This is a genomic window from Brevibacillus sp. BD137 (genome assembly GCF_041644655.1).
Lineage (GTDB): Bacteria > Bacillota > Bacilli > Brevibacillales > Brevibacillaceae > Brevibacillus > Brevibacillus brevis_D.
In genome coordinates, this window is sequence record NZ_JAOTNO010000001.1 from 172,027 (window position 1) to 223,715 (window position 51,689).

A 51,689-nucleotide genomic window follows, 5' to 3' on the forward strand; every position below is an offset into this window, starting at 1 on the left:
AGTGTGGTTCCTAATACGTCCTCGGCAATTGGGATGAGGTGGCGCACTAACATAATTCCTCTATCAGCTAGGAAATCTAGTAACGCTTTCCACTCATCTGGATCGCTGATTTTTGGGCTGTTCAGTATAGCCTTCACGCGATGTACCTCGATGGCAGGTAGCAGTCGCTTGTTGAAAATCTCGTCCATAATCCATTTGCGATATGGTTGAAAAACCTGCTCCTCTGCAATTCTGCGGGCGTTGTCGCTTGTCGCTCTGTTATAGTCTTCGGATTCACCTGTGAGAATTGGCGGCAGCCGAAATGCTGACCTTGTTTCTTTGCGTTTTTCCCGATTGTATTCGATGAAAAGTGCATCCTGTTGAAGCAAGTCATTCAGCTTGTCCAGTTTAATGCTGGTTTTTTCCTTTTCATCACCAAGAAGTCCTTTGTCATACCCTTGCAATTCAAGATAAAGAATCCCGCCCCGTGACTTCTTTCCTCTTGCTCCTTTTAGAGCAACGATAGACTGCGGAGTTAATTCCCCATTCGTCACAGTCAAAATCATGTCAAGCATTCGACCGTTATCAAAGTATTCGAAGTTGAGTTCTTCTGCTTTCCTAGAGCCAACGACTCCCGGCGAATTACCAATCCAGCGAGGTTCTCCATATGTCCCGTTTCCAAGCTGAAGATGAATGACCTCATTCTCTTCACCGGGCGCCCCGAATTCTCGGAACCACGATATGTTAGTCCCTCTCTTCTGCGCGTATCTTCGCACCCATTTGGACTGCGTGAACTCTTCAACCTTTCCCTGCACCAAACGCCGATACTTCATATCTACCCTTATGAGTGGTGCTGTGCAGCGCATGTATTCAGGAGGTATACGGTAAATAGCAGGAAGCCCACCGCCCCATGCAACCTCAACGTAAGCGTTGCCGCAATGCTCAAGGTCCTCAATCAACTGACTTAGCAATTGCTCAATCGACTCTTCCAGATTAGCTGTCTGCATGAAACGATCAGCAATATCCCACTCTGCTTTTGCAGTCTTGTCGCTTTCACCTGATTGGTATGTAAGCGCATAGCCATAACCAACCACGTTGGTTTTATACGCCTCTACACACTGGGGAATAATGTTGCTCTGCTTCACAACCTGAACGCAAGCTACAGGGTCAATAGTTGGGCGTATAAGCTTGTGTTCATCGTAATCCTGCTCGAATTGATCAATTACAAGCTGCTGACTTTCCCCTTCCCTCTCAGCCTTACCAATGGGATACCAACCTGTTGCTCCAGGCATTAAATCCATCCTCCTTTCCCGTTCTTTTTCCTATCCTCACGCTTCTGCGCAAGCAGCAACATGAGCCAATCGTTGTACATTGCATATCGCTTCGCATCCTGTGTATGGTTGTCTTTATCCACTGGCTCTTCAAGCGTGATGCCGTTTTGCTCTTTATACTTGTAATTGCCCGTTTCTTTGATCGTCTCAACAGCTGTACGAGCGATATAAAGGTTAGGGCGACCAGACGACTCCTTTACCTTGTACAGACTTCCAACTCGGCGTATTCCTGGTCCGATAGTATTTTCTGCTGACTTCACAGGCAGTTTGTATCGACGATAAGTAGAAATATCTTCTGGCTCGGATGGGTCTGCCCAAATGACCTCCATCGGGTAATTCTTTTGAAGCTCCAAATACCTCTTCACAAGACAGTCCTCAAGCTTACCTTGATCGTCTACGACCAGAACATTGGTTTGCTGGCGATAGCTTTCCTCGATCAAATAGTAATCTTCATCCGTGCATCCAAAGACCAAAAGCACAGCTGGGTCATTCCAGCCGTGGTCCAGTCCGCCGATATACCGCTTGAACATTACCTCTCGTTCCTCGCCGTTCGGATAGGTAACGACAAATAAACGCCGCGCAAGATCAACGGGGCGTATATCTACACAGTGAATGCTTCGGTCGAACTCCTCATACACCTGACCATGGAAAACGTTGAATTTCGCGTAAATCTCGCGCTTCACATAACGCTCAGGGTACGTCTCGATCATCCTCTGAATGTTCTTCTGCAATTCCGGGATAGGGTTATCCTTGGACGTCCAGTAGAAGTTCCGCCAATCCGGATCATCCTGGTACCGATCATCTTCTAACCCTGCATCAATAAACTGACCCCGCAGCACGATTTCCTCTGCAAACCAGTTGATGCCCTCCGGTGTAGTTGTCCAGATAGACCAACCGCCTTTATCAGCTAGGGCATAGGCAAGATAGCCCGACCACGTTTCTGGCTTCATTTTCGATGCCTCGTCAAGCCATACGCCGTCTAAACCACGACCAACAAGCTTCTTCGGATTGTCTGCCGATTTAAACCGGATCAGAACGTATCCAGTTAACCAAGCGAAGTTCCCCGATGCGTTCCAAGTGTCGATCATGTCCTCAGGAATGACTTGTGATAGCTCCTCTTGTTGAATCTCTGACATGTTGTAATCAGGCGCTACGCACCAGTATTCCAGCCGCGGTTTGGGCTTCTTCACTTTTTTCAGGTTTAACGGCGGCTTATAAGGCAATCCCTTCCCGCCTTCAATATCAGCAAGGATGTTATCGAAAAACTTGCGTGCTCCCACATTTGTTTTGCCACCGCGACGGCCACAGTTCATGACCACATTTCTAGCACCGCATTCCATTACTTCAATTTGCTTGTCATGAGGAGCCCAATCCTCAAAGGGATCTAGTTCAAGAGCTAGGCTTGTCACGAGACCACCTCCGAACCACGACTTCAATCGGACGAGAGTCATCGCCAGATTGTAGAGTGCCAATATCTAGCTTCAATTTTTCAACCTTCAGCCGCTGCTCTTCTGTCATAAAGCCAAGGAACTTCTCCAGCTTCTCCAGCGCCTTCATTTTGTCGTGAAGTTTGATTGATACGCCATCTTTACCTTGTTTGACTTCACTTATGACAGTACCGTCTATGATTTCACTTTCCTTGAAATCAACGTAGTTCACCATCTTTGTTAGCGTATTACCAGCTTCATCCTTCATGGGTCCAAACATGGTCATCATAGGGACTTCTTTTTGTCCAAATTCTAGCAAGTCTGTGATATCGGTAAATGCGATCTTCATGTATTCCGCTATTACCCGCTGCACACTCATTCCCAACTCGTCTGTCATTGCTTTTTTGTGACGCTTGATCTCAGCCTGAATCTGAGGTTTTCTCAGGTTCTCCCACCCGATGGCATAAGCTGTTTTCTTGCTGTAACCAACAGCCATTGCAGCACGAGTAGCGTTGAAGTCTCGAAGGTACTCCAAAACAAAAAGCCTCTGCTTTTCAGTCAGAGACCCGTCTTCGTTATCTTCTTCTGGTAGAGGATCGGTTCGTTCTATTACCTGTTTGGAACGTTCCGCAACATTTGGAGCGTTCCGTTCCGATTGATTGGAGCGTTCCGTTCGATTCGGCACAGCTTCAGGTTTCGTTGGCAGCGTTGAGTGGGACTCTTTTAGGAACACCCTGCGCGGTGCGCTGCCCTCGTATGGGCCGACCACACCCTTCTGCTCCATCAGATCAATGAGCCTCGCTGCGCGGGTGTAACCAATTCGCATTCGCCGCTGCAGGAGACTTGCAGAGGCAGTTTGTGCTTCTACTACGATACTGACAGCCTGATCATAAAGTTCATCGTCTTCCACTATTGACTCAATTGTAGGAGGTTCTTCTCCCTTACTACTTTGAGACTGCCAATTGTCCTTGTTCTTCCAGCCTCGCACAGTTCCTTCCGAGATACCCAGTTGGTCAGCGATATCCTTCAGCTTCATTTCGCCCTTGGATTGCTGCCATATCTCGAACGCTTTTTCCCGGTTCGGGTCTCTTGCTCTTGCCACTACATCATCACCACCACCTACTGAGTCTGTCTGAATAAAACACAAAAGAGGAGCCATCAGCCCCCCTGTCCTATCTATTTACTATTTTCCTGCAACCATCAGGGAATTTAGCACACCCGTAGAAATTACCGTACGGACCTGTTCTCGGAACCATTTTCAACCCACAGTTACATGTTGGCCTTTTCTCTAACTCTTCTTGTATCATTTTTTGTCTCTCTCGGTATTCATTTACCTCTTCTACGCGATAGTTATCAGTACCTTTACCATAACTATAGAGCGCAGCTCCGCATTTGCAATATAAAGTTTCTCCAGCTTCTCTAACAGGAAGTTTCGTATGATGTAGATAATATTCACGCCCGCAACCTTTACATGAAAGATCAGCCATATTCCACCTCCTCCTACCATCTAGACATTCGGCAGAAAGGCCTATTATCCTACAACTTTCGACTGACAATTTCCGACATTCGAAAGGTTTTCGTGGTAAAAATATCAAAATATTATTATGAAGGGAGGTGTGCCACTACATGGATGAGACGCTTGTTCATAAAATCATCGATTTACTCCGAGACATTAAAGAGGAATTGGGCGAAATGAAATCTGAACTTAGTTCTATTTCCTCATACACAAGTTACACTGATACGAATACTTCCAATATCGAAGAAAAAATTGATGATCTGATCAGAGCAGTAAAAAACAAATAACCCCGAAGTTTTTTAGAAATTTCCCGCCCATTTTTCAGGGCGGGAATGGAGGGGTTCACGAAAGAAAAAATCCTTTCACTAATAGCGGGCTTCCGTATGACAAAAACTAAAGATTTCTTGTTAATTTGTTTTTTTGAGTACTCCTCTGCTTGCCTCTCGGTAAATCTTGTTCAGATGACAATACCCCACGTCTCACCACTCTGTTATCTTCATGTTCCTCTTTATATTTGGTTAAAACGAAGTTCACCAACGCTGACATAGACATCCCTATATCATTACTACGATTCATAAACCACTCATGCAAATCATCGTTCATCCGGACATTGAATCTCTTCACAACAATCATCCTTTTCACAATTATTTCCTCTATTGAAATCCATAAACCAAATACTGTCAATGCGACACTTTTCCGGTGCCAAAATGGCACCTAAATTTCATCAAATTAAAACAGCCTATCCCACAAGGAAAAGGCTGTTCGATACTCGTTCTGAAATTTTTGCCTGCGCCCGGGTAACTAAGGTCTGTACGCTGCTTTTAGATATTTGCAGCATCCGCGCTGTGTCGTCGAAAGAGAATCCCTCGCCATGTGTCAGGACATAGCACTCTCGCTCACGCTCTGTAAGACTGGATAAAGCATCTTCTAGCTGGAATCTCTGCCACTCAGTAAGGTTACATGGGCTACCAGCTGTACTCCGAGAGACAAACGCCTGCATTCTTACCGGGTCCATAAGCTTATCACGTTCATATGCTGCCCGACGTTCAATTCCTCGCTTGTTTCCAGGTCGTCTCCCTGTCTCCAGCCATTCAATGATCCAATCTACTTCACCGCGCATCTCACCAATCAATTGACGCTCAGCCATTGCCTCCTCGTTGCCTGCCTCTGCATCACCTCTGCGCTGCTCGTAGGCGTCGGTTAATCCTATCTTAGTCTCTTTATAGCTCTTTAGTAAATCTTGCATGAGAACCCCTCCCCAATGCTTCTATTTACGCGCGTTACTTTTATCTTTCAGGAACTGCCGTCTTTCAGTGTCGCCCATCAATCGTTTTAGCTCTTCGATCATCATTACTTCAGCCGGTCGTGCAGGTACTGGCCGTCGGGATCGCGCTTTTGCCCTTTCCAGATGCTCCGCAAAACTGATCGGCCCCTTGAGGCGTTTCTGTTTCTCGTGCATGATTTCATAAATCCGCGCCAAGTCTTATCCTCCTCTCAGACAAAATAAAAAGGACGCCAGAACACACACCCGTAGTAGGTGTGAATCTGACGCCCTCCCGTTTCTCGGTATCAGGCTGATCAAGATTTAGAAAAAACCATTGAATTTCGTTGATGATGGCTTACCCATTCTTCTACTGACATTCCTGCATTTGTAGCAAATTGTTTAATATATCGTAGCACAGTTCCTGGGTACTCATTAAAACCATGGTGTGAGAATATCTCATTTTTTGCCCCATTGCTTCCTATTACATAATCTTGCTCTAATTCATGATCCCTGTATCTCTCCACCTGAGACACGTTAGTGTCTAATACTATGCCCTCATAGGTATTAAAAGCATGTACTGTGAACATGACATCAACCTTATTCCCATCAGGTGTTCGATAACTGTCTGACGGATTTGTTTTAATAAATCCTTGAACATACCTCAATTTTTTAGTGTTCAATGAAGGTTCTCTTGATAACAAGACATTTAGTAATGACGCAGTGTATAGGCATAAATATTGCTGTTTGTTCATCTCATAGAGTTCCTGTACTAAGAGTGAATCAAGCATTTTCTCTGGCGATAATAATCTGTTCTTTTCTGGAGTTAATCCATAGATCACATTTATAGCTCCAACGCGAACATAATGAAAGTTTCTTATTATCGCTTTTTCTTGAATTTTATTTACTATTAATGGATTTGATATATAATTATTGATCTTTTTGTCATCATATTGGTATCCGGCATGCCAAAGTGGCATTTTTTTATAAGCTTGCCTTAATAAGTTTAAACCTAACACAGAGGTACTTTGATTGGCCCGAACTTTTGTAGTAGTGATTTGACTCATCAACTTTCCCCACACCTTTAAGGCAAAATGTTTAAAATAATTCGCTCTCGCGGTAATCAACTTTGGCAATCTTTCCCTGACTTGATTTTACCACGGTTTCACCATGTTCTACCAGTGGAACTATCTTTGCTTTACCTTGTTTTGGGTCTACCAGGATCATCGCTGGATTTTTTCCCACCGGAACCTTAATTGTCATGCTTTCAGTGTCTATCTGTACTTCTTTTGCTCGTGTGCTCATCTTCCGTCCCCCCTGTCAGATGCTCATGGTATAATATGTTTTAAAGAACGCATATTCGGGCTCCCGATCGGGGGCTTTTCTTTTTAGGAGGCTCGTTCATGTATCAGATTAATATTTTGTCTGCCGAATATAAAACCTACTTATTGCTTGGAACCATTCTTCTTATTGGCATCGCTCTCTATGCGATTATTAACCGAAGATAATTAACTCCCGAAATATTAAGTTAAATACTGCGAAATGTTTTACACCTTGATTTGCACTATTCTTCTATTTTTACCTTCACCAGGATATCCGAGTGCAGCATTTACAAAGCGGCATCCATGCAATTCGTAATCAGAACGTTGATGAGTATGCCCGAAGCACCAAACCTTTCCCTCTAACTCCGAAAAGTAAGGGCTAGCGTCAAAGTAATAAAATGAATTAACCAATTCACCGTCTGCCTTGCTCCATTCTCCTCCGACGTGCGTAATGACTACATCAGAGTGCTGTATGATGGCATCAAGTTTCTTCTTCTCTTCGTCTGCAAATGCAAATGACTTGTCCAACAAACCCTTGATAAGCCTCGAGTCGTTCATAATCTCCCACCATTTGGAATACAGTTCCTCTTTTGAGTATCCGTGCTCTTTCATCCCGTAAGAGAAGTCGTACCACATTCCAACTCCGCCATAGGTAATGCCATCGATTTCTACTATGTTGCCATCAAGATAATGTACATTACTAAGCAAGCTGCAAATTTCTTTCATTTCGATAATGCGGTTTATTGATCTTCCACGATTTTGTTTCTCCTGATTTGCACTAACAAGGTAATAATCGTGGTTTCCTGCAACTAGGATAATGTGTGCATAAAACTGTTTCAGTTCCTCAATAAACAGTTTGTTTTGCCAATTGTAATGACCTAAATCACCAGCAATAACAAGCACTTTATGATTCATTTCGGGCAGGATAGCTTTTATGAAATTCTTTATTTGAGGAACCATCTTATGCAATGGATTTTCAACTTTTACCCAAAAATCAAGATGTACATCTGAGATAAGATCAAAACCTTTGTTCATGGCATCCACCTGCAATTCACCTTTTTTTGATTAATCTTCATCCCAAATTGCGATAATACCTTCGCACAATTTCTCTTTTGTTAAATAGCGATGCCTTTCGCCTTTAGGTACGCTCGGGATATAGCTTGAGGTGCTTCCTTTACCGCGCGGTGTTCGTCATCTGAGAAAATGGGCTCCACTTCTTCCGTCGTAACATTTCTCATGTCGTAAGCAATACCAACGTATCCACCACACGCATGCTCGTAACTCAGGAAAATCCCTTCCTCGGCTGCTTCCGTCACCAGTTCACCCATCTTCCTCCAATCGGTCGAATAGTGAGGAATCAGTATCCATCCATCGTTTTCCTTCAAGTGCTCGATGAACCCGGGTTCCCATCCTTTGAGTGCTCCGGCAACCAATGCATCCAACTCACGTCCTGCTTGCATCCCTTTCCCCTCCCCAATTCCAGAGTCCTTGCTGTCCTTTTGCTGGCACCGGATTGATCTGCCTTACGTCAGTCATTTCCCATGCAAAGCGACCCTCGGAGAAATACCCAAACACACTTTCTGGCCTCCAGATAAACTCGACCTTAGTAAAGTCGTACTCATTATTTGGACACCTTACAATGTGAACTCCATTGTCTATCGTGTTATAAATTCTATAGCTGCCTGCTAGCTGTGCTATCGCCACGACTGCCCCCGTTGGTAAGTTGTCCGCAGTATATCCGTGCCTCGCCAGTACGCTGCGAAAAGGCTCTTCCAAGCAAATCTCCTTGTCCACTTTCTTGGCTGCGTGGATCGCAATTTGCCCTCGATAATTTGTCGGCCAGCCTCTTGTTTCGAATCGTTTTTCCCCAAGAGCGATCAGCGTCGCCCATGGCTGGTGAATTGTTATGGCTTTCATGCTGTTTCCTCCCATTAATCGCGTCTCCCTACTACCATTTCAAGGTTGCCAGTTCACCCAACTGTTTTGTGGTATTTATTTATTAACCCAACTCGAATCAAGAATCTGTTCTTTAATTCCAATAAAATTATCTTTCTTATTAATTTTTACCATATTGTGTAAAAAATGTTATTATGTTACTATTTTGGCGAGCTTGGATTACTAACTAATTCAAATCCAGGTTAAACAAATTCTGAGGAGGAGATTTACATGTCAAGCTTACTGGTAAGAAGAAGTAAAAGTATCTTTAGTTTGCTCTTAGTTTTTTGCATGGTCTTCAGTTTCGGGGGAGCAGCAAGCGCCCAAGAAGGTAGAGGTCAATTTAGCTACACTAGCACTTACGAAATTCCACTCGCATATTCAAATAAAACTCCTAGCATTAACGTGACCACTTCTCCCGATTTTCACTTTAGTGAAAATATATCTGTCATACTTGAAAAGAAAATTAACGGTGAATGGAAAGAAAAGGCACGAAGTCAAAACAGTGCTTATGGAAAAGATACTTGCGCATTAAATCCTAAAGATACTGGAGAAGGGTGGTACCGCATTGTCTTAGTAGCAAGTTCGCATAAAGATGAACGGAAAACAGGTAGTTATGAATACATTGATTGGAATAATTAAAAACCATCAGAAGTAGCATGACTTTTAAAATTACCCAAACACCCATACCTTTTATTTTTCTATTCGAACGTATGGGTGTTTGTTTCACCTCCTTGCTTCCACTTCATCCTGTTCTTGTTATCTCTTGTAATGTTTTGTTATTCAAAGCTGCTTTGCAGATAGCTTCTTGTGCCGTTTTTCCTTCTTCACTAATAGGTAAATCCAAGTGATTTTCCAACTCGATATACCAACCGCCCGAATGTGTCTCCAATCTTACACTGAGCGACCCTCTCAACCTCTCCAATGCTTGCCATGCATCGTATATGTTTTTAAGCGGATTCCAAACCGGGAACATAAATTCAGCCTCTTCTTTTGTCCACCCCATAACATCAGTCCCAAGTGTGATAGCAACGTGTTTTTCGTCCATCGTCTCACCCCCTATTTAACAAATCGATTGTTGTGTCTCCTAAAACTCTCTCGCAATTGTGCATGGGAATTCTGTATTCCTATCGATAATGTCTTGCATCGAGTCATACTCACGGTCGTTCTTTTCGGCGCATCGTTCGCATCCATCTTCGCAGCATGGAATGTCCTTTTTCGTCATTTCCTTTGCCCGTACTCGGCGAACTGAAATAATTACGCTCTCTTCCTCGTCCTCGTTCATCTCACCAAAATAAACACCAGCAATAAAGCACGAGTCGTCTAAATAGTGATCGAAAGCCTCGTTCGCGTTATTTGCAGCGATCCAGTAACCGTTAATCTCGTATACATTCGGCACCGTTATATCCTCCCCATTTAACAAATCGTGTGTTTTGTTCAGTAACTTGAACCGCCTGGTTTAGGTCCGCTTTATGTCGCGCTGTAAACAAAGTCAAAATAATCAGGGTTGAAGTTTTTCTCTTTCAACTCTTTTATCGCTTTCCAGACCTGTAATTCTGTTTCGTATTTACCCACCCATACAATATCGAGCGTTTCCTTATCGATAACTTTTAACACTATTCCTGCACCAGACTTTGTCGTTTTTTCAGGAGTGTGTGTAAACTGATTTTGGTTACTCAATTCGTTGTTGATCGCCCATAATTCTTTGACACAATCAGTAAAGGTTTCAAAGCTATCAGCATAGTCCCAAAACTCTTGCGGCATATTCACTGATACTTTCCGAATTACCCCAGCCTTCTTCCGTCCTGCTCCTTCACGTTTTCCGCCACGTCCTGCCATGTGATATCACTCCACTTTTGATTTTAGTTACCAATATCATACACCACAACGAATGATTTTGGTTACTTATTTCAAAAGTATTTATCACGATTACCGTTTTGTTAAATCGTGACGATTTCCGTATACTGTGTGATAGCATTGTTAGTGATAGGAGGTCTAACCTTGAACAAACGATTGAAACAACAATATTTGCATGACCTGAGCCATATCAAAAAGTTGATGAACGAATGGGACCCTATGGGACTAATACAGATGGGGGCTCCCGAGGACGAATATGGTTCCTACTCAGCAAAGATTCTCATTATTATCCAAGCCTCAAAGAACAACATTCAGGCTAAGAATAATCTCGAATCTTATTTAGATGGTCTGATTCACAAAGAGTTGGATAACCCATCTTGTATTCCCGCCAGCTTGTTTGCTGATAGATTACTTGAGTGGTTTACAATAGGTGATTCTACATAATAACTATTTTGTTAACTACTGTTTTCAAATTTTTGTTAATCTAGCATTATTGATAGCTTATACCAAAGAAGGTGTTATGGAATGTATACATGTGTTGTCTGTGGATGGAATGAGCTCGAACACCCTCAATATACTGACGATGGCGGTCCCATGTTCAATATTTGCCCGTGTTGTGGTTTTCAGTCTGGTTATCATGATCTTGATCGCGAAATCTCCGTTGAAGAATTTCGTGAACAGTGGCTAAATAATGGATCAATATGGAAACATGAACCTAAGCCACTAAATTGGAATCTTGATGAACAGATAAAGAGAGTTCTTGATGTTAGGAATACCGGTAACCAATAGTTACTTCCCTACACATTGTGATAAATCCCTATCGTCTCGGATCGCTTGCGTTCCTTGCTTGGACTTTACGACCTACGATTTGTTGTACTCTGTACCATCTGTCGGTAGCGTCATCTTTGATCGTGTCCTCAATTTTCGGTTTATAGCTCAGTACCATCACTCGTTTACCGTCTACAAACATCGGAAACATTCGTGTTACCTCCTTGAGCATTGTGTTAATCGTTACTCGTAAGTCGCTTCTGGTTTTGCTTCTGGTTCAACTTCATCTTCATCTCCACGAGAGTCTAAGATTAGCTTTGTGCCGTTTTGTTTGAGCTTCATCAGCAATATTTCAAACTCTGACAAGTAACGAAGTGAGTTCAAATTATGTGTAGCGTCATAATCAATGGTCCACTTATCTTTGTCGTATTTGGTCCAATTATGGATCTTTAATTCAAAGTTCAGTTTTTCATCATGGTCACATTCAAAAACAACATGGGCATATTCTATATCACTCCAGGATCGGCGCTCTAATTGCTCTACTTCAAATCGCACATCCACATTTTCATAAGAAACGCCGTCGTCATAGCAAATCTCCAAGCCATCGGTTTCCACATTCTTAGCTACATGTTCCATCCAACGTTCAAACAGTTCTGTTAGCTTGATTTCTTTTTCGGGGGCTGGGATCATAAGTTCTTTGAAATTGTCGAGCATCTGTTTGTGCTCTAATGCCGAGCTTTTGAGAACATCAACCAAAACGCAATCCAATTTCGTAATATACTGGCTGTAATCATAGCTTTCGAGGTAAGGGATCATAACGGCCTTCACTTGCTTTTCAATCACTTTGGTTACATCGCCATAGGAGCCAAGTAAATCTTTAAGGGCATGTTTAATTCCACTCTCCAATTGCTCCGCAACCACTCTTTCAATCGTTCCATCCTGTAACTTTTGGGTGATAACGTCTTTAATGCTGGCTTCTAAATTCATTAAAATCTCTCCCTTGTTTTGGATTTAACTTAATTGAGCTTGTGTTAAGCTTGGATATTGATCTCTAGGCTAAGCAATGCGATTGCTTCCCTGTCTGTTAATCCATGTCTGTCTCTGATTTCCCTGCCCAAAGCCTTGAAATCACCCATTGTTTTTGCTTCTTTCCTCTGTTTCTGATACTCCAAAACTTGCCCAATAGTAATGCTTTTTAGATTCTCTGATATTTCACGTTTCATCGAGGCTGCCTCCCGGTTATCACATCGTGTTTGCCCTTTGCATCTTATAAACACATTTTTCATCATCGCAAGTAGTGATCCCGCTGTATCCAGGTTCCACTTCAACTTTCTCTCCGCACACTTCGCAATATTCGTACGTTTTTCCCCATTCATCGACCAATTCTTTTATCTCATCAATCAGCAATTCCTTGTCTTCCGGAAAGAGCAGCATCATATCCAGTTTGATATCGATTAAACCCTTGAGTTGCTCCACCGACATATCCTGTTCCAAGAACTGCGCAGTTGGTATTAATTCGAACTGGTCCACATTCCGCCCGCATAGTTTGCATTCATATACGCCACCAAGGTAATGAGCTAGTTTCTGACACCCACACGTTGGGCAGCACAACCCATCCATCCTGTTCCCCTCCCTGGGTACAAACGTAATGTTGTGTTAAATTAACTATTTGATTAATATATCTACCAAGACAACTACACTAAAATAACGGAGGCTCTCTCATGTCAGAAAAGACTGTAACAGTTGAACTCACACAAAAGGAAATTGATGTCCTACTCATGACTTGTGAGATTGACCCTCAGCATTGCACCAAGGAAGAATTTGACACGTGGATTTTTGCTGGCGAGAAACTTAAACATGCATATCAAGCTTTTTTAAAGCATGAATAGAAATCATCTGATCACTTCGTGTGATTTGCAAAAATTCAGATGAAATTGTGACAAATTACCATTACCTTCGTCCTTATAGTGGAAACAGTTTCAGTATTTGAAACGGAGGTATTTCATTTTGAACAAAAAACTTTTTAAATCTGGAAACTTAATAGTTGTTCTGCCTCTCTTATTTGCACTTTTAATTCCAGCAAGTTTCTTACTTGACCCAGCACCAGCCCAAGGAAATGAACTTGAATGGAACTTACAAGCCGGTTCTGCCAATGGAATTGTAGCCAAAACTCCAATTGATGTAGCGAGCAATTTGTTTTACAATGGTAGGCCGTTACGGAATGCACTTGTAAAAGTAACGTACTTTGACCATAACCAAAATGTGAGCATAGTGATGCAACCTTATGAGGATGGATATGAAGGGATCGTTTTCTTCCAAGAATCAGGAAAGTATACCCTTCGATTTTCTGTAGAGAAAGGAAATATTATAGGCACAGAAGAGTGGGAAATTGATGTAAAAGAGTAATAATCAATTTCACGTCTTACACTTCTCGATGAGAAGTGTTTTTTCATTTATAATAATTACCGTAGTGTTAAGCGACTACTTTTAGGGCACCATTGCAGATAGCCTCACATTCCGTTGATCCCTCTACATTGATCGAGAAGTACCCGTGACCATCAGCTCCAGCATAAAACTCCCAAACTTTTGTTTCGTCGTTATAAATGACACCAGCATTTCCGTACTTACCTGCTATTTTCAAAAGCAACTTCCAAGTCGTTTACATTCTCGAGTGGGTTCCACGCGGGATACAAGAACTCAACCTGCTCCTTGCTCCACCCCATCACCTTAACTCCCAGCGTTTCAATGATCTGCTGCTCGGTCATACAATCCCCACCGCCTCGCATTCTCCTTCACACTCTTCGTCACTCATCCGGTCGAGAAGGTGCTCTGGATATCCAGATTCACGCAACCTATCTCGGTGGGTCTTTTCCTTTGTTGTATAGTCCAGTTCTTTAAAATTCCAATACGTGTCGCCTGTATCTACTTCGTTTCCTTGTTCGTCCTCTTTCATCACAGGTTTAAAGGTATCTATAGAAAAGAATTGTTTGTCTATCCTGGCTATGACAACTAGTTCATCCGTCGAGAACTCTCCATTCTCTCGTACATATCTTTCAAGGTCTGACTTCGCGCCTTCATATGCCTTCAAAGCCTCTTCATAATCTGTGTAAATCCCATCCAAACCCTCATCATTGCTGTATACGATACACATATAATCCCCTCCATTTTTCTTAATAACTATTGTGATAAGCCGTAAGTCGTTACACCACTCCAGTACCACATGGTATAATTTTCTGATCCATCAATGCTGTAGGAGTGATAGCATGTCAAACCTTGAATTATTTAAAGGTCGCGTGGTTTGTCCACTTTGCTTAGGCAATGGTCTGATCTACAAAGCAAAAGTAGTGGATGAAATTGTGTATGTCTGCGATGAATGTGACGCATTTTGGTCTAATCCAAGAGAAATAAACGCTGAAATCTTCGGTCATTTCCCTAATTTCTTAAAGAAGAAGGGAGTTTCCTATGTGATGAGTAACTTCGAAGGCCTTTTCTATGATTGGTATAAGGCTTAGTTTCCACACCCTTACTTCCCTACACATTGTGTAAATTTTTCTGATCATGAAGACTAACTACTCCACACACTATATTGGTCTTCTTATAGGGGGTATTTATGGATAAACAGCAAGTGTATGCTGCTGCCTCAATTATCGAATCTAAGTATTATCAGTACCAACATACAAATGGTTTACATCGTCAAATTAGAAATCAAATAATTGTACGGATCCATTTCGATTTAGAAGTACCACTTGAAGTAGCAAGAGATATATACCGTTTTGCTATAGAAAACAAAATTCCTAAGGTATGGTACGCACTCGTAGAGAGAGCTGAAATCTTTGAATTCCCTTCCAAAGAACTTATACCTGAGGCAGTACGTTTTATCAGTGAGGATTCACTGAAAGAAATTATTACTAACAGACTGCGAACGGAAGAAAGAATCTCTCGTGAAATTGCTGAGTTGGATTACGATTGAACATATTGAGCAAAGTATTAAATGCCTGGCAGCGAAAAGATTGTCTGCTGTCCCACCTGATCTGCTGCCACTGGATTTATCCAGATAACCTCGGTTCGTATGCGGCCCATTTCCGCCAAAGCTTTCTTTTCTTCCCTACGCCAATGCTTTAGGCGATTGTTGTATAAATCATTATCGTAACCACTTAAAATCACCGGTCCAGGATGTTCGTCTAATGCGTCGAGTAATTCAATATGGTCCGCATCCTTCATCTCATTTTTGTACAATCGTTTGCTCCTTGTTGATAACAAATACGGTGGATCCGCATAAATCAAAACGCTTGGATTTTTATATCGTTCAATCAATTGCAGAGCTGGCTGTTGTTCGATTTGCACCCTCTTCAATCTATCCGTTACCGCTAATATGCGATCAGGTACTTTACTCCATTGATCTGGCATCCTGTTGTTAGGTGATTTTGAAACGTCGATGTTATGTTTCCATCCGGTCCTGTCAGATGTTTTTCCTCCCCTTGCCATCCAACACCGAACCAAAAACAGCCTGGCTCTTTCAAGCTCATCTATCTGTGCTCCTACGAGGTAGGAGTTATAGTATTCTTCCCGGCTGTAGGGTGTCCATTTAACCATGTTCGCTAATTCATCGGGATGATCACGGATAACTTTGAACAAATTGACCACATCGCCGTCAAGGTCATTGATCGTTTCAAGTGGTGATGTTTCCTTGTTGAAAAATACTGCTCCGGATCCGAAGAACGGTTCTAAGTATGTTTGGTGTGGTGGCATATGCTCTATGATCCACTCAGACAATGACCACTTGCTGCCGGGGTAATGTAGGATGCGTGGGTATTTCAAACCCATCCCCTCCCTCCTCTTTATCTCTCTGAGCAATTTGTTGTGAAGATGCATTGAAACCAATTTCTGTAACATTCGTATTTAAATACAAGATGAGTAATTGGAGTGTGAAGCCAGTGGAACTAATAACCTTTGTGTTCGAATTTATCGGTAACCTCGTAGGATTGATTCTTGGCAAAGAAGATCTGCATTAAGTGACGTTTTTAACTTAATTGAGCTTTTGTTCCTATCTTTTTTGTTCCACTCTCCTCGTGGCATAATGATGACGAAGGAGTTGGTCACGTGGAAAAGTCGTTTTACTATTCAGTGTCTTGGTCCGAAGTGGGTTACTTGAAAGAAACATTACAATCTATGGAGATACCGTTTACTATCGAGCAGCCGTCAGATAAGCTGAAGCTTACACCTGGAGACGTTGCTTTTGTTTTCCCTGATATGCATGTTAGGGTTTATCGCCATATTCATGAGCTATTTGGTAGCCATGGGCGAGCTTACCCCAGATAATTCATGCGGTAAAACGCCCAGTCTGTCGTAACATTCAGCGGCCTAGCTACCTGTTGTCCTTGACCGTCTCATGCGGTCTAGCATTCCCATTAGTTCCGGATCATCACGTAATAAGCGCGGTGATTCCCGGGACTGGAACGCTCCTGCCCTTTCTTGCTCCATCTGCCACTGAACAGATGCTGGGAGACTGTCTACTCTTAATTTGCTATCTCTGATGGGTACAACCTTATGCGCTTGCTGTTGTTGGAACTCCTGGTTAGCCTTCTCTGCTTGTTCAGCAGTCCGCACCCCCTGAACGAACATCTTCTCAAGGGTCCCTTTTGCGTAATCCCAAGCCTTGCCTTTTTCTGCTGCATATCTCATCACCCAAGCCAACAAGTCCATCTGTAACCCATCATCCAAATAGCTATGTAGTAACTGCATGATAGTTGGATTTGGGTCGAAGTTGAAATAATGCTTGTACTGATCAATTACGCTATTGAATACTTGCAGGTCCCTTCCACCGACCACCACGACGCTTTTATGTTGTTCCTTGGAATCAGTAGTAGTGGTATCAGGAATCAGTTTAAGGGAATCAGGAATCAGAGAATCAGCAGGGCTTTTAGTAGGCTCGTCACTACCTAGGTACGGAATTTCCGAGGAAAGCCCTAAGCTGTCCTGAGGCTGTGCCTTACCTTGGTTGGTCACAGCCCTAGGCTTGTCCTTACCTACTTCGGGCTTTGGTATTTTGCTCGCTGCTTCTCTATGATGTGGATTTTGATGGTCCTTAAATTTTGGAATACTAATGAAACGCTCTCCATCCACTTCGTATCTGATGATAAAGCCAGCGTGATGTAATTCCTGCAAGCACTGGTCTACCTCGACATTCTCATATGGGAAAAGCTCACCCTTTATTCGTTTTGGTCTATCCTCTAAAAACCCCTCACGATCAGCTAAACACCACAAGCCGATGAACAATAATCTTGTATGGGGACTGAGATCAGACAGGTCCTCGTTTTTAAAAAATCCTGGCTTGATGTTCCTTGCTCTAGCCATTTCTTTCAACTCCTCCCGGCTACGATGCTCCTCCCTGATAGAAAGGAAGGAGAATCTTTTGTTGGTATTCAATAAACGCTAAGCGACCCGCTCGCGTGTTATGAGCCTTCCAGTGGCACGTACCTGACTGAGTAACTGGACCGCATGCCAGTGCAACGTTCCATGGCTCCCCAGTTCCTCCTTGGCTTCGGAAGATAATGTGGTGCCCTTCTAAGGTCCAAACTTGCTTAGAACTTTTCTTGCATAACACGCAGCACCCTTTATCCCGTTTCCAGACCTCTGCGAGTACCTGGGAAGTGATCTTCCCGCGATCCTTTTGTTTCTTCACTCGACGCTTGAATGTAGGTTTAGGAACGGCTCGAATCTCATTAAACATACTCATTTTTATCGCCTTCCTTTTGTGCAAGTACTCTGTACTGCTTTATCTTGATTGGTGTCCATTCCGGATAGTACCTCCTCATGAATGCCGCTGCGAATCGTTTTAGCGTCTCGGCATCTTCAAACACTCGATACATGTCGGGGAGTAGAAACCATCGCTCTATCATTGCTCAGCTGCCTCTTCATCGAGTTCAGCTTGACCTTCTTCTACGACTTTATAATCCACATCGAAAATGTTGTCTGACTCAATTCCGTTATCTTTCCGTAGCTTCAGAACGGCTTCATCAGTCGAAAGCTTCTCCTGCACTTCGATGCTAATCGGCATGTATTTCGCCATTTCCTTGATGCAGGTTTTCTTGCACATACTCTCAAAGTGGTCTTTCCATGGACCTACCAGCTTCCCGTCTTTCTTGGCAGCAGAATGCGTCATGGCATGCTTTTGGCATTGCTCGGCCGTCATGGTTACAAAATCAAAAGCTCCATCTTTTAGTCGATATGCTGAATAGTAACGAACAGGCTTCCCTTGATCATTTGCTCCCCTAGATTTAATGGTCCCGATAGCTTGGGCCATCATAATGTCCATGAAATCATCCTTACTCGGAGTGAAGTTCTCTAGGTGGTGCAGCATATCAAAAGGAACATGGACTAGACGCTTGTCCTCACCTTTGATGTAAATGAACAAGTCGTTTTCGTAGACCGTCTCAGCGTAAATCTTAGATACATCACCAGTACGTCGAATCAAATCAATCTGTCCTTTATATCCAATCTGAAACTGGCATTCCATTTGCTTAGTACGGTTGTTTTTAAACGGGACTAGATAGGCGTGTCCCATTAAATTAGGCTCTAGTCCCAACGTTGCGCAGTTCATAACAGCTCCCACAATAGATGCGGGTGTGCAATCAATGAGTGCTGGTGTCCTACTGATAGCTGTTAACGTGATTCGAGCTAAACGCTCAGGCGTCATGTGCTTTGGAACCAACGATTTAATAGCTTGAAAGTTGTCGGCAAGCTCTTTCTTGATCACTGCATTAAAGTTTTCAGCCTTAGTCATCGTGCGCTGAGCTAACTGCCCGGCTAAGGCTGATTGATTTACCGTCTTGGCTTCAGACATTATTCATCGCCTCCAGTTACCCGAAAAGTTCGGCCGCGCTTCCCGGTCTTCCAAGTAAAGCGAAGATCGCCTTGGAAATACGCTTTTTCGCTTGTCTGCATATAGCCCTTAATTTGATTCTTTGCTGCTTCCTCGCGCTGTTCTGCTTGGGTTTTAGCTACTCTTGCTAGATGCAACTCTTGGATAATTGGGTATGCATCCTCAGGTAGCTCAATTGAAGAATCCGAAACAGATTCAGGAAATGCATCCTTGAGATACTCAGTATCTTGATGAGAAAAGACTGGCGGAACTTTTGCCACCACATGCTCTTCCCAGAATCCCTTTTCAATAGTAATCAGGTTCTTAATCAGCTCTTCATCCCGTTCGATCACCCGCCATTGAAAATCCCAGCCTCCAATCAGAACAGCGATAAACCATCTATCTGCCCCAGTAACAGCCATGTAATGGTTGCATTGAAGAATGTATTCCGTTGGAGCCTGCGTACCAGACCAGTCATCCTTGCAATATTCCGATGTGTTCTTGCATTCCAAGCCTGCATTCTGTCCAGGCAACCAGCGATCAATATTAGCTAGCATGAAGGGATGCTCGGGATGTTGAAATATCGCATTTTGCCGCCATACCTTGTACCCGGTATCCTCTGCAAACCAATCAGCAATAACAGGTTCCAGAATTCGCCCTGCTTTCATTTTGGGATTGTCCTCGACCGGAGGTAGTTCTCCCAGTTTCTCTAGATAAACTGCCATCGGTGATTTGTAGCGACTTAACCCACATATCGCGGCAGCATCGGAACCACCAATTCCAAGACGTCGATGTTCCAACCAGTCTTCATGCTGCATGTTTAGCGTATTCACCAAACGAATAGCTTGCATGCTCAGTCCCTCCCTCTTGTTTTTTAGAGGTAAACGCGTTACGCTAGAAATAACCAAGTTTTAGCCGTTAGTTTCACCTAAAGACTCCGTTCCCGCGGGGTCTTTTTCATTGTCCAGCTCAACGTCATCTAATGTGGTCCAGTATTCTTCCCCTCTGAAGTCTCGTACCTTGACATCGACACCATGGAAATCTTCTTTTGCGTCAACGATGGTGACTTTGTGCTTCAGAGTCCCTGTTCTCCGGATCAAGTCCTCACGCTTCTTTACATTGACCGGCCTGCTCCAAACCACGTCCATCCTCCTTTCCTTTTTTGGATACGAGGTGCCACGTCCCAACCTCTACGCGGCCGTTGCAGCTCCCTTGACTGCGCCACGCTCTTTCTCCCTCGTTATGTAACCTGTCTCATCAGTGCCGGTAGGTTATTCCCGGCAGACTGAGGCAATGTTGCCCCAGTTTCGACTATTTGAGTAAGCGCCTTGCCTGTTCTCTGATTCCATCCACGAAATCCTCAAATTCCATTGTTGCTTTCCCATCAACTAATAGCTCCAGCTCCTCGATAACATCCCGTACTGTCCATTCAATTCCACTGTTATCGATATCAAATGCCAAAGTTTCAATAGCACGCTGCCTGCCCGGTTCCGTTTTCTCTACATATTCTTGAAAATCAAGCACTGGTGGGCTCATACTTAATCTCCTCCTCTAATGCTGCGATCTCCCTTACACGCCACTCTATTTCATGGGCCAAATCACGTTTATGAACATCTAGCTCCTCACGAAGCCGTTTCATTTGAACGTATTGCACATCTACCGCTCGCCAATCATCATCAGCTTGTCGATATGCTTGTTCTGCATTTTCAAGTTCACGCTGCAGCTCTACTATTTGAGAAGCCACTGACTTTTTCAAAGACTTGTCCTCCTCAATCAGGTATGGTACTCTTCGAATAGATTTGTTTTTCTAAGCCGTCCGTTCGCCGCGGGCGGTTTTCTCTTTTTCTGCCATTCGCTCTAATTCAACCATCTCGCCTAAAGTAATCACCTTGCGTCCAACTGGATGATCTCCATCGCATACTAACTCGATTACACCTTGAGCAGTTGTTAGTTCCTTCATGCCTTCTCCTCCTCTAGATCTTCTTTAAATAGAAGCAACCGTTCACGATATTTTTCGTTTTGTTCGTCTGCTGTCGTGTATTGCTTTGCGACCTCCGGCATCAGAACTTCCGTCATATCAGCGTCATATTGGTAAGTATTTTCAAGTACTTCGAGCATTCTACGATTCCAGTCTTTATTTGATTTTATTGAGTCCGTCCTCCCGCAAATAACATTTCTTGTCGTTCGCGGCGCATTAACTCGCGTGGGTCAGTTATGACTATCTCCAGGGCCCTTGCTTCTAATAACCAGTTGTGCTGGTGAATGGCTGGATCAATGCCATACCGTTCGTCCATCAAGATATGTACGTCATCGCACGCTTGAAAAAGGTCCTCAATTTGTTTACCTGCTTCCTTCAAGAGCCTTTCTTCATCGGTCGATAACGAATCCCATGGTCGCCTTTTACGCTCCCATTCAATCAATGCCTGTGCTTCATGGATTACATCCTGGCACTGTTTGATGAGGTTATATAAAGTAGCTGTAAGATTGACCATCAAGCGCGGGTCAGTCGGTGGTGGTGCATCTCCAAACAGATGTTTTATCATCCGAACCGATCGGTGATTGCCGCATTCCTTCACGAACGCTTCCGCGTCCTCCCGCGATGGCGTCGCTCGGCCATTAATAACATCCGATACCCAGCGAGCTGATCTTCCTAGCCTCTTCCCAAGTGATTCGTACGTCAGGTGTTCGCCTGTACGCTGATTTTGATAAGCATATTCACAGATGTCATGTATCCGAGAGCGAGAGTATAGTGAGATTGTAGTGCTGTTGTTCCCCATCTGTTCTCCTCTTTTCTATTTGGTTTTCGAATTACAATGAAACTGTGCTCATCTTTCAGACTTCCCCTCGTGGCTCACGTGGGGCTTTTTCTTTTAAAAGCGATACAAGAAGTAATTGGTAGGACTTTCCATTAGTCTTGTCGAATCTGTTGTTGGAAGAACGTGAACTTTGGCGAATGATGTTCTTCTGATTTCAGAATCGGAAGGTGGTGAATAATGATGTTCAAAACGACTCATGAGTTCGATGCTGCACTAGTTAAAGTTCTGAAAAATATCCAAGAAGGCGTTTTTTATCACAATGAGAGTTATGACTTTGATGAACGTACGTTTACTCAGTTAATAAAACATGCACTTCAACAGGGCCTCGTTGACGGCTATGCAGAAATTCGGTTTGCAGGCCAAGATCCGGGCTATAAGGCAATGGACCCGCAAGTATCCTATGCTGGGATGAAATTTATTGAAAAGAATTAGTATTTCTTGACTGCTTGTACTGCGGATAAATTGATAATTGATTTTACTCGTTGAACACGTCGTCCACCTCCCATAGGAGGATGCCGTGTTCAGCTAAAACATTGACTACTTGATCTGCTGCCTGGTTGAGTGATGTTTCTTCGTTAAATTTTTTGCTCATTTCATTTCACCTCTCTTTCTTCACACAACTGCATGCAGCGTCGAGTCTTGGCAGTGACCCCACCTTGACCTTGTTATCACCCTTACCTGGTGAAATGGTGGAATGTATTATGGCGCGGCTCATATCTTCGCTCGCTCCCGCTCTTCGGCGCTCTATGCAGTTGTGTGAGTGTCTTCCGGCACTCCTTTAGGCGGTTTCCTCTTTTTTTACTGGTTGATCCGTTTCAGTGACTTCTTTTGGTTCTGCTGGCTTTGACTTGAGAAGAACCTCTAAAGCATGGACCATTCGTTTCATGTCAGGTGCGAACTCGCGATGGAATTCAATACCTTTAGGTGGTTTGATCATCGTGGACCTCCTTTCAGGCTGTTTCACCATTGTTTACAGACAATGATTCATTTAAAAAAATATAATCTTCCACTTTTAAGTTTTCTTCCTTACAAAGCTTAAACAGCCCTACAAACAGTTTCGCTCCACCATTTTTCTTACCATTCAAGATCCGAAATAAGTATGAATACTCAACTCCTACCTTCTCCGCTAGTACGGGTGTACTCCACCCCCGAACCTCGGCAAGTTTTTCTATGGCCTGGATGTTTACTCGCATTTTTCTCACCTCCCCATTGTCTGCTTGCAATACAAAAATATCATGTCTATAGACAATGGTCAAGCTGTTTTATTGCCTATAAACAACAGTTTTTTGGTGTCTCCATTGTCTATAGGCAATTTAAGAAGTAAAATTATATTGTATTGGAGGGAAAGTCATGGAATTCGATAAAGCTGAATTTGCAAGGCTTCTAAACTTGGCTAAAGGTACACGTTCCATTAACAAATTTGGCATGGATTCTGGAGTTGACCCTGGTTACATATCTCGCTTGTTACGATGTCTTATTGAGAATCCACCGGGCGCATTGATTATTAAGAAGCTAGCTGAAAAAGCCCATAACGACATTGCTCCTGAAACCTTGATGATAGCCGCTGGTTATATTGAAGATGGGGCATCCTCCCTATTTGACAAGAAAGACAAACCACTTTCCGAATATGAAAGCTTATTCTTCTACGAGTTAGAAAAGCTAAGCGAGGAAGATAAACAGAAGGCTTTAGAACATGTGAGGTACTTGAGATATCTTGCAGAGCAACAGAAATGACAACGAGACACGCTAATCGCTGCGTGTCTTCTTTGCTATAAGGGAGGAAAAATCATAATTATGGACCTATTTGAGAAATGCAACAATGTTGATTCAAAAGATGATCTCATTCAATTTATTAAGGCATTAAGACACGATCTTCAAGATAACCCCGATGAATGGGAAAACCTATCTCTCGATCACTTTTTGGAGTCAATAGAAGCCTGGATGGAAGATACAAAGGATAGAGGCTACCTACCAGATCAGCCCGAGTGGAAGTCCCTCGCTGCCATATTGTACATGGGGAAGATTTATGAGTAGTCTATTTAGAAGTATATGATGAGGAGTCGAGCTACTTGATAGCCGCCTCGTTTTTAGCTAAATATTAAATGGGGAAGTAAAAAGTAAAAAAGTCTTGAATCCTAGGATTACAAGACTTTTCCTTTTGCTACAAGAAACTGATGTGCTCTTGGCAAAACGCTATTACTCAAATATTCTTTATGGTTCATATAAAATTTAGATGACACATCTTTAATTTCGGAACCAACTCGGTCGAAAATTTTGAAGCTACTTGAATCAAATCTAATACCATCAAAAAACGCCTCGATAAATCTATTTTTAACGTTTCCATTAGTAAGCAACAAGTCAAAAATTACTTTCCCCGTATAATTAGTTCGGAAATGATCTTCAATACAATCAAGATCATCAATTGGACTAACGTAACTCGTTGATAATATTAGATATGAGTAGTCTGGGTCATGTAATTTTTGAATTTCGTATGTCTTCATCCCAACTTCCCCCCATATCCAATTTCAACAATTATCAATTTATAATACTACAATAAGTACCCTCGATCAACGAGAACACTTCACCAATTATTTTATCTGCACTTTGCTTTGTATCAAGTGTACGAGTAGTTACTGCGATCGAAGATGTGTGAAATAATCCATGTCTATGTTGTTTAAAATAATTATAACACTTCTCAATTGCACTTTCTGTTTTTGAACAATTTAGTATTTGCTTAGTTGCTGTTTTTAACATGTACTTGCCAGATATTTTGTCAAAGTAATTAAATCCATCTTTATCATTAACGGTAATATTCTTTGATGAAAATAAAAATTTTATGTATCCTTCTAATGTCCTTAATACCGGAAATACAAAACTTGAATAATCCTCTAGCTCAATATCAATTTTCTGGTATGCAATAGATACTGATAAAATTTTTCGAAGCTGCTCATCAAGAATATTATACGACGTTGGCAATAACTCCTGCATTTCACTTCGAATCTCTACTGGATTAATCTGGACATTAAAAAATTCAGCCTGTTTTTTTAACATCTCCTCAAAAGGAAAATATTCGCTCAAAAGACACGTAACTTCCTGGTAAAGATAAAATGGTTTTCCTTGAACTTGTAATCTCTGATTTGTGTAATACTTTAAAGTTATTCTGTCTCCAATTTTACTTTGATACTGATACAAAACATAATGATTACTAGTATTAATACTCTTATTGTGCAATTTTACGTCTTCCAAACTATCTAAATACTCGATCAACAATTGGAAATCATCTTGCTTTAGTGGATGAATAGAATATGATTGGTTTATTGCATCTCTTTCTTTGTATTCTAGTTTAGTTAGAATTTCTGTAGCTATCTTTAATGAAATATCAGGGTTTTTACCAGCACCAGGATATATTGTAGTTGTTCCGTCCCCATTATAGTAGAAGTCTAATGTTATTTCTTTATTATCACCAATAATTAAACATCTATACTGATTCACACTATTTATTAGGGAAATCTCAGAAGCCTTTGATTCCTCGAAGTATTTATCGCAATACTCACTTATCCAAACTGGTAGTTTTGTTCGGTCTAAATGTAATCTACTAAAAATAGTTTTCTTCTTTGCCATCTGACTAGATCCTCCCCCTAAATGAATATTACTTCTTTCTCAACGCCATCAATAGTATGAATTACCCATTCAATAGACTCATTCGTGGTATTAATATGAAATTCAAGCTTAATTATTTCGTTTATTTTTCGTCCTTTTCTTTTCCATTCATTTTTAAACTCGTTTAAAAGCTTATCGCTACTTAGTGTTGTTCCTATAAAATGAACATAATATAGAATATCCATTTTACCGTTATTTTTCTTTACTTCTTTTGGTAATACCTGATTGACATCTTCTTTATTTAATAATGTTTGATTTACATTTTTTTGTTTACTCAATGAAGCTTTTGCTAATCTGTCTGCCTCTTCATTATAGACATTTCCAGAGTGAGCTTTAACTTTCGTGAAATATATCTCAACTTTATTAGAAACACTCAAATAATGCTCTTTATATTGTTTGGTTCCTACCTTTTTTGCTTCCCACGCATTCGTACACCATTTTTCAATACCCTCATAATCATAAATAATATTTAATGATTTTACAGATTGCTCTAAGGCAAAATCCATTGCCATTTGTGCACCAATAATTTCTCCTGCGACATTTCTCATATCGACAAGGGTGGGATCATTTCCATTAGATTGAAGTGTAATCTTCTCACCGTTAAACAATATGACAACCCCAGATCCATACGAATTCGAAATGGAGTCAAAGCTCCCATCCACATATGCAACCATCTGGGCTTCAGGGTTTTCTTTCAATTTATTGTCTTGTGATCGGTAGGAATCTAAATAATCTTTGGCGTCACTTATATTACTGAAGCTCTTATATTCTGCACCTGAAAATCCTTTTATTTGTTTTTCACATTCACTCCAACTTTGGAAAATGCCGGTTTTCCTGCCTTTTTTCACGGCGTATACTTTGCTATTCTTCTCCAATGTAGTACCCCTTTGTTTTGACATTAGTACATCTATTATCAAACAAATGTTGTCAGTAACCTACACAATTCGATCATGTTATTTCGACACAAAACGACAAAACCTCCTGATCAGTGATCAAGAGGCATTGTTAGAAGCTTGTAAATACTTCATCGATTACTGCGCACTATCTTCCCAAATATAGTTGGTCTATTGGTTTCAAACTGATGAATAAGGTCTTCTCCAAAAATGCTAATTGATTGTTCCCAGGGATGCCCTAAATATCCCCACTTAAACTCTTTATTCAAAAAGAAGTAGTAGTCACCATCTGGGTAAAACCCTATCCTAATACTTGTATTCTCTAGATATGGATTGTAGAGATAGCATTCGTGGTGCCAATCCAGTGCGTAGATATATTCGTCAGACCCAGTTACCGCTCTAAGGTTGATAATACACTTCTCCTCCAGATCATCGATATCGTCATCTGTATATTCAGTAATATCAAATGTAACAAAAGGAACTGGTATATGAAACGAAGGCCAATCACTGCTATTGATACTTGGTTTGAATTTGAAATCCTTATAAAATTTATCCCAAACCAGGCGAAATTGCTCATCCGACAATGGAATCCAATTATCCATTTTACATCTCCCCTAGATTAAGTCTTGATCCATTTCTTTTTTACTGAAAGTCCAAATAATTGCAAGGGCAGCTGATCTTCAAAATTACTACCTATTTTTCCTTCCTGAATCTTTTCTTCCAGTTTCCGCAGCATAAGTTCCACGTTTGTTAGTTCTATCCGATCTTCATTGTCTCTATAGTCCTCGTACTCAAGCTTTCCAGTAATTCTGATCTTATCTCCTTCTATAAAGCTCAATAACCTTTTGGCTTCTTCTCTTAATAACTGACGTACGCCTTCATTGATAATCAGTGCTCCATAAGAACCACCTATTAATGTAAAAGACAGGCCTAAGAATCGCAGGAATCCATATCCATCACAATAGTACTCATAAATGTTATCCAATACTTTATCTATATCATGAGTATCACTAGCTACTATTTCAAGTTCCTCTTTGATTCTTCGGAACTCAAGATCTCCAAAAGGTATCACCGGCGTTAACATTTGCTTCAGGTCTAGATCAATATATCTCCCCTTGAAATCTAAGCTGATAAGCTCCAGATAGAAGGCGCGCCCAACATGCTCTTCAATCTCCGGAGTCACATACACCCATTGCTCGAAGTCCTCTATGGTTAGTTTCTTTTTTAAAACCTCGCTAAATTTTATCTGAATATCGATAAGATTCATTTGCTGAGCCCACCTTTCCAGCTCAATTTATTACAGCAGGCGATGCTGTATTAGGATCTCACTAGCAATCACATCAATCTCCTCTTGTGATTGCCTGTTTGAAAGGATTATAAGCTCATCTTTTAACTCAAGAACCAATTCTGTAGGCCAATGTTTCACCAGTCCTATCAATATCCAATAAATCCACAATTCATCATTGCCGAGTAAAACCGGTTTTAAATGAGGAATGACCATCTCCCTCATTTCAACCAGTATTTTTGCGATTACTTTAGCACCCGGCCAGTTCATATCTTGTAACCACATTAGAAGACTTGGTATATGCCCTTTTAAACGTTGATGCTCTATGCTAGATAATACTACTGCGGCATTATCCCAATATGATTTATCGAAAGGTTGTATTAACATGTCCAAATATTCTTCTGAAGCATGTTTTAGTTTTTCGATTGCATCATTTTGAAGTATTTCGGAAGTATCCAAGTGTAGGAATTGAATAAGTTGTTTTATACTCTCTGCTTCGTTTTTAAATGACGGTAGTTTCTCTTTTTCAATGTTATCTGTTAACAAACCAAATTTTTGTTCATTACACCATATCGGTTTAGAAAATGTGATCACCTTCATTTCCTCACCTGAGGGAGTATTTTCTAGTTTAACCGTATAGAACAGCTCGTTTATTTCTAAATTTGATTTCTCCTGTGGTTCACCTATCGTTTGATATATTTCTCCACTGACTCTAATACTGCCGTTTTCATTGTTTCTCCAACGAAAAGTCTCTAACTCACATAACTCATAGTGAAAGAATGCAATCCATCCTGTTCCGTCTGGTAAGAAAGCAATCTCTGTGTCTTCCTGAGCACCCGGTCCATACATCACATCGATTGACCATTTCCCAATCATCATATATTTCTCCTCCAATTGGTCATCCATCCAGAAATTATACAATTTATTGTCACTAGTAAGAAGACTGAACACATGGTAGGATTATGAAACAAGAACAAACGTTCCTATTCGAGGTGATTAGATGGACTTATCTTACACCCCTACCCCACTTGAAACCTGGATAAGTCAATTTTACAAACAGCTAGGAATAACCACACCTGAAGAACTAGATGAACAATGTATAGCTAGATCACTAGGCATCCATCTCTTTTACAAAGAGATCCCATCAATGGCATATGAATTCGGCCGCTTCAAAAGTATAACGATAGACAAAAGACTCCCTTCACTTGTGCAAAGGGAGCATTTTTATCATGAGCTTTGTCATATCCTCCGCCACTCCGGACGTCAGCTAATGATGCCCGCCGCCTTTCGTGAACTACAGGAGTGGGATGCAAGGAATTTCACAAGATATGCTGCTTTACCCCTACATATGTTGAAGAACTATGATTATAAGCAACCTGAAATACTAGATATCTTATCAGAGCAGTTTAAGGTGACACCAGATCTCTGTATAGATAGGTTAAGAAGAATACAAGAAAAGCAAAGATATCTTGTTATCTGACATCGCAGATGCATTGAGTAGGGATATTTCCTTATCTTTTTACAGCATCTTAATTAAAATTAAGCCAAATATCCTATCACTCGACAAAATGCGACTGAATTTGCATTATTTAACTGTTAATATTTGTCTTGGATAGTATGATTTAAATTCTTATGAGAATATTCATCAACTTTCCTAGAGTTACTTAAGATACCAGCAAATATTCCCCAAGTTTCTAGATTTAATGTTGAAGTATCTTAGGGCATTCACAGCACATGGATTGTCACACTTAAGACTCTTTTCAACGTGACTTTGCTATTGCTGTAGGACATTTAACAGGAGGAAAATGCATGAGTTTTGCTGATCTTGATCAGAAACAAATAGAAAACCTGCTGTTCTTTTTAGACAAGGCCGATCAACATGAATTAAACAAATTTAAGTACAAATATGCCGTCAAACCTGGTCGGAATACAATGAGTTTTAGAGAAAATACCCTTAACAATGTAATGACAGGGTGTATTCCCTTTAATGAATTTATGGATTGGCTTTCACATATTTATCTTGAAGGCAATAATATGCTTTTTGTATATGAACCTAAGGACATTAATGTATTCGACCACAAATCAATAGATGAAGTGTATAGCATTGCTCTTAAAGCTAAAGAACATTTATATAACATCAACGTTGATAACCTTGATGAAATAAAACTTGTTAATGTTTGGCGTGATACTCCGAATCAACAGCTTATTTTCACCTTCGCTTCACCAGCTCAAGTAATGGTCAAAGAAAAAGATCCCGAAACGGGGATGAGTGCTTTAGTAAACAAAAGTGACATTTATCTCTCTTACTTTGTTATGGATTACTCACTTAAACACTTTGTATTGATGATGCATCCAACTGAGAATCTTGTTTCTATTTTGGGCGAGCAGAAGAAAAAAGAATGGGATGACTTGATTTGGATTCTGTTGCGGGCTTTTAGACTATCTGTAATAAACTTCGAAATCAATAAACCCGAGTGGATTTTTGAAACATTACATGCGATGACGGAGGAATATTTTCATCATAACAATCCAGTGATTACTGAAAAAATAAATGAATTTCAGGAAAAACTAATAAGAGATATAACAGATCAATTAGTAAATAGTGATACCGCTTTTAGCAAAAAAACTGGTCATGCAGCTCGTTTTAGCAAATCTTTACTGCGCACTTATGAAAACGAACTTATTGTTGCTTATGGACCTGTTCAAAAAGAGCTAGATTTTGAAATTTTTCTACATAAATCTGATAAAGGCACGACTGAATTCAAAGCGAACTCTAGAGGAAAAGCATTTGTTTTTGCCGAATGTGCCGATATTTTGAGATTAATGAAGGAAAATGGTGAAATTGCAGCACTTGGCATAAACTATAAACTAGACGATAATGGTTATAAAAGAGCCTTTCCATATCTAATATCAATACGGGATAGGTACTACTCTCTACGGCGGACTACTACTGCAACTACAGTAAAGGAGGTTGTTGACGGTGTTATACGAAAGCTTAATAACTATAAACAAGAAGTACAACCTTCCTTTACCGGTATTGCAGAAAATGAGTGACGAATTGTCCGCCATTAGACCAAACGATATAATTTCTCCTAGAGTACTTTCCCGAAATGTGAAGTTACCTAAAAACACGGTTGAGGACATTCTAATGAACCTATCTTACAACTCCTGCTTAGGAGTTAAATATATGGTTTTTTGTAAAAACCCTGACGAGGATATGGTTCACGCTCATGAGTTTTCAAGTAAAAAAGAACTATCTATCTTTATTATGCAAAATGGAAATAAATGCCCCCTTTGTAATGCGCCATTACATTTTGAAGATATTAGAGTTGCTTTCTTGATGAAAGAGCAACCGTTAGTTTAGGAAAAAACTATGCGCAGAGAAGATACCATTTCTTATAATCGATACATCAACGAAGCTCCTGACAATGAAGTTTGGAGGCCAATTACATCCACTGACGAAGTTCAAGAATTTGATAAGCTGCTTCAGGCCGTAGAACGTTCATTTACTTCTAATAACAAGAAGGAAAAAGGAGATGCACTCGAATCCCTTATGACCTTTGTCTATGATCGTTTTGAATGTGCTATTGTACGGTCTAATGTTATTCAGGGAGATAATCAAATAGATCACTTAATTGAATTTGTTGATGCTACCACTCCAAGCTTTATTCATAATTACATCGGGCTTAGAATCATTGGAGAATCAAAGAATCATAAAAAATCTATTGATGTACGTGAAGTAGCAGATCTTGCTGAATTGCTTCGATCGAAACGGGCTAGACTGGGAGTATTTTCATCCGCTAAGTCATTTAGTTGTGGTAAAAAGAATAATTATTGGCAATTTGCAGAAGGAAAACGCAGAAAGCTTGCCTTAGCCCGAAATGAATTTGTAATTGGGATTACATTTGATGAAATTAAGACTTTAAAAACAAACAATTTCTATACGATTATACGACAAAAATTTTTCAACTTAATTGATGAAGTAAATGATGACTTTATTGACTATTTAGAAGATAGTATAAGTGAATCTTACCCTAGAAGACTTTTAGTAGGTCTGGACCAACTTCAGAAAAATGGAATTCTTACTGAAGATGAATATCAAATTGCAAAAAAAAGACTGTCTTTTAAATACGGGGAAGTTTTTCAAAATTAATTGCCAAACCAATTGAGGATTGGCTTTAATTTTTCTAGAAAAACAGAATATATGTTCGCTATCTTTGAACATTACTACTCTTTTTTTAACATATTGATCTAATTCTTTCCTAAAAACATGGCATAAGATACGACTAAACATTGCATGTAGTGACATATCACTCCCTAAAGTTGAGGTGCTTTAGAATGATGAGGTTAGCTGTATACGCCCGTGTAAGTTCCGATGATCAAGCGGAACGAGGAACGATCGAAAACCAACTTGAATTTGCTCGTAAGTATGCGGATCTCCATCAATTAGAAATCGTAAAGTGGTACAAGGATGACGGCGTAACAGGAACCGTCCCACTTGAAGCTCGTCCAGCCGGACGCGAACTGTTACAAGATGCTAAGAATGGCGAGATTGATCTCCTTCTAATTTACCGGTTAGACCGGCTTGGACGATCGGCCAGAATCATCCTGAATTCCGTTCACGAGTTAGAAAGTGACGGTGTAAAAATCCGCTCTATGACAGAGCCGTTCGATACTGGTGACCCATCTGGACGCTTTCTGTTAACCATTCTGGCAGGCGTAGCTGACTTGGAACGTGAGACCATACTGGAACGTCTGTGGTACGGAGCAAACCGCGCTGCGCGGTCCGGCAAATGGCTTGGGGGTATTGTCCCCTATGGATACCGCGTAGACAGTGATGGCTATCTGGTGGTTTGTGAAGAGCTACTCCCCCACTCAGATATGACAGAGGCAGGAGTTGTTAGGCTGATCTTCCATATGGTTGCTAACCAAGGCCACTCATGCATAAAAGTCTCGGACTACTTAAATGCATTAGGTATCCCTACGTCATACGCAAAGGATAATCGAAAAATTACTCGTGGGAAACGTAAAGAGAATACGGCGGGTATCTGGCGCCCCTCAAGAATACGTGGGATCATTACGAATACCTCTTACAAGGGAGTACATTTCTACGGTAAACGCAGTACACGAAAACGCGATGTAATTGAACGTGAAGTCCCAGCCATCGTTGATGTAGAAACGTGGGAAAAAGCACAGAAAGTCCTTCGAAGTAACCAAATAGAAGCTATGCGTAACATCAAGAATCAGTATTTACTACGTAGCTTACTAAAGTGTCAGTGCTGCGGATTAACTTATGTGGGGATTCATTATCCAGGAAGCAAACGAGCGCTAAAAGGGTACTACACTTGCACAGGTAAACAAGCATATAAGGGCCCAATGCAAGGTAAATGTACTTCGAAAAATTTACCCCAGGATTGGATTGAGGATCTTGTGTGGAGGGATTGCTTAGCCTTTATAAATCAGCCAGGGGAAGCCCTTCAGGAGATTGCTGCAGCTAGGGAAGTAAAGCAGACTGAGAAGGTCGATTTAGAGTCCGAAATAACACTTATTCAAAAGAGCATCGATGATAAAGATATTGAACGTCAAAGTATACTGGACCTCTTCCGTAAAAGCATCATCACTTTTACCGATTTAGAGAAACAGATCCAAAAGATCAATCAAGAGAAAGAGATTCTCGAGCAACGGATGAAAGAAATACGGACCTCGCTACAAGTTGACCGCGATTACTCTACTAAGGTAATGAATGCTTTTCAATTACTCACATCACTACGAAACAAACTAGATGACAATCCATCATTTGAAACGAGACGTGAAATTGTGAAGGCTTTGGTCCAACGCATTCAGGTACATACAACACCTAGCGAAGGTTCAAAACGCCCTCGCGCTTCAGTCACCGTTCAGTATTGTTTTGCCAAGGATATTATCTACACGGACAAGGATTGCACGAACCGATTAACAGAATCCGAGCAGGAAAGGTAAAAACCTGCTTAGATCGTCCAATCGTGACAACCCCTGATTCCAGCGGCTGGCGTAGTACCTCTAATACATGTCGAGAAAACTCGGGCATCTCATCAAGGAAGAGGATCCCACCGTGAGACAAACTACATTCTCCCGGACGCGGGATTTGCGCACCACCGCCAATTAGTGCAGTAGCGGTAATCGTATGGTGTGGGGCACGAAATGGTCTCTCCTCGATAAGCCCACTCTCCCGCTTCAATTGACCAGCAATACTGTATATTTTCGTTACTTCGTAAGATTCATGAATAGTCATGTTCGGCATGATACCAGGCAGGCAAGTAGCTAAAAGAGTTTTCCCTGAACCTGGAGGCCCCACCAATATCACATTATGAAATCCAGCTGCTGCGATCTCCAAGCCGCGTTTTACAAATTGCTGTCCGTAAACATTGGCAAAGTCCGGAGGCAGCTGGTTGGTATTTGTCTTGCCCGTCTCTGATCCAGGAAAAATCAAATCTGCGTTCTTACTATGAAGTCCTTCTCTCCAATAGTTTACGGCCTCTTCCAGATTGCTAGCAGGCAATACGGTAATGTCGACGAGCCGTGCTTCAGCTGCATTTTGTTCGGGGAGAATCACGTGGGTAAATCCTGCATTTTTAGCTTCTAGCAGAATAGGGAGTACACCCGTTACCGCGCGAAGAGAGCCGTCTAATGCCAACTCTCCTAGAACGAGGATTCTCTCTGGTCTAGGGAGCATTTGCTTAGAGGCTAGTAAAATTCCAAACGCTATAGCAAGGTCGAAACCTGAGCCTTCCTTGCGCTGGTCTGCTGGTGCTAGGTTGACGGTGATCCGCTGCATTGGGTAGTCGTATCCCGCGTTGCGCAAGGCAGCACGAACGCGATCTCTTGCTTCTTTTACTGCGGAACCGCCTAGTCCGACCAAATCGAATTGAGGCAAGCCATTGGCTATGTCTGTTTCTACAGTGACAACCATTCCATCTATGCCAAGCACTGTGCCTGAATAGCTGCATGCGTACATGGTTCTCTCCCCCTCTGGTTATAGGGTAGGAAAAGATAGAGGGGGTGGGCAAGTATATTAGAGCTTATTCCAAAACGTTTGTTGTCCAAAGACTTTAACTCTGGTCTTCATGGAAAAGTAAACGTTGAGCAGCTGAACATCATTTCAACTGTTACATCTATGTTTTCGTAGCGAAAATGAATCTCTTCCTTTTTTATCATATCTATGATCCTTATATGATCAGTGATCAAGAGGCTGCAAAAATCTGTTCTAATTACGTTTAATACTAATGTCAGCTTCCTGCGATTCGATGCTCCAATTTCCGCAGCATAAGTTCCACATTTGTTAATTCTATCCGATTTCTCTGTCTCTGAATTCGCCGCGTTCAAACATTCCAACAATTCTGATCTTGTCTACTTCTATAAAAGTCAATAACCTTCTGGGTTCTTCCTTTTGTAATTCACGTACGCCTTCATTGATAATCAACGTTCCATTAGAACGATTTAATAATGTAAAAGACAGACCCAAGAATCACAAGAAACTATATCCATCACAATAGTCCTCGTAAATGTTATCTAAAACTTTTTCTATCTCAAGGGTATCACTAGCTATTATTTCAAGTTCCTCTTTGATTCTGCGGTACTCAAGCCCTCCAAAAGATATCACCGGCGTTAACATTTGCTCCAAGTCTAGATCAATATATCTCCCCTTGAAATCTAAGCTGATAAGCTCCAGATAGAAGGCGCTCTTCAATCTCCGGAGTCACATACACCCATTGCTCGAAGTCCTCTATGGTTAGTTTCTTTTTTAAAACCTCGTTATATTTTATCTGAATATCGATAAGATTCATTTGCTGAGCCCACCTTTCCAGCTCAATTTATTACAGCAGGCGATGCTGTATTAGGAGCTCACTAGCAATCACATCAATCTCCTCTTCTGACTGCCTGCTTGAAATAATTATAAGCTCATCTTTTAACTCAAGAACCAATTCTGTAGGCCAATCTTTCACCAGTCCTATCAATATCCAATAAATCCACACTTCATCATTGCCGAGTAAAACCGGTCTTAAATGAGGAATGACCAGCTCCCTCATTTCAACCAGTATTTTTGCGATTACTGTAGCACCCGGCCAGTTCATATCTTGTAACCACATTAGAAGACTTGGTATATGCCCTTTTAAACGTTGATGCTCTATGCTAGATAATACTACTGCAGCATTATCCCAATATGATTTATCGAAAGGTTGTATTAACATGTCCAAATATACTTCTGAAGCATCTTTTAGTTTCTCAATTGCGTCATTTTGAAGTATTTCGGGAGTATCAAATTGCAGGAATTGAATAAGTTGTTTTACACTCTCTGCTTCGTTTTTATATGATGGTAGTTTCTCATTTCCAATGTTATCTGTTAACAAGCCAAATTTTTGTTCATTACACCATATCGGTTCAGAAAATGTGATCACCTTCATTTCCTTACCTGAGGGGGCATTTTCCAGTTTAACCATATAGAACAGCTCGTTTATTTCTAAATTTGATTTCTCCTGTGGTTCACCTATCGTTTGATATATTTCTCCGCTGATTCTAATACTTCCATTTTCATTTTTTCTCCAACGAAAAGTCTCTAACTCACATAACTCATAGTGAAAGAATGCAATCCATCCCGTTCCGTCTGGTAAAAAAACAATCTCTGTGTCTTCCTGAGCACCCGGTCCATACATCACATCGATTGACCATTTCCCAATCATCCTATATTTCTCCTCCAATTGGTCATCCATCCGGAAATTATACAATTTATTATCACTAGTAAGAAGGCTGAACACATGGAAGAATTACGATGTCAGTACTGCGGATTAACGTATGTGGGGATTCATTATCCTGGAAGTAAACGAGCTTTGAAAGGCTTCTATGTCTGTTCCAGTAAACAAGCATATAAGGGCCCTAAGTATCCCCACTTAAAATTTTTATGTAAATAAAAGCAATTGTCACCAACTGGGTAAAACCCTATCCTTCTATTTGCATTGCCATTATTTAGATGCGAATTATAGAAGTAGCATTCGTGATGCCAATCAAGTGCATAGATTTATTCGTCAGGCCCTCTCACCGACCTAAGGTTGGTAACATACTTCTCTTCAAGATCATCGATATCATCATCCGTATATTCAGTAATATCAAAAGTAACAAAAGGAATCGGTAAACGATAGGAAGGCAATCACTGCTATGGATCCTTCTTGGTTGGAAATTGAACAGTTGACTAAAAAGGTCTACACACTCTCCAAGCATCCCCTCCCCCATACCTTTCTGGAAAACTTCCACTCCAACAGGTATACTGCAAATAAACAGATAAGGAGTTGTTTCTATATTGATTTTTACTATTGATCCTCATCAAATTTCCATCCACTACGAGCATGCTGAACCAGTTCAGATCGACTGGGACGACGTTTACAGTGTCTCTTACTATAAAATCGATTGCATTGAGTACGAAATGGGTTACCTTGTTTTTGACTTTGTTTATGGCGAGTTCATCGAGATAAATGATAGTGATCACAATTGGGAAAAAATCGTAAATGATCTCGAAAAATACTTACCCTCGCAAACAAGCAATTGGAGGCACTCATTGCATAGTTGGTCGATCGACGACGGTATTCTTTATCTTTATGAAAAAGTGTAAAAACGAAGGTGAACTGGATTGACCTGGATCTCATCACTTTATCCAACGATTTAAAACGTGTCTTATTGCTGAAACCATTTGAATACGATGGGGAAAACAATAATCGCTGCTCCTGGACATATGATGGGACGTCACCATGCCAGATGGATGTAATTACAGTTTACTCCTGATCAGTGATTTTCCACTCATCGACTACGAACAAGACAAATACAATACGGATGTTGTCATCTCGGTTCTGATTCCAAAATATATGTAGCCGTCTTACGAAACGGCTTTGGAGAAGTTTACTACCATTTTGGTAATCATCATGCGGCATTCGTAAAAAAACAGCTCTCCCTCACTGCTTTTTCTTCAACTCATTCAGGAGTTCAATGATTCGTTGGTTTTGATCCACTTGCGTTACAATGTTCTGGTTCAGCTTCCGAATCGCGTCGTAGATTGCAAAAAGTCCTGCCAACAGTAGAAAAGCAAACATCCATTCCATGCGCTTTTTCCTCCTTATGATTATCATTGATACAAAAAAGACCCGCGTTCCGAATGCGAGTCTTTTCTCATGCTGTTTTGTCTCTTTTTGAACAAATCGAGCTACTTCTGATAGACCGATATGTATTCTTTTTGCACGTGATCTGCCAACCAAACGAGCTCATTTCCATGGTAAAACTTCACACCATTTTGCCAAGCTTGCCTCGCATCGATTCGCAAAAGGACGGGATGATCGTCTCGTCTTTTCCCAACCTGCTGTGCTGTTTGGACGTCTTCAGACAGATGCACGTACTGTCTTCCTTTTGGAACAAGTCCGCTAGCCAAAATAGAATCGAGGAATCTTTGCGGCGTGCCATGAAAAAGATACGCTGGCGGTTCTTTTTCTTCCTTGCGAATCTTTTGCGGCACTGAATGTCCATACAGGGCGCGAATTTTGCCTTGATTGATCTCATGACGCTTTTTTTCCGATAACGCAATCATCTTATGTAAATCTTCTTCGGTAACCGCTCGCCACTTGCGCTGTTCATGAAGTGACAAAAGCAATTGCTTGATAGGTACCCATCCTTGTTCGTCTAACTCAAGCTCATATTCATGAGGGGCATGACGCAGCCCATAGGACAATTCTTTACTCAATTTTTGATAATCCATCCACTCATCTCCCCTTACAGGTCATGGCCACTTCTTTACGTAAAAAAGTAACCGAGACTCACGATTGTAGCAATAAATAGGTGTACGATGAAATTTCCTGTCAGTCGAACCCAGAGCTGTTGGCTTTTCATCGTCCAAAATCCATAAAGGAAAGCAACGATGAGATAAACCAGTACATAAACGAAAAACACAAGGCTGTTCTCCTTTTTAGGACATTTCTTTCTTTATGTTCGCAATGAGCTTGTCAGCATTGTTTTCATCGTTATCAAACATCACCAGGTCTTGCAAGGCAATCCCATCAACAGATTGAATAGCTGTGGACATAGAATCGGCCAGTTGCTGCATATCAGCTTTGTCTGCTACTTCAACATCTAGAACCAGTACAAGTTTTTTCTTCATGGTGAAAATCCTCGCTTTACGATAAGTATGGATAGTGCGATTGAGTCATATCATCCCCATTATACAAAATAATCCGGTATACTTCGACCATGTCCAATAACAGCTTAATCCGGTATTTCTATATATGCGGACACACTCGATTTTAATAGCTCGATCAGTTCCTCATCCATGTATATGTATTCATCCGGAATGCCCAAGCAAATGATCCTTTTATCCATCAGTTCCGAGCTAAACTTTTCTTGTAAGCGCCTTACATGTTTTTTCTCCATACAAAAAATGAGATCAGCCCAGCCGATAAGACCATCAGTCACTTTGATACGGGCCCCAGTTTCAGTACCTGCTGATCTTACGTCATATTCATTGATCCCATGAAAAATCTTTTCTGCCGTCAAGCTCCTCCATTTATTTCTGCTGCAAACGAACAGTAGCTTCATTCGTCCTCCTCATCCAAATCTTCAAACTGCCATTCCTCTGGTACCGGAAAATAAGCGTCATACTCTTTCCGGGAATCGACACTCATTTCCTCTAGCCATGGCCAATAATGCATGAGATAGTCCTCACCAAATCCCATCCGCCAACACAAACTATAAGGATGCTCTTCTGGAAACACAATCCATGGCGGCAAATAGAAATGCGGTTGGTACCCATCTAGGCTTTCACGCACTTCCATCCATAATCTTCCTAGTACGTCTGAATCGTTGCTCGTACAATCGATTAAGGTGGCATCCCCAGTAGAGAGAAGAATTTCACGAATGACAGGGTATTGTTCTACTTTTGCTTGTAATGCCTTGCGCATGACCTCTTTTTCTTGGGTAGTCCCTAAAAATTTCTTGGCTTGCAGATAGTGTTCCAAAGTTGTCCAAAGTTCCCCTTCCAACTCTATTGGGTGACTAGAGAAATTGGAGAAGCAGCCGTAAGGTTTATCTGGTTGATCAAAGTGAATTTCGAGAGGTTGCTGTATCCGTTTTCGAATATGATCCTTCATGAATATGTCCTCCCCCTCTATCATAACGAGCCCATCATGACTAACTGATTATCCACGCCTTCTGCAAATACTTCCGAAATATCTCGTCCAGCTTCTCTGTTGGGTCCTCCAGATCATTTGTATATTGACTAGCCAGTGCAGTCAGACGCTCAATTTGTTCCTCAATAAAATGGTGAAGCTCTCCGATTCTTGGCTCCAAGTTCAACTCATCCCCAGCTATTTTTCTTTGGAGCAGCTCAGAAATTTTACTTTTTAATGTAGAATCGGTTATCAGCTCTGCAACCAACTGATCAAATCCAATGGGGGGATTCGTATGATACGTTTCGATCCAGATGCACGCGAGGATCGGGCGTAACACATAAAAATATTTTTTGATTTTGACTTGCTCACCTTGCAGATAGTCCCGAAAATTCCCTTTGGCCATACTGAGGTAATGATGCAAGGAAGCCTTCGGCGAAAATACTTCGCCTTGCAACCTTGCCAGCTCATCTCGAAAGCCAAGTGTATCGAGATAAACGATGTCTGACACAAGCCATTCTTGTAGGGGTGGATTCGACTTTCGAAATAGCTTGAGCGCTTTTCGAATATCCCAGCCGTTTATATCTAAGAGGTCATTGATTGGTTCTTCCACAACATCCCGTTTGTCATCAATGGACAAATACCATTCCGGTTTCTTCACATAGACAAAACGTACATCATAATCGCTATCTTTGGACGGGAATCCCCATGCCCGGCTTCCCGATTCAACAGCGAACAGTACTTTTAAGTCATGCGCTTGCTCGATTTCTTTTAACTTTTCCAAGATGATCTCTCTCAAGATTCATTCCTCCTCCACAACAAATGAAATGCTTTCCTTCCACTTGGAAAAAAACTCGCTGAATCAGTTACGATTCAGCGAGTTTCTTGTCATCCATTATTTTACCGTTACTTCGATTTCCACTTCATAGCCTTTGTATTCAGCTGTAATAGTGGCCTTACCTTTCTTTTTAGCTTTTACCACACCGCTGCTAGATACGGTAGCTACGGAAGTTTTATCGGACTTCCATTTAGCTTTCGTGCTGCTGATATCATCACCATCATAGGTGAGCGTAATCTTTTCGGAGTCACCCTTTTTCATGGAAATGCTTGTGTCATCTGCTTCCAGCTTGCTTGAGCTTTTGCCGTCAACTTTTACTTCAATTTCAACTTTTTCACCTTTATACGTAGCTGTAATCGTTGCTGTTCCTTTAGCTTTTGCTGTAATTGTACCACTGCTGCTAACGGTTGCTACAGAAGATTTAGAGGTTTTCCAGGTTGCTTTTGAACCGCTGATTGAACTTCCATCGTATTTCAAGCGAATCGTTTCTTTTGCACCCTTTTTCAAGGAAATGCTCGTATCGCTTGCTTCCAGCATGTCTGAAGAGGAAGAAGTATCTACTTTTACATCAATTTCTACCTTGTAGCCTTTGTATTCTGCTGTAATAGTAGCGGAACCCTTGGCTTGGGCTGTAATCACACCACTGCTATTTACAGTTGCTACAGAAGAATTAGACGTTCTCCAAGTTGCACTGGAAAGAGAAATTCTTTCATTATCGAATTTGAGCAGTACAAAGTCTTGCTGCCCTTTTTTCATAGAGATTTTTGTTTCTTCTGCTTCAAGTCTACCAGAGTTGTTGTAATCAACCTTTACACGAATTTCGACCTTATCGCCTTTGTATGATGCTGTAATGGTAGCTGTTCCTTGACCTTTTGCCGTAACGACACCATCATCAACTGTTGCCACGCTGGAGTTGGATGTTTTCCAAGTTGCTTTTGATCCAGACAATTTATCATCATCATATCTTAGCTGAATCGTGTCTTTGTCGCCTTTTTTCAGGGAGATGCTGGTTTCATCTGCTTCCAGTTTACCAGAACTGTCTGTATCTACGTAAACCTCAATTTCTACTTCGTAGCCTTTGTATTTTGCAGTGATCGTTGCTGTACCTTTGCTTTTTGCAGTAACGACACCATCATCGTTTACGGTTGCTACAGAGGACTTTGAAGTTTTCCAGGTTGCTTTTGAACCAGAAAGTTTATCGTCGTCATAAGTCAACTTAATGGTTTCTTTATCGCCTTTTTCCAATTTCAGTTTGGTAACATCTGCTTCCAGTTTACCATCTGAATTTCCGCCGCCTTCAACATCAACGTGGATTTCTACCTCTTGGTCTTTGTAGCTCGCAGTAATAACTGTGCTTCCTTCGCCTACACCTTTAATGTCACCATCGTCAACAGTTGCTACAGTTTTATCCGCGGTTTTCCAAGTTGCTTTTGATCCAGGGAGACTGCTGCCCGCAAATTTCAAACTAACGTTTGTCTTTTTACCTTTTTTAACAGAAACCTCTGTTTTCGTTGCTTCGAGAGTCTGCGCTCTGTCAACAGTCACTCTAACTGTAGCGCGATAACCGTTGTATTTAGCAGTAACAACAGTCGTTCCTATTTTCTTACCGTACACAATCCCATTGCTAACAGAGGCGATGCTGGAGCTGCCAATTTCCCAATCAACCAATGCGTTATCGATAGGGCTGCCATTATAAGTAAGGCGAATGGTTTCTGTATCTCCAATCGTGACGTTCAAAGAGCCTGCGCTTGCTTTCAACCCAGTAGTGCTTGCTACCACGCTATAAGCTTGAATAGATTGTGGTGTCGCAACTTGTGCAGAAGCAATGCCAGTAACTGAAAACTGAACAGTACAAATAGCTGCTACTGCTAAGGAGACGTTTTTCATTAGATTGTTCTTAATCTTTTTCATGTTTTTTACCTCCAAATTATTTCCTATACTTCTATTGACGAATGAGATGGAAAAATGTCACACCAAATCAGCTTTTTTTTGAAAAATATTTGTTTTTCTTTCAAACAACTGTTTATACCCCGGATTCATAAGCAAAATTGACACGAGTTATGGGCTTGTCTGTACGAATCGATCCTTTTCATCAAAAAAAATGCTTCCCAGCTTTTGAGCCGGAAAGCGGATATTGATGCTTGGAGGAGTTTCATCGCGTCGAGTACAGTACATAGTACGCTGGCTCTGCGACTGATGCTGTAGACGTATCCCCAATATATCCGTGGTCAAGAGCCCGTTTTTCCTAGAAAGCACTCTCATAATGCTCAATGACAGGCTTCATGAAGTCTTCACCTTGCGTTGATGCACCGGTGTAAATTGCGATGACATCAAAACGAAAGGTCGGGATTGGCTGTGCGCTTTTTTGCAAGTATTCGATGGCAAGCTCACGCAGCTTCTGTTTCTTCTTCCAAGTAATGGACTCGCCTGCCGTTCCAAAAGATTGGCTGCTCCTCGTTCGAACCTCAATGAAAACCAAGCATTTTCCGTCTAGAGCAATCAAATCCATTTCCCCACGTTTTGTTCGAACATTTCGATCGACAATGTGGAAACCCTTGTTCACTAAATATCCTTCTGCAAGCTGTTCTCCTCTTTGACCAAGAAGACGACGGCGATCACTCATTATTTGGTTCCTCCGCCTTTATCGATCCGATAGACAAAAGCAAGGATTTCTGCCACAACTTGATACAGCTCCGGCGGTATTTGTTGATCCAAATCCAGCTTGCCCAAAACCTCTACAAGTGATGGATCCTCCTGTACCGGTATATCATGCTCTTTCGCTGTCTTCAGTATATTGTCAGCCACGTACCCTTTTCCTTTTGCCACGACCTTTGGCGCTTCCATGGTACCCGCCTGATATTTTAGTGCAACTGCCTGTTTGCGTTTTTGCTCTGAAGGGGATGGCGGCATCATACGCGAAGGTCAACCCCTTTATAGTCAGCCAGGATGGGGCCTTTGGTTTGAATCGGACTTGTCGACTTCCCGCGCTCGGCCGGGACTGGCTGGACTCGCATAGCCGATAGATGGTAGCCAACGTCCTGTAATTGGTCAGCAAAACGATCCTTGGCCCCTTGAATGAGTGCTTCCACCCATGGCGTATCGTTAAAAATTTGCAGGTTAACGATTCGATTCACGATGCTTACATCAATCATCGTTGTCCCCATACTTTGGAGTTCCAAATGAAAGAAAAGACGACAGTTGTCCGGATCAAGCTGTCCAGAGCCTTTCTTTTTCGATTCGATTTGGACAAAAGCCGTCTCATCCCCTTCACCTTGGCGAATCGGAATTTGCATGACGATTTGAGACAAAGCTTGGTTAGAGGGCTGTACCATCATCAACTGTTGTCCGGTCACTTGTTGCAGCAGTTGATCTGCTGCTTCACGCAAGCCGGATGGCAGTGCCTGAGCTGGCGCTTGACTGATTTGCAGCAAGAGGGATTTAACTGTATCCATCTGCTTTAATGAATGCGAATCGATCGCTCCCTGTGAAAATGCCTGGCCCATCAATTCTCTCTCGTGGGTTACGCCTAAATGACGAAACAATTCAGCAATCGGGTTAGCAGCTGTTGCTCCATTCGCTACACCGGCTGCTTGAGACATCATTTGTGGTACGACTTTTTGCCCCGCGTCGTTCACTACAGCCCTTTGCTCCGCCATCTGCTTGTTTTGGACCCGGTCCTGATTCATCTGTAATGACTGAGGAGTAGGCAAGGGCTCGTTTCGAGCAATCTTTGAATCGATGCTTGGACCACTGGTCTGGTTTGGCAACTGATTACTCTTTCCGGTCATAGCGTTTTGCTGCGAGTCTACCTGTTTAGCGGCAGTGTTTGGTGCTGACACTGTCTCAGTAGAAACAGTTGACGAACCAGGTTGTGATGGCGTTGGTATGTTACTTGGAGCTACCATTGATGGTTGAGGCGATGTCTGAACTTGGGACGAAGGTTGACCACTCAGTGCAGGCAGCGGCTGTGTCTGGCTTCCCCCATTCGTGTTCTGCGAAGCACCTTGATTCGGCTGATGTCCTTGTGGCATTTGTTTGACTGCCATTCCCTCGTCTGTTCCATCGTTGCCCGTGATAAGGAAAGGGAGTCCCGTCAACTTTTCTTTTAACTGACTAACAAGCTGTTTGACATCCCCCGTTGCTGCATTAGCTTGTCCGGGGACCTGCTGTGATTGGCTTTGAGGCACCTGCCCTGTCATCTGCGAAGGCTGGCCCTCCCCTTCTAAAAAGAGTGAGGCTTGCTGAAGCAGGTTTTGTATGAGCTGCCCCATTGGCTTGTCCGATAAAAAAGCTTTGAGCCCTGCGATTGTATCAGGGGTCAGTGGCAAATTTCGTTTCATGGCAGTCATGAATGCCTCAATAGTGGCATTGTCTACGCCTAATCGTCCAGCAACGGCTGAAAAAGCTTGTATGGTTTCCTTATTTACAGGAAGATTGGCACCAAGCAGCGCTTGCATGATCGCTTTGTTCTCTTTTGTATCGGCAATCCCTAGTGATCGCATTAGCCCTTCTAGAGATGCGTCTTTGCCAGCTCCTTCACCGGCACTATCCAAAACCTTCAACGTGACGACACCTGTTGATGGCTGGACTTGCAGCCAAGCTTTTTGGCCCGGTTCCAGACTTGCCTCCATTTTAGCCTGAACCTGCATTCCCCCGACTTGTACGAGCGCCATATTGTCCGGGTAATTCTTGATTACCGTGCCTTTAAACACTTGTCCGGGAGTAAGCTCAACCGGCTTCGGAGCGGATATGGGTGCTTTTTGCACGAATGATTGAATAAGTTGCGACGGGGAAAACATGCAGATCCTCCTCCTGTAGCTAGTATGTTACTAGTACTTGTTAGGCGTGTTCTTTTACACCAGTGAAAGTCTTGCGATGAATCGGTGTAGGTCCAAATCGAGCGATTGCTGCCAGATGCTCTGGGGTGCCATAGCCTGCGTGTTTGTCAAAGCCATAGGCTGGATACTCTTCGGCATACTCGGCCATCAATCGATCACGGGTGACCTTCGCCACAATCGATGCGGCTGCAATTGAAACGCTTTTGGCATCTCCCCCGATAATCGGAACCTGCTCGCAATTCATTTCAGTTAGCTGTACGGCGTCAATCAGTAATACGTCTGGAGTGATACCTGCCTGTTGGATCGCCAGCTTCATCGCCTCTTTTGTAGCAGCTAGTATATTGATCGCATCGATTCTCGCTGCATCGACAATTCCGATTCCCACAGCAAGTGCATCTCTTTGAATGATTTCGCAAAATGCCTCCCGAGTAGATACGGGTATCTTCTTCGAGTCATTCAGGCCAGGCAAGTAAAAATCTTTTGGCAGACACACGGCACATGCAACAACTGGACCAGCCAATGGACCTCTCCCAACCTCATCAATCCCAAATATGTATTGATGCCCCTTATCAAACATGGCTTTCTCATAAACGGTCATGTCAGTCCACATCTGTGCGAGCTTTTCTTGACGTGCAATCGCTGCCTCCGCCTGCTTCGCCAAAGCCTGTACACCTGCTCTTTTATCTTCTTTCAGCAATTGTAAAAAATCTTTGGGTACCTCGTCCAACTTTTCCATCGTCACTCGTATTTCTTTTATCGACATATCCGCTAGATTCATTGACTCATTTCTCCTTACCGATCCTCATAGTAAAAAACCTGCCTACCGTATATGTCGATAGACAGGTTTTTGATGGCTGGAAAGTTTTATTCTGGAAAAGATACAGGCTTACCAATCGGTTCGTCCATTTCCCAGTCAATCGGGCGCTCGACAGAGACCGTTCCCAGCTTGCCGGAACGCAGCTCACGCAGGAAAATTTCCGCTGCCTTGTCGTAGTCGATATTTCCGCCAGAAACGAGGCATCCGCGCTTCTTCCCGATTTCTTCGAGCATTTCTACTCGATCCTCAGGCAATTCTTTTAGCTTGAAGCGTTCGATCAGGCGTTCCGGATAGTAGTGCATCATGTAGCTGATAACAAATAATGCTACCTCCGTAAAATCGATGAGCTCGTCTTTAATTGCCCCACTTGCCGCCAATCGCAGACCTACCATCTGATCTTCAAATTTCGGCCAAAGAATACCAGGCGTATCGAGAAGCTCCAGTGTATCGCCCATTTTCACCCATTGTTGTGCCTTGGTTACCGCAGGACGATCACCTGTAGCCGCTACCGAGCGCTTGGACAGGCGGTTAATGAGGGAAGACTTGCCGACATTGGGAATCCCCAAGATCATAATGCGGATGGCACGACCTTGCATCCCCCGCTCACTGCGCTTTGCCAGCATGTCAGCAGCTAGCTCCTTACACATTTCTGGCAGCTTGCTGACACCCTTTCCACTCAGGGCATCAATCGGCAATGTGCGAATGCCTTGCTTGCGAAAATAAGCAATCCACTCATCTGTTGCCCGTTCATCCGCCAAATCTGCTTTATTAAGTAAAATCAAACGTGGTTTATCACTGACAATCTCGTCAATCATCGGATTGCGGCTGGAAAGCGGCAGACGTGCATCGAGAAGCTCGATAACTACATCAATTAATTTCAGCTTTTCCGTTACTTGACGACGTGCTTTAGCCATATGGCCAGGAAACCATTGGATCGTCATGATGTCTCACCTACCTTGAAGCTTTACGTTATCTTGTCAAGCGAATTCCCGCAACCGGCCAAAAAGTAAATTCAGCTCTACCAACAACCGTACTGACGGCAACAGGACCGATGGCTCTGCTGTCATGACTGTTCAACCTGTTGTCGCCCATTACAAAGATATGGTCTGCTGGTATTTGGACCGGGGGAAAATCGTGGGTAAAGAACGGCTCTCCCTGCTGCTTCGCTTGTTCTTTTGATTGTGCAAGATACGGTTCCTCTACCACTTTGCCATTGACCAGCAGTTGATCGTTTTTGACCTCTACTGTATCACCCTCAACAGCAATGACTCTTTTGATGTAATCTCGCTCCTTTTCTGCATGGAACACGATGATTTCACCAGGTCTCGGATCTTGCAAAAAATAAATAGCCTTGTTCACAACTAATTTTTCGCTGTTATGTAATGTACTTTCCATGGATTCGCCTTCAACAATAAACGGGGCGAACAAAAAGGTACGAATGAAAAACGCCAAGACTAAAGCGATCCCAAGTGCCTTTATCCATTCCCATAGTTCATTTTTCTTCTTATGACTGGAGGTAATTTCTTCGCTCATGACTTACGATCCTCCCATGAAAGCTCGTCCAACCTTAGCTGTAACATATGTCAAGATGAACTATTTTATTTCAAGATCCTTAAATGGAAAAAAGAGGCCTGGCAAGCAGGCCAGTCCTCTTTCTAAGCGTTACGCTTATCGACGAATTTCTTTAATACGAGCTGCTTTACCTACGCGATCGCGCAGATAGTACAGTTTCGCACGACGTACTTTACCATGACGCACGATTTCGATCTTGTCGATCTTAGGCGTGTGTACTGGGAATGTACGCTCAACACCTACGCCGTAAGAAATCTTACGAGCTGTAAATGTTTCGCTGATACCTGTACCGCGACGGCGAATGCATACGCCTTCGAACAGCTGGATACGCTCACGCTGACCCTCGATAACCTTAACGTGTACACGAACAGTGTCACCAGGTCGGAACGCAGGAATGTCCTGTTTCAATTGCGCTTTTTCCAGTTCACGGATAATTTGGTTCATTTGAATTTCCTCCTTCCGATAGACGTTCTTACTCGTCTAACCCGTAGGTCCAGCCGCTTTGGCTGCGTTACGAGTAGCGGACCGCCTTAGTCAGCGGGCAAAATTGCCACAAGAAATATATTAACACAGCGGGCACAAAACTACAAGACTCTTCTCCTAATTGTTCCCTACTTTTTTTCCTGTTCCAATTCAGCCAATAGCTTTTTCATTTCATCTGTCAGCGCCAGCTTTTCTAACAAATCTGGACGCCGTGCTTTTGTTCGACGCAGTGATTCTTTTAACCGCCAGCTTTCAATATTGGCGTGATGCCCTGACAACAGTACATCTGGCACTTTCCAGCCGCGAAATTCTGCCGGTCTTGTGTAATGAGGGTACTCGAGCAGTCCTGTTGAAAAGGAATCCTCAACGGCTGATGTCTGGTTTCCCAACGCTCCTGGTTGCAAACGAACGACACTGTCAATGACGACCATCGCCGCAAGCTCTCCCCCAGTCAGAACATAGTCACCAATCGAGATCTCATCCGTGACGAGATGCTCACGAATTCGCTCGTCGTACCCTTCATAATGACCGCAAATGAAGACAAGATGCTCCTCTTGCGCTAACTCTTCTGCCAGCTTCTGATGATAAGGCACACCCTGTGGACACATCAGAATCACTCGCGGTCTTTTCTCTCCCGTCAAGCCTTCTACGGCCCGGAACAACGGCTCAGGCTTCAAGACCATTCCTCCGCCACCACCATAAGGGGTGTCATCTACCGTACCGTGCTTGCTCTCAGAGAAATCGCGAAAATTGGTGACATGAAAATCAACCAGTTCTTTTTCGCTTGCTTTTCCCAAAATGCTGCTGGACAAAACACCTGTAAACATTTCGGGAAAGAGCGTAAAAATATCGATCCGCATCTGAAGTTCCTCCTACAGCAAGCCTTCCATCAGATGGCAGACCACACGTTTGTTCGCGATGTCCACTTCCTTGATGCATTCATCGATATACGGCAGCAAGATTTCTCCGCGTTTTCCCTTCACTACCCACACATCGTTTGCTCCTGGCTGCATGACATCCACGATTTTCCCCAGTTCTTCGCCCTCGTCGGTTACTACGACGCAGCCGACGAGCTGATGGATGTAGAACTCGTCCTCTTCTAATTCCATCAGCGCTTCCGCTGGAATCTTCAACTCTCCGCCCTTGTACTTTTCGATATCGTTAATATGCTCAAAGCCATGAAAGCTCACGATCTCAAAGTTTTTATGCGGGCGACGGGAAGCGATTTTCAATTTTAGCGGCTCACTGAGTGTCGGGTGGAACAAGTACAGCTCATTTCCTTTGCGAAAGCGCTGGTCTGGAAAGTCAGTCGTTGGTGTTACACGCACTTCACCACGCAGGCCATGCGTATTAACCAGTTTGCCTACCCCGTAAAAGCTATTTTGGCTCAACGTGTTCATTCCCCTTTTCTTTGATCCCATTTTTCGTTTGTAACCGAATCTCATGTACCAGGCCATCTTTTATCATGATTTCCGTTCCGGACATCATTTCATCCCATACATCGCCCTCTTGAATCGTGACAGGGCTTTGAACAGTCTGGTAATCGATCTCGCTTCCCTCTGGGAGATTTTCTACCTGCTGGAGGGTATATGTCAGGTGATCTATCTTTTCCTTGCGTCGACGCTCTTCCTGCGCGATTTTTTCCTGCGCCAACGCATATGTATCCGCAGACTTTTTCCTCGCCTCGGTTAATAGCTTTTTGGATTGAAACTGCCACTGCTCCCACTCTTTACGCTGCAAACGAAGTCGTTGGCTATACTGATCAATGAGAACAGCCCGTGATGCTTCCGTAATGATCAGTTTAACCTGTACCGTCCGAAATATAGTAAGCACCTTCGCCACTCCTTTCGGAAAAACCATCATGGTTTATTAGCATCTTGGATACTAGAAAAAAGACTGGGAAAGCTCCCAGCCTTTTCTCATACAATTTCAACCGTGACACGCTTGTCCGTTTCCACGGATGCGGCGATCACGACCGTGCGCAGGGCTTTCGCGATTCGACCTTGCTTGCCAATAATCTTCCCCATATCATCAGGGTGTACCGACAATTCAAAGACGAGAGTTCGCTCTTTGTCCACTGCGTTAACACGAACCTCATTCGGATGATCGACGAGAGCTTTAGCGATCGTTTCGACCAGCGCTTTCATCATCAAACCTCCAGATGACCGACTTACTTGCCGTATTTGGTTTCGTGCACTTTAGCCATAACGCCTTCTTTGGAGAGAAGGTTACGAACGGTATCAGTTGGAGCTGCACCATTCAGGATCCATTGTACCGCTTTGTCGGTATCAATTTTCACCACTGCCGGTTGAGCAACCGGATTGTAGTAACCGATTTCTTCAATGAAACGGCCATCGCGTGGGGAACGGGAGTCAGCTACTACTACACGGTAGAAAGGAGCTTTCTTGGAACCCATACGCTTCAGACGGATTTTTACTGCCATGTTGTGTCACCTCCTGTATTAATCAACGCGAGAAGAACATCTGCGTTGGTGCTACTATATCTGAACCATCGCGTCCAGCTGACAAGTCAGTGTCGCGAGAGATCATGCCTACTTACTTGAACGGTGGCTTGAAGTTAAAGGGTAAGTTCATCCCGCCCTGGTTGTTGCCTCCGCCTTTTCCCATGAAAGGTAATCCGAAGCCCTTTTTCTTCGACTTCTTGACCATCTTATCAGCAGCGCCTGAGAATTGCTTCATCATCTTTTTCATTTCCTCGAACTGCTTGAGGAAACGATTGACTTCTTGAATACTCGTTCCGCTTCCGCTTGCGATACGCTTACGACGGCTGGCATTCAATAAATCAGGATTTGCGCGCTCTTGTTTGGTCATGGATTTGGCGATCGCTTCAACGCGGGCAATCTGCTTTTCATCCACGTTCATTTTGCCCTTCATCTTGTTCATTCCTGGCAGCATGCCGAGAATGTCTTCAAAAGGACCCAGGTTGCGAAGCTGCTGCATGGAATCCAAGAACATGTCAAAGGTAAACTCACCTTGACGCATTTGGCGTTCCATATCGCGTGCTTTGTCTTCATCCACGGATGCCTGTGCTTTTTCA

The 51,689-nt window shown here is 42.4% G+C and carries 82 protein-coding genes and 3 pseudogenes (2 of these 85 only partly in view); 17 read left to right on the forward strand and 68 right to left on the reverse strand.

What is annotated here, in order from left to right:
• The 6 genes and pseudogenes from ODZ53_RS00880 to ODZ53_RS00895 form a co-directional block, all read right to left on the reverse strand.
• Positions 1–1,271: the 5' portion of a phage portal protein gene (locus ODZ53_RS00880; RefSeq protein WP_372675590.1), read on the reverse strand. The gene continues 160 nt to the left of window position 1, outside the view; only the first 1,271 of its 1,431 coding nucleotides appear in the window; the start codon lies at positions 1,269–1,271; the stop codon falls past the left edge of the window.
• Positions 1,271–2,719, reverse strand: coding sequence for a terminase large subunit domain-containing protein (locus tag ODZ53_RS00885; protein WP_372675591.1), 1,449 nt, complete (start codon positions 2,717–2,719; stop codon positions 1,271–1,273). The genes ODZ53_RS00880 and ODZ53_RS00885 overlap by 1 nt, the downstream gene beginning before the upstream one ends.
• On the reverse strand, positions 2,700–3,470 hold the full coding sequence (locus tag ODZ53_RS29395) for a terminase small subunit (RefSeq protein WP_483862212.1): 771 nt from the start codon (positions 3,468–3,470) through the stop codon (positions 2,700–2,702). Before ODZ53_RS29395 ends, ODZ53_RS00885 begins: the two co-directional genes overlap by 20 nt.
• Positions 3,462–3,647, reverse strand: a pseudogene (locus ODZ53_RS29400) (DNA translocase FtsK); the annotation flags it as partial. The pseudogene ODZ53_RS29400 and the gene ODZ53_RS29395, both read right to left, overlap by 9 nt.
• A 48-nt stretch (positions 3,648–3,695) precedes the next feature.
• Positions 3,696–3,896 (reverse strand): annotated as a pseudogene (locus ODZ53_RS29405) (phage terminase small subunit-related protein); the annotation flags it as partial.
• A gap of 13 nt (positions 3,897–3,909) precedes the next feature.
• Positions 3,910–4,224: a hypothetical protein gene (locus ODZ53_RS00895; RefSeq protein ID WP_372675593.1), complete on the reverse strand. Its 315-nt coding sequence runs from the start codon at positions 4,222–4,224 to the stop codon at positions 3,910–3,912.
• A gap of 139 nt (positions 4,225–4,363) precedes the next feature.
• On the opposite strand from ODZ53_RS00895, the gene ODZ53_RS00900 reads away from it, so the two are divergent.
• A complete protein-coding gene (locus tag ODZ53_RS00900; protein ID WP_372675594.1) occupies positions 4,364–4,540 on the forward strand; it encodes a hypothetical protein in 177 nt (58 codons plus the stop codon).
• A 452-nt stretch (positions 4,541–4,992) separates the two neighbouring features.
• On the opposite strand, the gene ODZ53_RS00905 is transcribed toward ODZ53_RS00900, so the two are convergent.
• The 7 genes from ODZ53_RS00905 to ODZ53_RS00935 all read right to left on the reverse strand — a co-directional run bounded on the left by ODZ53_RS00905 (position 4,993) and on the right by ODZ53_RS00935 (position 8,753).
• Positions 4,993–5,499: a sigma factor-like helix-turn-helix DNA-binding protein gene (locus tag ODZ53_RS00905; protein WP_372675595.1), complete on the reverse strand. Its 507-nt coding sequence runs from the start codon at positions 5,497–5,499 to the stop codon at positions 4,993–4,995.
• A 21-nt stretch (positions 5,500–5,520) separates the two neighbouring features.
• Positions 5,521–5,733 carry a hypothetical protein gene (locus ODZ53_RS00910; RefSeq protein WP_372675596.1) on the reverse strand — a complete coding sequence of 71 codons (213 nt, stop codon included), beginning with the start codon at positions 5,731–5,733 and terminating at the stop codon, positions 5,521–5,523.
• 98 nt (positions 5,734–5,831) lie between these two features.
• Positions 5,832–6,581: a hypothetical protein gene (locus tag ODZ53_RS00915; RefSeq protein WP_372675597.1), complete on the reverse strand. Its 750-nt coding sequence runs from the start codon at positions 6,579–6,581 to the stop codon at positions 5,832–5,834.
• Positions 6,582–6,612: 31 nt separating this feature from the next.
• On the reverse strand, positions 6,613–6,819 hold the full coding sequence (locus tag ODZ53_RS00920; RefSeq protein ID WP_372675598.1) for an XtrA/YqaO family protein: 207 nt from the start codon (positions 6,817–6,819) through the stop codon (positions 6,613–6,615).
• Between the two features lie 242 nt (positions 6,820–7,061).
• Positions 7,062–7,871, reverse strand: coding sequence for a metallophosphoesterase family protein (locus tag ODZ53_RS00925; RefSeq protein WP_372675970.1), 810 nt, complete (start codon positions 7,869–7,871; stop codon positions 7,062–7,064).
• An 80-nt stretch (positions 7,872–7,951) separates the two neighbouring features.
• Positions 7,952–8,296 carry a hypothetical protein gene (locus ODZ53_RS00930; protein WP_372675599.1) on the reverse strand — a complete coding sequence of 115 codons (345 nt, stop codon included), beginning with the start codon at positions 8,294–8,296 and terminating at the stop codon, positions 7,952–7,954.
• The gene (locus ODZ53_RS00935; RefSeq protein ID WP_372675600.1) at positions 8,280–8,753 is read right to left on the reverse strand and encodes an ASCH domain-containing protein; all 474 of its coding nucleotides are present in this window, start codon (positions 8,751–8,753) and stop codon (positions 8,280–8,282) included. The genes ODZ53_RS00930 and ODZ53_RS00935 overlap by 17 nt, the downstream gene beginning before the upstream one ends.
• Positions 8,754–9,002: 249 nt before the next feature.
• Here ODZ53_RS00935 and ODZ53_RS00940 point away from each other — a divergent pair, with 249 nt between their 5' ends.
• Positions 9,003–9,413, forward strand: coding sequence for a hypothetical protein (locus ODZ53_RS00940; RefSeq protein WP_372675601.1), 411 nt, complete (start codon positions 9,003–9,005; stop codon positions 9,411–9,413).
• A 103-nt stretch (positions 9,414–9,516) separates the two neighbouring features.
• Here the strand turns inward: ODZ53_RS00940 and ODZ53_RS00945 are convergent, their stop codons facing one another.
• From ODZ53_RS00945 to ODZ53_RS00955, 3 genes are all read right to left on the reverse strand, one after another.
• Positions 9,517–9,819, reverse strand: coding sequence for a BC1872 family protein (locus ODZ53_RS00945; protein WP_372675602.1), 303 nt, complete (start codon positions 9,817–9,819; stop codon positions 9,517–9,519).
• Positions 9,820–9,858: 39 nt separating this feature from the next.
• Complete coding sequence (locus tag ODZ53_RS00950) at positions 9,859–10,170, reverse strand: hypothetical protein (protein ID WP_372675603.1); 312 nt, start codon at positions 10,168–10,170, stop codon at positions 9,859–9,861.
• Positions 10,171–10,241: 71 nt separating this feature from the next.
• On the reverse strand, positions 10,242–10,610 hold the full coding sequence (locus ODZ53_RS00955) for a hypothetical protein (protein ID WP_372675604.1): 369 nt from the start codon (positions 10,608–10,610) through the stop codon (positions 10,242–10,244).
• Positions 10,611–10,772: 162 nt separating this feature from the next.
• Between ODZ53_RS00955 and ODZ53_RS00960 the strand changes: the two genes are divergently transcribed.
• A complete protein-coding gene (locus tag ODZ53_RS00960) occupies positions 10,773–11,072 on the forward strand; it encodes a hypothetical protein (protein WP_372675605.1) in 300 nt (99 codons plus the stop codon).
• Between the two features lie 373 nt (positions 11,073–11,445).
• Here ODZ53_RS00960 and ODZ53_RS00965 read toward each other — a convergent pair whose 3' ends face one another.
• From ODZ53_RS00965 to ODZ53_RS00980, 4 genes are read right to left on the reverse strand one after another with little or no spacing between them, the layout of a single operon-like run.
• Positions 11,446–11,607, reverse strand: coding sequence for a hypothetical protein (locus ODZ53_RS00965; RefSeq protein ID WP_372675606.1), 162 nt, complete (start codon positions 11,605–11,607; stop codon positions 11,446–11,448).
• A gap of 32 nt (positions 11,608–11,639) precedes the next feature.
• Positions 11,640–12,383: a hypothetical protein gene (locus ODZ53_RS00970; protein WP_372675607.1), complete on the reverse strand. Its 744-nt coding sequence runs from the start codon at positions 12,381–12,383 to the stop codon at positions 11,640–11,642.
• 44 nt (positions 12,384–12,427) lie between these two features.
• On the reverse strand, positions 12,428–12,619 hold the full coding sequence (locus ODZ53_RS00975) for a hypothetical protein (protein ID WP_251251455.1): 192 nt from the start codon (positions 12,617–12,619) through the stop codon (positions 12,428–12,430).
• A 19-nt stretch (positions 12,620–12,638) separates the two neighbouring features.
• Positions 12,639–13,016 (reverse strand): hypothetical protein, encoded by a 378-nt coding sequence (locus ODZ53_RS00980; RefSeq protein ID WP_372675608.1) that lies wholly within the window; start codon positions 13,014–13,016, stop codon positions 12,639–12,641.
• A gap of 101 nt (positions 13,017–13,117) precedes the next feature.
• Here ODZ53_RS00980 and ODZ53_RS00985 point away from each other — a divergent pair, with 101 nt between their 5' ends.
• Both ODZ53_RS00985 and ODZ53_RS00990 read left to right on the forward strand, forming a co-directional pair.
• Positions 13,118–13,285 carry a hypothetical protein gene (locus ODZ53_RS00985; RefSeq protein WP_372675609.1) on the forward strand — a complete coding sequence of 56 codons (168 nt, stop codon included), beginning with the start codon at positions 13,118–13,120 and terminating at the stop codon, positions 13,283–13,285.
• Between the two features lie 118 nt (positions 13,286–13,403).
• The gene (locus tag ODZ53_RS00990; protein WP_372675610.1) at positions 13,404–13,802 is read left to right on the forward strand and encodes a hypothetical protein; all 399 of its coding nucleotides are present in this window, start codon (positions 13,404–13,406) and stop codon (positions 13,800–13,802) included.
• 67 nt (positions 13,803–13,869) lie between these two features.
• Here the strand turns inward: ODZ53_RS00990 and ODZ53_RS00995 are convergent, their stop codons facing one another.
• The 3 genes from ODZ53_RS00995 to ODZ53_RS01005 are packed head-to-tail and all read right to left on the reverse strand — an operon-like array spanning position 13,870 to position 14,547.
• Entirely contained in the window at positions 13,870–14,037 is a 168-nt protein-coding gene (locus tag ODZ53_RS00995; RefSeq protein ID WP_372675611.1) for a hypothetical protein, read from the reverse strand.
• On the reverse strand, positions 14,021–14,161 hold the full coding sequence (locus ODZ53_RS01000) for a hypothetical protein (protein ID WP_372675612.1): 141 nt from the start codon (positions 14,159–14,161) through the stop codon (positions 14,021–14,023). The genes ODZ53_RS00995 and ODZ53_RS01000 overlap by 17 nt, the downstream gene beginning before the upstream one ends.
• Entirely contained in the window at positions 14,158–14,547 is a 390-nt protein-coding gene (locus tag ODZ53_RS01005; protein ID WP_372675613.1) for a hypothetical protein, read from the reverse strand. The genes ODZ53_RS01000 and ODZ53_RS01005 overlap by 4 nt, the downstream gene beginning before the upstream one ends.
• A 112-nt stretch (positions 14,548–14,659) precedes the next feature.
• Between ODZ53_RS01005 and ODZ53_RS01010 the strand changes: the two genes are divergently transcribed.
• Positions 14,660–14,908, forward strand: coding sequence for a 3'-5' exonuclease (locus ODZ53_RS01010; RefSeq protein WP_372675614.1), 249 nt, complete (start codon positions 14,660–14,662; stop codon positions 14,906–14,908).
• Positions 14,909–15,006: 98 nt separating this feature from the next.
• Complete coding sequence (locus tag ODZ53_RS01015) at positions 15,007–15,366, forward strand: hypothetical protein (protein WP_372675615.1); 360 nt, start codon at positions 15,007–15,009, stop codon at positions 15,364–15,366.
• Positions 15,367–15,383: 17 nt separating this feature from the next.
• On the opposite strand, the gene ODZ53_RS01020 is transcribed toward ODZ53_RS01015, so the two are convergent.
• Positions 15,384–16,214: a DNA adenine methylase gene (locus ODZ53_RS01020; RefSeq protein ID WP_372675971.1), complete on the reverse strand. Its 831-nt coding sequence runs from the start codon at positions 16,212–16,214 to the stop codon at positions 15,384–15,386.
• A gap of 282 nt (positions 16,215–16,496) precedes the next feature.
• Here ODZ53_RS01020 and ODZ53_RS01025 point away from each other — a divergent pair, with 282 nt between their 5' ends.
• A complete protein-coding gene (locus ODZ53_RS01025; RefSeq protein WP_372675616.1) occupies positions 16,497–16,715 on the forward strand; it encodes a hypothetical protein in 219 nt (72 codons plus the stop codon).
• A 42-nt stretch (positions 16,716–16,757) separates the two neighbouring features.
• Here ODZ53_RS01025 and ODZ53_RS01030 read toward each other — a convergent pair whose 3' ends face one another.
• From ODZ53_RS01030 to ODZ53_RS01080, 11 genes are all read right to left on the reverse strand, one after another.
• Complete coding sequence (locus ODZ53_RS01030) at positions 16,758–17,750, reverse strand: DnaD domain-containing protein (protein WP_372675617.1); 993 nt, start codon at positions 17,748–17,750, stop codon at positions 16,758–16,760.
• 19 nt (positions 17,751–17,769) lie between these two features.
• Complete coding sequence (locus ODZ53_RS01035; protein ID WP_372675618.1) at positions 17,770–18,132, reverse strand: HNH endonuclease; 363 nt, start codon at positions 18,130–18,132, stop codon at positions 17,770–17,772.
• Entirely contained in the window at positions 18,119–18,295 is a 177-nt protein-coding gene (locus tag ODZ53_RS01040; protein ID WP_372675619.1) for a hypothetical protein, read from the reverse strand. Before ODZ53_RS01040 ends, ODZ53_RS01035 begins: the two co-directional genes overlap by 14 nt.
• Complete coding sequence (locus ODZ53_RS01045; RefSeq protein WP_372675620.1) at positions 18,292–19,239, reverse strand: recombinase RecT; 948 nt, start codon at positions 19,237–19,239, stop codon at positions 18,292–18,294. The genes ODZ53_RS01040 and ODZ53_RS01045 overlap by 4 nt, the downstream gene beginning before the upstream one ends.
• Positions 19,239–20,108 (reverse strand): YqaJ viral recombinase family nuclease, encoded by an 870-nt coding sequence (locus ODZ53_RS01050; protein WP_372675621.1) that lies wholly within the window; start codon positions 20,106–20,108, stop codon positions 19,239–19,241. Before ODZ53_RS01050 ends, ODZ53_RS01045 begins: the two co-directional genes overlap by 1 nt.
• A 60-nt stretch (positions 20,109–20,168) precedes the next feature.
• Positions 20,169–20,399 carry a hypothetical protein gene (locus ODZ53_RS01055; protein WP_372675622.1) on the reverse strand — a complete coding sequence of 77 codons (231 nt, stop codon included), beginning with the start codon at positions 20,397–20,399 and terminating at the stop codon, positions 20,169–20,171.
• Between the two features lie 169 nt (positions 20,400–20,568).
• Complete coding sequence (locus ODZ53_RS01060) at positions 20,569–20,793, reverse strand: hypothetical protein (RefSeq protein WP_372675623.1); 225 nt, start codon at positions 20,791–20,793, stop codon at positions 20,569–20,571.
• A complete protein-coding gene (locus tag ODZ53_RS01065; RefSeq protein WP_372675624.1) occupies positions 20,774–21,013 on the reverse strand; it encodes a hypothetical protein in 240 nt (79 codons plus the stop codon). The genes ODZ53_RS01060 and ODZ53_RS01065 overlap by 20 nt, the downstream gene beginning before the upstream one ends.
• A 51-nt stretch (positions 21,014–21,064) precedes the next feature.
• On the reverse strand, positions 21,065–21,217 hold the full coding sequence (locus ODZ53_RS01070; protein WP_162630260.1) for a hypothetical protein: 153 nt from the start codon (positions 21,215–21,217) through the stop codon (positions 21,065–21,067).
• Positions 21,214–21,375 carry a hypothetical protein gene (locus tag ODZ53_RS01075; RefSeq protein WP_372675625.1) on the reverse strand — a complete coding sequence of 54 codons (162 nt, stop codon included), beginning with the start codon at positions 21,373–21,375 and terminating at the stop codon, positions 21,214–21,216. Before ODZ53_RS01075 ends, ODZ53_RS01070 begins: the two co-directional genes overlap by 4 nt.
• A 26-nt stretch (positions 21,376–21,401) precedes the next feature.
• The gene (locus ODZ53_RS01080) at positions 21,402–22,034 is read right to left on the reverse strand and encodes a helix-turn-helix domain-containing protein (RefSeq protein ID WP_372675626.1); all 633 of its coding nucleotides are present in this window, start codon (positions 22,032–22,034) and stop codon (positions 21,402–21,404) included.
• A gap of 216 nt (positions 22,035–22,250) precedes the next feature.
• Between ODZ53_RS01080 and ODZ53_RS01085 the strand changes: the two genes are divergently transcribed.
• Complete coding sequence (locus ODZ53_RS01085) at positions 22,251–22,505, forward strand: hypothetical protein (RefSeq protein WP_372675627.1); 255 nt, start codon at positions 22,251–22,253, stop codon at positions 22,503–22,505.
• Positions 22,506–22,851: 346 nt separating this feature from the next.
• Here the strand turns inward: ODZ53_RS01085 and ODZ53_RS01090 are convergent, their stop codons facing one another.
• Both ODZ53_RS01090 and ODZ53_RS01095 read right to left on the reverse strand, forming a co-directional pair.
• Positions 22,852–23,010, reverse strand: a complete 159-nt coding sequence (locus tag ODZ53_RS01090) for a hypothetical protein (protein WP_201265893.1) — start codon at positions 23,008–23,010, stop codon at positions 22,852–22,854.
• Positions 23,011–23,023: 13 nt separating this feature from the next.
• Complete coding sequence (locus tag ODZ53_RS01095; protein WP_372675628.1) at positions 23,024–23,266, reverse strand: hypothetical protein; 243 nt, start codon at positions 23,264–23,266, stop codon at positions 23,024–23,026.
• Between the two features lie 157 nt (positions 23,267–23,423).
• Here ODZ53_RS01095 and ODZ53_RS01100 point away from each other — a divergent pair, with 157 nt between their 5' ends.
• Both ODZ53_RS01100 and ODZ53_RS01105 read left to right on the forward strand, forming a co-directional pair.
• Positions 23,424–23,807, forward strand: a complete 384-nt coding sequence (locus tag ODZ53_RS01100) for a hypothetical protein (protein ID WP_372675629.1) — start codon at positions 23,424–23,426, stop codon at positions 23,805–23,807.
• Between the two features lie 60 nt (positions 23,808–23,867).
• Positions 23,868–24,107 (forward strand): DUF7660 family protein, encoded by a 240-nt coding sequence (locus ODZ53_RS01105; RefSeq protein ID WP_372675630.1) that lies wholly within the window; start codon positions 23,868–23,870, stop codon positions 24,105–24,107.
• Between the two features lie 107 nt (positions 24,108–24,214).
• Here ODZ53_RS01105 and ODZ53_RS01110 read toward each other — a convergent pair whose 3' ends face one another.
• The 6 genes from ODZ53_RS01110 to ODZ53_RS01135 form a co-directional block, all read right to left on the reverse strand.
• Positions 24,215–24,574, reverse strand: coding sequence for a type II toxin-antitoxin system RnlB family antitoxin (locus ODZ53_RS01110; protein ID WP_372675631.1), 360 nt, complete (start codon positions 24,572–24,574; stop codon positions 24,215–24,217).
• Between the two features lie 34 nt (positions 24,575–24,608).
• On the reverse strand, positions 24,609–25,694 hold the full coding sequence (locus tag ODZ53_RS01115; protein ID WP_372675632.1) for a type II toxin-antitoxin system RnlA family toxin: 1,086 nt from the start codon (positions 25,692–25,694) through the stop codon (positions 24,609–24,611).
• Positions 25,695–25,711: 17 nt separating this feature from the next.
• Positions 25,712–26,608, reverse strand: a complete 897-nt coding sequence (locus ODZ53_RS01120) for a ribonuclease H1 domain-containing protein (protein ID WP_372675633.1) — start codon at positions 26,606–26,608, stop codon at positions 25,712–25,714.
• Positions 26,609–26,757: 149 nt separating this feature from the next.
• Positions 26,758–27,228 (reverse strand): DUF2716 domain-containing protein, encoded by a 471-nt coding sequence (locus tag ODZ53_RS01125; protein WP_372675634.1) that lies wholly within the window; start codon positions 27,226–27,228, stop codon positions 26,758–26,760.
• Between the two features lie 17 nt (positions 27,229–27,245).
• Complete coding sequence (locus ODZ53_RS01130; RefSeq protein ID WP_372675635.1) at positions 27,246–27,893, reverse strand: hypothetical protein; 648 nt, start codon at positions 27,891–27,893, stop codon at positions 27,246–27,248.
• A gap of 30 nt (positions 27,894–27,923) precedes the next feature.
• A complete protein-coding gene (locus tag ODZ53_RS01135) occupies positions 27,924–28,790 on the reverse strand; it encodes a DUF5071 domain-containing protein (RefSeq protein WP_372675636.1) in 867 nt (288 codons plus the stop codon).
• A 121-nt stretch (positions 28,791–28,911) separates the two neighbouring features.
• Between ODZ53_RS01135 and ODZ53_RS01140 the strand changes: the two genes are divergently transcribed.
• From ODZ53_RS01140 to ODZ53_RS01160, 5 genes are all read left to right on the forward strand, one after another.
• Positions 28,912–29,391 (forward strand): ImmA/IrrE family metallo-endopeptidase, encoded by a 480-nt coding sequence (locus ODZ53_RS01140; protein ID WP_372675637.1) that lies wholly within the window; start codon positions 28,912–28,914, stop codon positions 29,389–29,391.
• 329 nt (positions 29,392–29,720) lie between these two features.
• Positions 29,721–30,965: a hypothetical protein gene (locus ODZ53_RS01145; RefSeq protein ID WP_372675638.1), complete on the forward strand. Its 1,245-nt coding sequence runs from the start codon at positions 29,721–29,723 to the stop codon at positions 30,963–30,965.
• Between the two features lie 133 nt (positions 30,966–31,098).
• The gene (locus ODZ53_RS01150) at positions 31,099–31,275 is read left to right on the forward strand and encodes a hypothetical protein (protein ID WP_372675639.1); all 177 of its coding nucleotides are present in this window, start codon (positions 31,099–31,101) and stop codon (positions 31,273–31,275) included.
• A 9-nt stretch (positions 31,276–31,284) separates the two neighbouring features.
• Positions 31,285–32,064 carry a hypothetical protein gene (locus tag ODZ53_RS01155; RefSeq protein ID WP_372675640.1) on the forward strand — a complete coding sequence of 260 codons (780 nt, stop codon included), beginning with the start codon at positions 31,285–31,287 and terminating at the stop codon, positions 32,062–32,064.
• Between the two features lie 185 nt (positions 32,065–32,249).
• Positions 32,250–33,890, forward strand: coding sequence for a recombinase family protein (locus ODZ53_RS01160; protein ID WP_372675641.1), 1,641 nt, complete (start codon positions 32,250–32,252; stop codon positions 33,888–33,890).
• Here ODZ53_RS01160 and ODZ53_RS01165 read toward each other — a convergent pair.
• The 4 genes and pseudogenes from ODZ53_RS01165 to ODZ53_RS01180 all read right to left on the reverse strand — a co-directional run.
• Positions 33,838–34,905, reverse strand: a pseudogene (locus tag ODZ53_RS01165) (YifB family Mg chelatase-like AAA ATPase); the annotation flags it as partial. The gene ODZ53_RS01160 and the pseudogene ODZ53_RS01165 overlap by 53 nt on opposite strands.
• Before the next feature lie 673 nt (positions 34,906–35,578).
• A complete protein-coding gene (locus ODZ53_RS01170; protein ID WP_372675642.1) occupies positions 35,579–35,734 on the reverse strand; it encodes a hypothetical protein in 156 nt (51 codons plus the stop codon).
• 30 nt (positions 35,735–35,764) lie between these two features.
• On the reverse strand, positions 35,765–36,628 hold the full coding sequence (locus tag ODZ53_RS01175; RefSeq protein ID WP_372675643.1) for a DUF5071 domain-containing protein: 864 nt from the start codon (positions 36,626–36,628) through the stop codon (positions 35,765–35,767).
• Positions 36,629–36,786: 158 nt separating this feature from the next.
• Entirely contained in the window at positions 36,787–36,963 is a 177-nt protein-coding gene (locus tag ODZ53_RS01180; protein WP_372675972.1) for a DUF2716 domain-containing protein, read from the reverse strand.
• A gap of 279 nt (positions 36,964–37,242) precedes the next feature.
• Here ODZ53_RS01180 and ODZ53_RS01185 point away from each other — a divergent pair, with 279 nt between their 5' ends.
• On the forward strand, positions 37,243–37,551 hold the full coding sequence (locus tag ODZ53_RS01185) for a hypothetical protein (RefSeq protein ID WP_372675644.1): 309 nt from the start codon (positions 37,243–37,245) through the stop codon (positions 37,549–37,551).
• 337 nt (positions 37,552–37,888) lie between these two features.
• Here ODZ53_RS01185 and ODZ53_RS01190 read toward each other — a convergent pair whose 3' ends face one another.
• The 21 genes from ODZ53_RS01190 to ffh all read right to left on the reverse strand — a co-directional run.
• The gene (locus tag ODZ53_RS01190) at positions 37,889–38,035 is read right to left on the reverse strand and encodes a hypothetical protein (RefSeq protein ID WP_199926720.1); all 147 of its coding nucleotides are present in this window, start codon (positions 38,033–38,035) and stop codon (positions 37,889–37,891) included.
• Between the two features lie 101 nt (positions 38,036–38,136).
• Positions 38,137–38,682, reverse strand: a complete 546-nt coding sequence (locus ODZ53_RS01195) for an RNA 2'-phosphotransferase (RefSeq protein ID WP_372675645.1) — start codon at positions 38,680–38,682, stop codon at positions 38,137–38,139.
• A 35-nt stretch (positions 38,683–38,717) separates the two neighbouring features.
• Entirely contained in the window at positions 38,718–38,873 is a 156-nt protein-coding gene (locus ODZ53_RS01200; protein ID WP_015891873.1) for a hypothetical protein, read from the reverse strand.
• A gap of 16 nt (positions 38,874–38,889) precedes the next feature.
• Positions 38,890–39,081, reverse strand: coding sequence for a hypothetical protein (locus ODZ53_RS01205; protein WP_015891874.1), 192 nt, complete (start codon positions 39,079–39,081; stop codon positions 38,890–38,892).
• A gap of 104 nt (positions 39,082–39,185) precedes the next feature.
• Complete coding sequence (locus ODZ53_RS01210) at positions 39,186–39,515, reverse strand: low molecular weight protein tyrosine phosphatase family protein (RefSeq protein ID WP_173624822.1); 330 nt, start codon at positions 39,513–39,515, stop codon at positions 39,186–39,188.
• Positions 39,512–40,066 carry an NADAR family protein gene (locus ODZ53_RS01215; RefSeq protein WP_372675647.1) on the reverse strand — a complete coding sequence of 185 codons (555 nt, stop codon included), beginning with the start codon at positions 40,064–40,066 and terminating at the stop codon, positions 39,512–39,514. Before ODZ53_RS01215 ends, ODZ53_RS01210 begins: the two co-directional genes overlap by 4 nt.
• Positions 40,067–40,106: 40 nt before the next feature.
• Entirely contained in the window at positions 40,107–40,883 is a 777-nt protein-coding gene (locus ODZ53_RS01220) for a nucleotidyltransferase domain-containing protein (protein ID WP_372675648.1), read from the reverse strand.
• A 96-nt stretch (positions 40,884–40,979) separates the two neighbouring features.
• Positions 40,980–42,833, reverse strand: a complete 1,854-nt coding sequence (locus tag ODZ53_RS01225; RefSeq protein WP_372675649.1) for an Ig-like domain-containing protein — start codon at positions 42,831–42,833, stop codon at positions 40,980–40,982.
• A 334-nt stretch (positions 42,834–43,167) separates the two neighbouring features.
• Complete coding sequence (locus ODZ53_RS01230; protein WP_372675650.1) at positions 43,168–43,545, reverse strand: YraN family protein; 378 nt, start codon at positions 43,543–43,545, stop codon at positions 43,168–43,170.
• Positions 43,545–43,835 carry an EscU/YscU/HrcU family type III secretion system export apparatus switch protein gene (locus ODZ53_RS01235; protein WP_015891881.1) on the reverse strand — a complete coding sequence of 97 codons (291 nt, stop codon included), beginning with the start codon at positions 43,833–43,835 and terminating at the stop codon, positions 43,545–43,547. The genes ODZ53_RS01230 and ODZ53_RS01235 overlap by 1 nt, the downstream gene beginning before the upstream one ends.
• Positions 43,832–45,721: a hypothetical protein gene (locus ODZ53_RS01240; protein ID WP_372675651.1), complete on the reverse strand. Its 1,890-nt coding sequence runs from the start codon at positions 45,719–45,721 to the stop codon at positions 43,832–43,834. The genes ODZ53_RS01235 and ODZ53_RS01240 overlap by 4 nt, the downstream gene beginning before the upstream one ends.
• A 40-nt stretch (positions 45,722–45,761) precedes the next feature.
• Positions 45,762–46,538, reverse strand: coding sequence for a ribonuclease HII (locus tag ODZ53_RS01245; protein ID WP_372675652.1), 777 nt, complete (start codon positions 46,536–46,538; stop codon positions 45,762–45,764).
• Positions 46,539–46,624: 86 nt separating this feature from the next.
• On the reverse strand, positions 46,625–47,518 hold the full coding sequence (gene ylqF / locus ODZ53_RS01250; protein WP_015891884.1) for a ribosome biogenesis GTPase YlqF: 894 nt from the start codon (positions 47,516–47,518) through the stop codon (positions 46,625–46,627).
• 28 nt (positions 47,519–47,546) lie between these two features.
• Entirely contained in the window at positions 47,547–48,110 is a 564-nt protein-coding gene (lepB, locus tag ODZ53_RS01255) for a signal peptidase I (RefSeq protein ID WP_016743289.1), read from the reverse strand.
• A gap of 135 nt (positions 48,111–48,245) precedes the next feature.
• Positions 48,246–48,593, reverse strand: coding sequence for a 50S ribosomal protein L19 (rplS, locus tag ODZ53_RS01260; protein WP_015891886.1), 348 nt, complete (start codon positions 48,591–48,593; stop codon positions 48,246–48,248).
• 167 nt (positions 48,594–48,760) lie between these two features.
• Positions 48,761–49,492 (reverse strand): tRNA (guanosine(37)-N1)-methyltransferase TrmD, encoded by a 732-nt coding sequence (gene trmD, locus ODZ53_RS01265; protein ID WP_372675653.1) that lies wholly within the window; start codon positions 49,490–49,492, stop codon positions 48,761–48,763.
• A 12-nt stretch (positions 49,493–49,504) separates the two neighbouring features.
• Positions 49,505–50,032 (reverse strand): ribosome maturation factor RimM, encoded by a 528-nt coding sequence (rimM, locus tag ODZ53_RS01270; RefSeq protein ID WP_064200683.1) that lies wholly within the window; start codon positions 50,030–50,032, stop codon positions 49,505–49,507.
• Complete coding sequence (locus tag ODZ53_RS01275) at positions 50,010–50,465, reverse strand: YlqD family protein (protein ID WP_372675654.1); 456 nt, start codon at positions 50,463–50,465, stop codon at positions 50,010–50,012. Before ODZ53_RS01275 ends, rimM begins: the two co-directional genes overlap by 23 nt.
• An 86-nt stretch (positions 50,466–50,551) precedes the next feature.
• Positions 50,552–50,779, reverse strand: coding sequence for a KH domain-containing protein (locus ODZ53_RS01280; protein WP_007719711.1), 228 nt, complete (start codon positions 50,777–50,779; stop codon positions 50,552–50,554).
• A 23-nt stretch (positions 50,780–50,802) separates the two neighbouring features.
• Positions 50,803–51,075 (reverse strand): 30S ribosomal protein S16, encoded by a 273-nt coding sequence (gene rpsP / locus ODZ53_RS01285; RefSeq protein WP_007719713.1) that lies wholly within the window; start codon positions 51,073–51,075, stop codon positions 50,803–50,805.
• A gap of 112 nt (positions 51,076–51,187) precedes the next feature.
• Positions 51,188–51,689 carry the final stretch of a signal recognition particle protein gene (gene ffh / locus ODZ53_RS01290; protein ID WP_015891890.1) on the reverse strand. 911 nt of this gene lie beyond the right edge of the window, so the window shows 502 of its 1,413 coding nt (coding positions 912–1,413); its start codon lies beyond the right edge, outside the window — the gene reads right to left on this strand; the stop codon is at positions 51,188–51,190.

What these genes read in the sequence shown, in the direction of transcription:
- ODZ53_RS01135 (WP_372675636.1), bottom strand. Translation starts at nt 28,790, where the DNA reads ATGATGATTGGGAAATGGTCAATCGATGTGATGTATGGACCGGGTGCT.
- ODZ53_RS01040 (WP_372675619.1), bottom strand. Translation starts at nt 18,295, where the DNA reads ATGATAGAGCGATGGTTTCTACTCCCCGACATGTATCGAGTGTTTGAA.
- ODZ53_RS01075 (WP_372675625.1), bottom strand. Translation starts at nt 21,375, where the DNA reads ATGCTCGAAGTACTTGAAAATACTTACCAATATGACGCTGATATGACG.
- ODZ53_RS01100 (WP_372675629.1), top strand. Translation starts at nt 23,424, where the DNA reads ATGGAATTCGATAAAGCTGAATTTGCAAGGCTTCTAAACTTGGCTAAA.
- ODZ53_RS00955 (WP_372675604.1), bottom strand. Translation starts at nt 10,610, where the DNA reads ATGGCAGGACGTGGCGGAAAACGTGAAGGAGCAGGACGGAAGAAGGCT.
- ODZ53_RS01125 (WP_372675634.1), bottom strand. Translation starts at nt 27,228, where the DNA reads ATGGATAATTGGATTCCATTGTCGGATGAGCAATTTCGCCTGGTTTGG.
- ODZ53_RS01045 (WP_372675620.1), bottom strand. Translation starts at nt 19,239, where the DNA reads ATGTCTGAAGCCAAGACGGTAAATCAATCAGCCTTAGCCGGGCAGTTA.
- ylqF (WP_015891884.1), bottom strand. Translation starts at nt 47,518, where the DNA reads ATGACGATCCAATGGTTTCCTGGCCATATGGCTAAAGCACGTCGTCAA.
- ODZ53_RS01095 (WP_372675628.1), bottom strand. Translation starts at nt 23,266, where the DNA reads ATGCGAGTAAACATCCAGGCCATAGAAAAACTTGCCGAGGTTCGGGGG.
- ODZ53_RS00920 (WP_372675598.1), bottom strand. Translation starts at nt 6,819, where the DNA reads ATGAGCACACGAGCAAAAGAAGTACAGATAGACACTGAAAGCATGACA.
- rimM (WP_064200683.1), bottom strand. Translation starts at nt 50,032, where the DNA reads ATGAACACGTTGAGCCAAAATAGCTTTTACGGGGTAGGCAAACTGGTT.
- ODZ53_RS01005 (WP_372675613.1), bottom strand. Translation starts at nt 14,547, where the DNA reads ATGTGTATCGTATACAGCAATGATGAGGGTTTGGATGGGATTTACACA.
- ODZ53_RS01130 (WP_372675635.1), bottom strand. Translation starts at nt 27,893, where the DNA reads ATGAATCTTATCGATATTCAGATAAAATTTAGCGAGGTTTTAAAAAAG.
- trmD (WP_372675653.1), bottom strand. Translation starts at nt 49,492, where the DNA reads ATGCGGATCGATATTTTTACGCTCTTTCCCGAAATGTTTACAGGTGTT.
- ODZ53_RS00935 (WP_372675600.1), bottom strand. Translation starts at nt 8,753, where the DNA reads ATGAAAGCCATAACAATTCACCAGCCATGGGCGACGCTGATCGCTCTT.
- ODZ53_RS01115 (WP_372675632.1), bottom strand. Translation starts at nt 25,694, where the DNA reads ATGGCAAAGAAGAAAACTATTTTTAGTAGATTACATTTAGACCGAACA.
- ODZ53_RS01230 (WP_372675650.1), bottom strand. Translation starts at nt 43,545, where the DNA reads ATGAGTGATCGCCGTCGTCTTCTTGGTCAAAGAGGAGAACAGCTTGCA.
- ODZ53_RS00985 (WP_372675609.1), top strand. Translation starts at nt 13,118, where the DNA reads ATGTCAGAAAAGACTGTAACAGTTGAACTCACACAAAAGGAAATTGAT.
- ODZ53_RS01160 (WP_372675641.1), top strand. Translation starts at nt 32,250, where the DNA reads ATGATGAGGTTAGCTGTATACGCCCGTGTAAGTTCCGATGATCAAGCG.
- ODZ53_RS01010 (WP_372675614.1), top strand. Translation starts at nt 14,660, where the DNA reads ATGTCAAACCTTGAATTATTTAAAGGTCGCGTGGTTTGTCCACTTTGC.
- ODZ53_RS01235 (WP_015891881.1), bottom strand. Translation starts at nt 43,835, where the DNA reads ATGATGCCGCCATCCCCTTCAGAGCAAAAACGCAAACAGGCAGTTGCA.
- ODZ53_RS01050 (WP_372675621.1), bottom strand. Translation starts at nt 20,108, where the DNA reads ATGCAAGCTATTCGTTTGGTGAATACGCTAAACATGCAGCATGAAGAC.
- ODZ53_RS01140 (WP_372675637.1), top strand. Translation starts at nt 28,912, where the DNA reads ATGGACTTATCTTACACCCCTACCCCACTTGAAACCTGGATAAGTCAA.
- ODZ53_RS01080 (WP_372675626.1), bottom strand. Translation starts at nt 22,034, where the DNA reads ATGGGGAACAACAGCACTACAATCTCACTATACTCTCGCTCTCGGATA.
- ODZ53_RS00905 (WP_372675595.1), bottom strand. Translation starts at nt 5,499, where the DNA reads ATGCAAGATTTACTAAAGAGCTATAAAGAGACTAAGATAGGATTAACC.
- ODZ53_RS01190 (WP_199926720.1), bottom strand. Translation starts at nt 38,035, where the DNA reads ATGGAATGGATGTTTGCTTTTCTACTGTTGGCAGGACTTTTTGCAATC.
- ODZ53_RS01145 (WP_372675638.1), top strand. Translation starts at nt 29,721, where the DNA reads ATGAGTTTTGCTGATCTTGATCAGAAACAAATAGAAAACCTGCTGTTC.
- ODZ53_RS01070 (WP_162630260.1), bottom strand. Translation starts at nt 21,217, where the DNA reads ATGAAGGAACTAACAACTGCTCAAGGTGTAATCGAGTTAGTATGCGAT.
- ODZ53_RS01175 (WP_372675643.1), bottom strand. Translation starts at nt 36,628, where the DNA reads ATGATTGGGAAATGGTCAATCGATGTGATGTATGGACCGGGTGCTCAG.
- ODZ53_RS00895 (WP_372675593.1), bottom strand. Translation starts at nt 4,224, where the DNA reads ATGGCTGATCTTTCATGTAAAGGTTGCGGGCGTGAATATTATCTACAT.
- ODZ53_RS01150 (WP_372675639.1), top strand. Translation starts at nt 31,099, where the DNA reads ATGGTTTTTTGTAAAAACCCTGACGAGGATATGGTTCACGCTCATGAG.
- ODZ53_RS01195 (WP_372675645.1), bottom strand. Translation starts at nt 38,682, where the DNA reads ATGGATTATCAAAAATTGAGTAAAGAATTGTCCTATGGGCTGCGTCAT.
- ODZ53_RS00930 (WP_372675599.1), bottom strand. Translation starts at nt 8,296, where the DNA reads ATGCAAGCAGGACGTGAGTTGGATGCATTGGTTGCCGGAGCACTCAAA.
- ODZ53_RS01215 (WP_372675647.1), bottom strand. Translation starts at nt 40,066, where the DNA reads ATGAAGGATCATATTCGAAAACGGATACAGCAACCTCTCGAAATTCAC.
- ODZ53_RS01240 (WP_372675651.1), bottom strand. Translation starts at nt 45,721, where the DNA reads ATGTTTTCCCCGTCGCAACTTATTCAATCATTCGTGCAAAAAGCACCC.
- ODZ53_RS01015 (WP_372675615.1), top strand. Translation starts at nt 15,007, where the DNA reads ATGGATAAACAGCAAGTGTATGCTGCTGCCTCAATTATCGAATCTAAG.
- ODZ53_RS01245 (WP_372675652.1), bottom strand. Translation starts at nt 46,538, where the DNA reads ATGAATCTAGCGGATATGTCGATAAAAGAAATACGAGTGACGATGGAA.
- rplS (WP_015891886.1), bottom strand. Translation starts at nt 48,593, where the DNA reads ATGAACCAAATTATCCGTGAACTGGAAAAAGCGCAATTGAAACAGGAC.
- ODZ53_RS01060 (WP_372675623.1), bottom strand. Translation starts at nt 20,793, where the DNA reads ATGAGCCCACCAGTGCTTGATTTTCAAGAATATGTAGAGAAAACGGAA.
- ODZ53_RS01205 (WP_015891874.1), bottom strand. Translation starts at nt 39,081, where the DNA reads ATGAAGAAAAAACTTGTACTGGTTCTAGATGTTGAAGTAGCAGACAAA.
- ODZ53_RS01170 (WP_372675642.1), bottom strand. Translation starts at nt 35,734, where the DNA reads ATGAATCTTATCGATATTCAGATAAAATATAACGAGGTTTTAAAAAAG.
- ODZ53_RS01155 (WP_372675640.1), top strand. Translation starts at nt 31,285, where the DNA reads ATGCGCAGAGAAGATACCATTTCTTATAATCGATACATCAACGAAGCT.
- ODZ53_RS01000 (WP_372675612.1), bottom strand. Translation starts at nt 14,161, where the DNA reads ATGACCGAGCAGCAGATCATTGAAACGCTGGGAGTTAAGGTGATGGGG.
- ODZ53_RS00940 (WP_372675601.1), top strand. Translation starts at nt 9,003, where the DNA reads ATGTCAAGCTTACTGGTAAGAAGAAGTAAAAGTATCTTTAGTTTGCTC.
- rpsP (WP_007719713.1), bottom strand. Translation starts at nt 51,075, where the DNA reads ATGGCAGTAAAAATCCGTCTGAAGCGTATGGGTTCCAAGAAAGCTCCT.
- ODZ53_RS00975 (WP_251251455.1), bottom strand. Translation starts at nt 12,619, where the DNA reads ATGAAACGTGAAATATCAGAGAATCTAAAAAGCATTACTATTGGGCAA.
- ODZ53_RS00980 (WP_372675608.1), bottom strand. Translation starts at nt 13,016, where the DNA reads ATGGATGGGTTGTGCTGCCCAACGTGTGGGTGTCAGAAACTAGCTCAT.
- ODZ53_RS01090 (WP_201265893.1), bottom strand. Translation starts at nt 23,010, where the DNA reads ATGATCAAACCACCTAAAGGTATTGAATTCCATCGCGAGTTCGCACCT.
- ODZ53_RS01210 (WP_173624822.1), bottom strand. Translation starts at nt 39,515, where the DNA reads ATGAAGCTACTGTTCGTTTGCAGCAGAAATAAATGGAGGAGCTTGACG.
- ODZ53_RS01225 (WP_372675649.1), bottom strand. Translation starts at nt 42,833, where the DNA reads ATGAAAAAGATTAAGAACAATCTAATGAAAAACGTCTCCTTAGCAGTA.
- ODZ53_RS01030 (WP_372675617.1), bottom strand. Translation starts at nt 17,750, where the DNA reads ATGGCTAGAGCAAGGAACATCAAGCCAGGATTTTTTAAAAACGAGGAC.
- ODZ53_RS01085 (WP_372675627.1), top strand. Translation starts at nt 22,251, where the DNA reads ATGATGTTCAAAACGACTCATGAGTTCGATGCTGCACTAGTTAAAGTT.
- ODZ53_RS01110 (WP_372675631.1), bottom strand. Translation starts at nt 24,574, where the DNA reads ATGAAGACATACGAAATTCAAAAATTACATGACCCAGACTACTCATAT.
- ODZ53_RS00945 (WP_372675602.1), bottom strand. Translation starts at nt 9,819, where the DNA reads ATGGACGAAAAACACGTTGCTATCACACTTGGGACTGATGTTATGGGG.
- ODZ53_RS01035 (WP_372675618.1), bottom strand. Translation starts at nt 18,132, where the DNA reads ATGAGTATGTTTAATGAGATTCGAGCCGTTCCTAAACCTACATTCAAG.
- ODZ53_RS01105 (WP_372675630.1), top strand. Translation starts at nt 23,868, where the DNA reads ATGGACCTATTTGAGAAATGCAACAATGTTGATTCAAAAGATGATCTC.
- ODZ53_RS00900 (WP_372675594.1), top strand. Translation starts at nt 4,364, where the DNA reads ATGGATGAGACGCTTGTTCATAAAATCATCGATTTACTCCGAGACATT.
- ODZ53_RS00970 (WP_372675607.1), bottom strand. Translation starts at nt 12,383, where the DNA reads ATGAATTTAGAAGCCAGCATTAAAGACGTTATCACCCAAAAGTTACAG.
- ODZ53_RS01280 (WP_007719711.1), bottom strand. Translation starts at nt 50,779, where the DNA reads ATGAAAGCGCTGGTCGAAACGATCGCTAAAGCTCTCGTCGATCATCCG.
- ODZ53_RS00915 (WP_372675597.1), bottom strand. Translation starts at nt 6,581, where the DNA reads ATGAGTCAAATCACTACTACAAAAGTTCGGGCCAATCAAAGTACCTCT.
- ODZ53_RS00925 (WP_372675970.1), bottom strand. Translation starts at nt 7,871, where the DNA reads ATGAACAAAGGTTTTGATCTTATCTCAGATGTACATCTTGATTTTTGG.
- lepB (WP_016743289.1), bottom strand. Translation starts at nt 48,110, where the DNA reads ATGAGCGAAGAAATTACCTCCAGTCATAAGAAGAAAAATGAACTATGG.
- ODZ53_RS00965 (WP_372675606.1), bottom strand. Translation starts at nt 11,607, where the DNA reads ATGTTTCCGATGTTTGTAGACGGTAAACGAGTGATGGTACTGAGCTAT.